The organism is Thioalkalivibrio sp. AKL6, from assembly GCF_000376905.1.
Classification (GTDB): Bacteria; Pseudomonadota; Gammaproteobacteria; order Ectothiorhodospirales; family Ectothiorhodospiraceae; genus Thioalkalivibrio; species Thioalkalivibrio versutus.
In genome coordinates, this window is record NZ_AQXS01000009.1 from 222,744 (window position 1) to 278,504 (window position 55,761).

At 67.0% G+C, this 55,761-nt stretch carries 53 protein-coding genes, 1 tRNA gene and 1 pseudogene (2 of these 55 running past the window's edge); 37 read left to right on the top strand and 18 right to left on the bottom strand.

The window, feature by feature from the left end; all coding sequences use genetic code 11:
* Positions 1–348 carry the 5' end (the start) of a rhomboid family intramembrane serine protease gene (locus tag D575_RS0106270; protein ID WP_018145065.1) on the bottom strand. It extends 381 nt beyond the left edge of the window, so 348 of the gene's 729 nt are visible here — the first part of the coding sequence; its start codon is at positions 346–348; the stop codon falls past the left edge of the window.
* A 265-nt stretch (positions 349–613) separates the two neighbouring features.
* Positions 614–2,119 (bottom strand): SulP family inorganic anion transporter, encoded by a 1,506-nt coding sequence (locus D575_RS0106275; protein ID WP_018145066.1) that lies wholly within the window; start codon positions 2,117–2,119, stop codon positions 614–616.
* A 309-nt stretch (positions 2,120–2,428) separates the two neighbouring features.
* Between D575_RS0106275 and D575_RS0106280 the strand changes: the two genes are divergently transcribed.
* Positions 2,429–2,917, top strand: coding sequence for a universal stress protein (locus D575_RS0106280; protein WP_018145067.1), 489 nt, complete (start codon positions 2,429–2,431; stop codon positions 2,915–2,917).
* Positions 2,918–3,012: 95 nt separating this feature from the next.
* Here D575_RS0106280 and moaA read toward each other — a convergent pair whose 3' ends face one another.
* Entirely contained in the window at positions 3,013–4,023 is a 1,011-nt protein-coding gene (gene moaA / locus D575_RS0106285; protein ID WP_018145068.1) for a GTP 3',8-cyclase MoaA, read from the bottom strand.
* Between the two features lie 234 nt (positions 4,024–4,257).
* Here moaA and D575_RS0106290 point away from each other — a divergent pair, with 234 nt between their 5' ends.
* The 3 genes from D575_RS0106290 to D575_RS0106300 all read left to right on the top strand — a co-directional run bounded on the left by D575_RS0106290 (position 4,258) and on the right by D575_RS0106300 (position 8,903).
* Positions 4,258–7,167 (top strand): molybdopterin oxidoreductase family protein, encoded by a 2,910-nt coding sequence (locus D575_RS0106290; protein ID WP_018145069.1) that lies wholly within the window; start codon positions 4,258–4,260, stop codon positions 7,165–7,167.
* Positions 7,168–7,242: 75 nt separating this feature from the next.
* Positions 7,243–7,938, top strand: a complete 696-nt coding sequence (locus tag D575_RS0106295) for a 4Fe-4S dicluster domain-containing protein (RefSeq protein ID WP_038032074.1) — start codon at positions 7,243–7,245, stop codon at positions 7,936–7,938.
* A 26-nt stretch (positions 7,939–7,964) separates the two neighbouring features.
* Positions 7,965–8,903, top strand: a complete 939-nt coding sequence (locus D575_RS0106300; protein ID WP_018145071.1) for a DmsC/YnfH family molybdoenzyme membrane anchor subunit — start codon at positions 7,965–7,967, stop codon at positions 8,901–8,903.
* 92 nt (positions 8,904–8,995) lie between these two features.
* Here the strand turns inward: D575_RS0106300 and D575_RS14630 are convergent, their stop codons facing one another.
* Positions 8,996–9,130, bottom strand: a complete 135-nt coding sequence (locus D575_RS14630; RefSeq protein WP_018145072.1) for a hypothetical protein — start codon at positions 9,128–9,130, stop codon at positions 8,996–8,998.
* Positions 9,131–9,304: 174 nt separating this feature from the next.
* Here D575_RS14630 and D575_RS13960 point away from each other — a divergent pair.
* Together D575_RS13960 and rfaH are read left to right on the top strand one after the other, a co-directional pair.
* Positions 9,305–9,568, top strand: a pseudogene (locus D575_RS13960) (transcription termination/antitermination NusG family protein); the annotation flags it as partial.
* An 11-nt stretch (positions 9,569–9,579) separates the two neighbouring features.
* Positions 9,580–10,131, top strand: a complete 552-nt coding sequence (gene rfaH / locus D575_RS0106310; protein ID WP_026182068.1) for a transcription/translation regulatory transformer protein RfaH — start codon at positions 9,580–9,582, stop codon at positions 10,129–10,131.
* A 179-nt stretch (positions 10,132–10,310) separates the two neighbouring features.
* Here the strand turns inward: rfaH and D575_RS0106315 are convergent.
* Positions 10,311–10,387, bottom strand: a tRNA-Arg gene (locus D575_RS0106315).
* 183 nt (positions 10,388–10,570) lie between these two features.
* Here D575_RS0106315 and D575_RS0106320 point away from each other — a divergent pair.
* Complete coding sequence (locus tag D575_RS0106320; RefSeq protein ID WP_018145074.1) at positions 10,571–11,449, top strand: c-type cytochrome; 879 nt, start codon at positions 10,571–10,573, stop codon at positions 11,447–11,449.
* Between the two features lie 72 nt (positions 11,450–11,521).
* Here the strand turns inward: D575_RS0106320 and D575_RS0106325 are convergent, their stop codons facing one another.
* From D575_RS0106325 to D575_RS0106335, 3 genes are all read right to left on the bottom strand, one after another.
* A complete protein-coding gene (locus D575_RS0106325; RefSeq protein WP_018145075.1) occupies positions 11,522–13,027 on the bottom strand; it encodes a YifB family Mg chelatase-like AAA ATPase in 1,506 nt (501 codons plus the stop codon).
* Between the two features lie 59 nt (positions 13,028–13,086).
* Complete coding sequence (locus tag D575_RS0106330; protein WP_018145076.1) at positions 13,087–13,347, bottom strand: accessory factor UbiK family protein; 261 nt, start codon at positions 13,345–13,347, stop codon at positions 13,087–13,089.
* Between the two features lie 65 nt (positions 13,348–13,412).
* The gene (locus D575_RS0106335) at positions 13,413–14,135 is read right to left on the bottom strand and encodes a pteridine reductase (protein ID WP_026182069.1); all 723 of its coding nucleotides are present in this window, start codon (positions 14,133–14,135) and stop codon (positions 13,413–13,415) included.
* Between the two features lie 82 nt (positions 14,136–14,217).
* Here D575_RS0106335 and D575_RS0106340 point away from each other — a divergent pair, with 82 nt between their 5' ends.
* Complete coding sequence (locus tag D575_RS0106340; RefSeq protein WP_038032122.1) at positions 14,218–15,417, top strand: class I SAM-dependent methyltransferase; 1,200 nt, start codon at positions 14,218–14,220, stop codon at positions 15,415–15,417.
* Positions 15,418–15,493: 76 nt separating this feature from the next.
* Positions 15,494–16,516, top strand: a complete 1,023-nt coding sequence (tsaD, locus tag D575_RS0106345; protein ID WP_018145079.1) for a tRNA (adenosine(37)-N6)-threonylcarbamoyltransferase complex transferase subunit TsaD — start codon at positions 15,494–15,496, stop codon at positions 16,514–16,516.
* A 53-nt stretch (positions 16,517–16,569) separates the two neighbouring features.
* On the opposite strand, the gene plsY is transcribed toward tsaD, so the two are convergent.
* Positions 16,570–17,187 carry a glycerol-3-phosphate 1-O-acyltransferase PlsY gene (gene plsY / locus D575_RS0106350; protein ID WP_018145080.1) on the bottom strand — a complete coding sequence of 206 codons (618 nt, stop codon included), beginning with the start codon at positions 17,185–17,187 and terminating at the stop codon, positions 16,570–16,572.
* A gap of 47 nt (positions 17,188–17,234) precedes the next feature.
* Here plsY and D575_RS0106355 point away from each other — a divergent pair, with 47 nt between their 5' ends.
* The 10 genes from D575_RS0106355 to ccoS all read left to right on the top strand — a co-directional run bounded on the left by D575_RS0106355 (position 17,235) and on the right by ccoS (position 27,878).
* Positions 17,235–18,059, top strand: a complete 825-nt coding sequence (locus tag D575_RS0106355; protein WP_018145081.1) for an alpha/beta fold hydrolase — start codon at positions 17,235–17,237, stop codon at positions 18,057–18,059.
* A complete protein-coding gene (gene bioC / locus D575_RS0106360; protein WP_018145082.1) occupies positions 18,056–18,928 on the top strand; it encodes a malonyl-ACP O-methyltransferase BioC in 873 nt (290 codons plus the stop codon). The genes D575_RS0106355 and bioC overlap by 4 nt, the downstream gene beginning before the upstream one ends.
* 204 nt (positions 18,929–19,132) lie before the next feature.
* Entirely contained in the window at positions 19,133–20,617 is a 1,485-nt protein-coding gene (ccoN, locus tag D575_RS0106365) for a cytochrome-c oxidase, cbb3-type subunit I (protein WP_026182070.1), read from the top strand.
* 19 nt (positions 20,618–20,636) lie between these two features.
* A complete protein-coding gene (ccoO, locus tag D575_RS0106370) occupies positions 20,637–21,371 on the top strand; it encodes a cytochrome-c oxidase, cbb3-type subunit II (protein ID WP_018145084.1) in 735 nt (244 codons plus the stop codon).
* Positions 21,372–21,389: 18 nt separating this feature from the next.
* Positions 21,390–21,608 carry a cbb3-type cytochrome c oxidase subunit 3 gene (locus D575_RS0106375; RefSeq protein ID WP_018145085.1) on the top strand — a complete coding sequence of 73 codons (219 nt, stop codon included), beginning with the start codon at positions 21,390–21,392 and terminating at the stop codon, positions 21,606–21,608.
* Complete coding sequence (ccoP, locus tag D575_RS0106380; protein WP_018145086.1) at positions 21,605–22,534, top strand: cytochrome-c oxidase, cbb3-type subunit III; 930 nt, start codon at positions 21,605–21,607, stop codon at positions 22,532–22,534. The genes D575_RS0106375 and ccoP overlap by 4 nt, the downstream gene beginning before the upstream one ends.
* Positions 22,535–22,713: 179 nt before the next feature.
* Positions 22,714–24,114, top strand: coding sequence for a cytochrome c oxidase accessory protein CcoG (gene ccoG / locus D575_RS0106385; RefSeq protein ID WP_018145087.1), 1,401 nt, complete (start codon positions 22,714–22,716; stop codon positions 24,112–24,114).
* A gap of 108 nt (positions 24,115–24,222) precedes the next feature.
* Positions 24,223–25,056, top strand: coding sequence for a FixH family protein (locus D575_RS0106390; protein ID WP_018145088.1), 834 nt, complete (start codon positions 24,223–24,225; stop codon positions 25,054–25,056).
* 17 nt (positions 25,057–25,073) lie between these two features.
* Positions 25,074–27,629, top strand: a complete 2,556-nt coding sequence (locus D575_RS0106395) for a heavy metal translocating P-type ATPase (RefSeq protein WP_018145089.1) — start codon at positions 25,074–25,076, stop codon at positions 27,627–27,629.
* A gap of 30 nt (positions 27,630–27,659) precedes the next feature.
* On the top strand, positions 27,660–27,878 hold the full coding sequence (gene ccoS, locus D575_RS0106400; RefSeq protein ID WP_018145090.1) for a cbb3-type cytochrome oxidase assembly protein CcoS: 219 nt from the start codon (positions 27,660–27,662) through the stop codon (positions 27,876–27,878).
* A 301-nt stretch (positions 27,879–28,179) separates the two neighbouring features.
* On the opposite strand, the gene rpoH is transcribed toward ccoS, so the two are convergent.
* The 4 genes from rpoH to ftsY all read right to left on the bottom strand — a co-directional run bounded on the left by rpoH (position 28,180) and on the right by ftsY (position 31,772).
* Positions 28,180–29,046, bottom strand: coding sequence for an RNA polymerase sigma factor RpoH (rpoH, locus tag D575_RS0106410; RefSeq protein WP_018145092.1), 867 nt, complete (start codon positions 29,044–29,046; stop codon positions 28,180–28,182).
* Positions 29,047–29,148: 102 nt separating this feature from the next.
* Positions 29,149–30,078 (bottom strand): ABC transporter permease, encoded by a 930-nt coding sequence (locus D575_RS0106415; protein WP_018145093.1) that lies wholly within the window; start codon positions 30,076–30,078, stop codon positions 29,149–29,151.
* Positions 30,075–30,752, bottom strand: a complete 678-nt coding sequence (gene ftsE, locus D575_RS0106420) for a cell division ATP-binding protein FtsE (protein WP_018145094.1) — start codon at positions 30,750–30,752, stop codon at positions 30,075–30,077. Before ftsE ends, D575_RS0106415 begins: the two co-directional genes overlap by 4 nt.
* Positions 30,753–30,764: 12 nt before the next feature.
* The gene (gene ftsY / locus D575_RS0106425; protein ID WP_018145095.1) at positions 30,765–31,772 is read right to left on the bottom strand and encodes a signal recognition particle-docking protein FtsY; all 1,008 of its coding nucleotides are present in this window, start codon (positions 31,770–31,772) and stop codon (positions 30,765–30,767) included.
* Positions 31,773–31,827: 55 nt separating this feature from the next.
* On the opposite strand from ftsY, the gene D575_RS0106430 reads away from it, so the two are divergent.
* From D575_RS0106430 to D575_RS0106495, 14 genes are all read left to right on the top strand, one after another.
* Positions 31,828–33,240, top strand: coding sequence for a pitrilysin family protein (locus D575_RS0106430; protein WP_018145096.1), 1,413 nt, complete (start codon positions 31,828–31,830; stop codon positions 33,238–33,240).
* Between the two features lie 14 nt (positions 33,241–33,254).
* Entirely contained in the window at positions 33,255–34,559 is a 1,305-nt protein-coding gene (locus tag D575_RS0106435) for a pitrilysin family protein (protein WP_018145097.1), read from the top strand.
* Positions 34,546–35,157 (top strand): 16S rRNA (guanine(966)-N(2))-methyltransferase RsmD, encoded by a 612-nt coding sequence (gene rsmD / locus D575_RS0106440; RefSeq protein ID WP_018145098.1) that lies wholly within the window; start codon positions 34,546–34,548, stop codon positions 35,155–35,157. The genes D575_RS0106435 and rsmD overlap by 14 nt, the downstream gene beginning before the upstream one ends.
* Before the next feature lie 192 nt (positions 35,158–35,349).
* Positions 35,350–36,972 (top strand): BCCT family transporter, encoded by a 1,623-nt coding sequence (locus D575_RS0106445; protein ID WP_018145099.1) that lies wholly within the window; start codon positions 35,350–35,352, stop codon positions 36,970–36,972.
* A gap of 9 nt (positions 36,973–36,981) precedes the next feature.
* Complete coding sequence (locus tag D575_RS0106450) at positions 36,982–37,860, top strand: NAD(P)-dependent oxidoreductase (protein WP_081612104.1); 879 nt, start codon at positions 36,982–36,984, stop codon at positions 37,858–37,860.
* 372 nt (positions 37,861–38,232) lie between these two features.
* Positions 38,233–38,436, top strand: coding sequence for a 50S ribosomal protein L31 (gene rpmE / locus D575_RS0106455; protein WP_018145101.1), 204 nt, complete (start codon positions 38,233–38,235; stop codon positions 38,434–38,436).
* A 16-nt stretch (positions 38,437–38,452) separates the two neighbouring features.
* Entirely contained in the window at positions 38,453–39,316 is an 864-nt protein-coding gene (locus D575_RS0106460; protein ID WP_018145102.1) for a thermonuclease family protein, read from the top strand.
* Complete coding sequence (locus tag D575_RS0106465) at positions 39,316–40,182, top strand: M48 family metallopeptidase (RefSeq protein ID WP_018145103.1); 867 nt, start codon at positions 39,316–39,318, stop codon at positions 40,180–40,182. The genes D575_RS0106460 and D575_RS0106465 overlap by 1 nt, the downstream gene beginning before the upstream one ends.
* Before the next feature lie 81 nt (positions 40,183–40,263).
* Positions 40,264–41,484 (top strand): malic enzyme-like NAD(P)-binding protein, encoded by a 1,221-nt coding sequence (locus D575_RS0106470; protein ID WP_018145104.1) that lies wholly within the window; start codon positions 40,264–40,266, stop codon positions 41,482–41,484.
* Between the two features lie 25 nt (positions 41,485–41,509).
* On the top strand, positions 41,510–42,433 hold the full coding sequence (gene mdh / locus D575_RS0106475) for a malate dehydrogenase (RefSeq protein WP_018145105.1): 924 nt from the start codon (positions 41,510–41,512) through the stop codon (positions 42,431–42,433).
* Positions 42,417–43,373 carry a 5'-3' exonuclease H3TH domain-containing protein gene (locus tag D575_RS0106480; RefSeq protein WP_196799817.1) on the top strand — a complete coding sequence of 319 codons (957 nt, stop codon included), beginning with the start codon at positions 42,417–42,419 and terminating at the stop codon, positions 43,371–43,373. The genes mdh and D575_RS0106480 overlap by 17 nt, the downstream gene beginning before the upstream one ends.
* Positions 43,370–44,029, top strand: a complete 660-nt coding sequence (locus D575_RS0106485) for a DUF1007 family protein (protein WP_018145107.1) — start codon at positions 43,370–43,372, stop codon at positions 44,027–44,029. The genes D575_RS0106480 and D575_RS0106485 overlap by 4 nt, the downstream gene beginning before the upstream one ends.
* 10 nt (positions 44,030–44,039) lie before the next feature.
* Positions 44,040–44,582, top strand: coding sequence for a pseudouridine synthase (locus tag D575_RS0106490; protein WP_018145108.1), 543 nt, complete (start codon positions 44,040–44,042; stop codon positions 44,580–44,582).
* Between the two features lie 121 nt (positions 44,583–44,703).
* Positions 44,704–46,761 carry a transglycosylase SLT domain-containing protein gene (locus tag D575_RS0106495; protein ID WP_018145109.1) on the top strand — a complete coding sequence of 686 codons (2,058 nt, stop codon included), beginning with the start codon at positions 44,704–44,706 and terminating at the stop codon, positions 46,759–46,761.
* Between the two features lie 316 nt (positions 46,762–47,077).
* Here the strand turns inward: D575_RS0106495 and D575_RS0106505 are convergent, their stop codons facing one another.
* A complete protein-coding gene (locus tag D575_RS0106505) occupies positions 47,078–47,461 on the bottom strand; it encodes a group III truncated hemoglobin (protein WP_018145110.1) in 384 nt (127 codons plus the stop codon).
* 68 nt (positions 47,462–47,529) lie between these two features.
* Between D575_RS0106505 and D575_RS0106510 the strand changes: the two genes are divergently transcribed.
* Positions 47,530–48,438 (top strand): fructosamine kinase family protein, encoded by a 909-nt coding sequence (locus D575_RS0106510; protein WP_018145111.1) that lies wholly within the window; start codon positions 47,530–47,532, stop codon positions 48,436–48,438.
* A 64-nt stretch (positions 48,439–48,502) separates the two neighbouring features.
* On the opposite strand, the gene proC is transcribed toward D575_RS0106510, so the two are convergent.
* Positions 48,503–49,321: a pyrroline-5-carboxylate reductase gene (gene proC, locus D575_RS0106515; protein WP_018145112.1), complete on the bottom strand. Its 819-nt coding sequence runs from the start codon at positions 49,319–49,321 to the stop codon at positions 48,503–48,505.
* The gene (locus D575_RS0106520) at positions 49,318–50,034 is read right to left on the bottom strand and encodes a YggS family pyridoxal phosphate-dependent enzyme (protein ID WP_018145113.1); all 717 of its coding nucleotides are present in this window, start codon (positions 50,032–50,034) and stop codon (positions 49,318–49,320) included. The genes proC and D575_RS0106520 overlap by 4 nt, the downstream gene beginning before the upstream one ends.
* Positions 50,035–50,174: 140 nt before the next feature.
* On the opposite strand from D575_RS0106520, the gene D575_RS0106525 reads away from it, so the two are divergent.
* The 3 genes from D575_RS0106525 to D575_RS0106535 are packed head-to-tail and all read left to right on the top strand — an operon-like array spanning position 50,175 to position 53,575.
* Positions 50,175–51,209, top strand: coding sequence for a type IV pilus twitching motility protein PilT (locus tag D575_RS0106525; RefSeq protein WP_018145114.1), 1,035 nt, complete (start codon positions 50,175–50,177; stop codon positions 51,207–51,209).
* Positions 51,210–51,263: 54 nt separating this feature from the next.
* A complete protein-coding gene (locus tag D575_RS0106530; protein WP_018145115.1) occupies positions 51,264–52,436 on the top strand; it encodes a PilT/PilU family type 4a pilus ATPase in 1,173 nt (390 codons plus the stop codon).
* 20 nt (positions 52,437–52,456) lie between these two features.
* Entirely contained in the window at positions 52,457–53,575 is a 1,119-nt protein-coding gene (locus D575_RS0106535) for a PilT/PilU family type 4a pilus ATPase (RefSeq protein WP_018145116.1), read from the top strand.
* A gap of 27 nt (positions 53,576–53,602) precedes the next feature.
* Here D575_RS0106535 and D575_RS0106540 read toward each other — a convergent pair whose 3' ends face one another.
* Together D575_RS0106540 and D575_RS0106545 are read right to left on the bottom strand one after the other, a co-directional pair.
* Entirely contained in the window at positions 53,603–54,511 is a 909-nt protein-coding gene (locus tag D575_RS0106540; protein ID WP_018145117.1) for a dihydroorotate dehydrogenase electron transfer subunit, read from the bottom strand.
* Positions 54,508–55,761: the 3' portion of a dihydroorotase gene (locus tag D575_RS0106545; RefSeq protein WP_018145118.1), read on the bottom strand. Its footprint extends 39 nt past the window's final position; the window shows 1,254 of its 1,293 coding nt (coding positions 40–1,293); the start codon falls outside the window, past its right edge — the gene reads right to left on this strand; it ends in the stop codon at positions 54,508–54,510. The genes D575_RS0106540 and D575_RS0106545 overlap by 4 nt, the downstream gene beginning before the upstream one ends.

Below are 55,761 nucleotides of genomic sequence, written 5' to 3' on the forward strand. Positions count from 1 at the left end.
CAGCCAGACGCCCAGTCCACCCATCAGCCAGATCAGCGGCACCGCCGTGCGCGTGGCCTGGGGAAAGCCGTAGAGGGTCAGCATGCCCAGCACCCAGAGGGTCGGGACATTGGCCAGCAGGTGCCCCCAGGAGCCGTGGATCAGCGGCGAGGTGATGATGCCCAGCACCCCGACCGCGTCGCGCGGGAGGATGCCCAGGCGTGACCAGTCACCGCCGGTCAGCTCCTGCAGCGCATGGATCGCGATCAGGATGCCGGCCCCGAGCATGGGCCACATCAGGGCGCGCCGAATGCGCTCGCGTTCGGCCTTGGGATCGGTCGGGGGTGCCGGCCGGCGCAGATTCATCATGCGCCTAGCCTGCCACGCTCGGGCACGAGGTCCAATCTCTCTGGCTCCCGGGCGCAGCCCCTGGCACCGTCATTGCGAGGCCCCGCAGGGGCCGTGGCAACCTCCCAAAGCTGGCACCGACTCGGGACCCGATGGCTCCGGATGGAGGTTACTCGCTGCGCTCGCCCTTCGGGCCGGCCTGCGGCCGTTCAACGCAGCTTCGCTGCTTTTGTGCCGCGTCGCCTTCGGCTCCTCGCAATCACGGTGCCGAAGGCGAACGGCGGGATTAGTGCCCGCCCGGCCCCAGGTCGGCGCCCTTGTCGTGCAGGGCGAGCTTGTCGTGGAGTTCGCCGCTTTCGCCGTGCGGGGCCTTCACGTCGACCTCCATGCCGTTACGGCGGAACTTGCCGACCACCTTGTCGATCGCGGCCACGGCCGAGCTGTCCCACAGCGAGGCGCGGGTCAGGTCGATCTCGACGTTATGGATGCCTTCGCGGTAGTCGAAGCTGTCGATGAACTTGTCCACGGCGACGAAGAAGAGCTGGCCGCGAACGGTGTAGATGCGGGTCTTGCCGTCCTCCGACAGGTCACTCTTCACTTCCACCGCCTTGACCATCTTGCGCGCGAAGAAGATCGCGGCGAGCAGCACGCCGGCGAACACGCCCATCGACAGGTCGTGGGTGATCACGGTGACCGCGACGGTCACGATCAGCACCACGGCATCGGTGCGCGGCAACTTGTGCAGCGTGGTCAGCGAGCCCCAGTCGAAGGTGGCGATGGAGACCATGATCATCACCGCGACCAGTGCGGCCATCGGGATGATCGAGACCAGATCGCCCAGCACCAGGATGAAGAACAGCAGGAACAGGCCGGCCGACAGGGTCGACAGCCGACCGAGACCGCCGGACTTGATGTTGATGACCGACTGGCCAATCATCGCGCAGCCGGCCATGCCGCCGAAGAAGCCGGTGACGATGTTGGCGATGCCCTGGCCCTGGGCCTCGCGGTTCTTGCCGGAGGGGGTGTCGGTCAGGTCATCGAGGATCGAGGCCGTCAGCAGCGACTCCAGCAGACCAACGATCGCCAGCGCGAGCGCGGTCGGGAAGATGATCTGCAGGGTCTCCAGGTTCCACGGGATGTCGGGGAACAGGAACACCGGCAGGCCGGAGGGCAGGTCGCCCATGTCGCCGACTTCCAGCGTGGGCATGCCCATGTAGTAGACGACGGCGGTTAGCGCGATGATCGCGACCAGCGGTGGCGGCAGAAGCGTCGGGTAGCCCGGGATCATCGGCAGGCCGTAGAGGATGATCAGGCCGGCCGCGACCAGCGCCCACATGGTGGTGTCGCCATCCACCAGGTAGGGCACCTGGGAGAGAAAGATCAGGATCGCCAGCGCGTTGACGAAGCCGACCAGCACGGTGCGCGGGATGAACATCATGTAGCGCGCGAGCTTGGCCCACGAGAACAGGAGCTGGATGATCCCGGTCAGGATGGTGGCCGCCAGCAGGTACTGCAGCCCGTGCTCGGCCACCAGCGTGACCGTGAGCAGGGCCATCGCCCCGGTTGCCGCCGAGATCATGCCGGGGCGCCCGCCGGCGAAGGCGATCACCACGGCCATGGTGAACGAGGCGTACAGGCCCACGCTCGGATCGACGCCGGCAATGATGGAGAAGGCGATCGCCTCGGGGATCAGGGCCAGTGCGACCACGATCCCGGCGATCAGGTCGCCGCGGACATTGAAGAACCAGACCTTGCGCTGGCGGGACAGGAAGTCTTGTATGGTCTGCTGCACGTTGCGTTCCCCAATACCGGTGCGCGCCGAAGCCGACCAGGGTCGGGATCAACGGGTGAACGAACAGGTACCAGAGACTTTGGGAGGCGCGGATCCACGCGAAGGGTTGGATCGGCGTTTCCCCGGGAAGTAGCCGGGCCCGGTTGCCACCAGTGGATGGCGCGGTTGCAAGCGGTTCGGTGCCAGTACAGACTGAGAACCGCTCAGGAAAGGCGCGAAATTGTACCACTCTATTAGTCGGCTCTGAAGTTTTCATGACCCCGGGCGCGTACGCCGGGTCGGTTTCATGCGATCACAAAGGGGATCCCCATGCTGCAGCGCGTCATCATCGCCATCGACTTCTCGCCCGCTTCGGCCTCGGCCCTGGCGATTGCCCGCCAGCACTGCCCGGGGGCGAAGAAGCGGTTGTTGTATGTGATGAAGCCGTCGGACGTGGCCGGTCCCAGCTCTGCCGGTGCGTTCAGTGGTGCGGGCTCGTCGCCGCTGAACGCGAAGGACATGCGCAATGCTGCGGAGGAGAAGGTGCGTGCCCAGATGCAGGAGTGGGCCGAGGCAGACGACGACGTCGCCATCGCCGTGGGCAGCGCCCCCGAGGAAATCTCGCGCCACGCCGAGGAGTGGGGTGCGGACATGATCGTGATGGGGACCCGTGGGCGCAGCCAGATCTCCAACATGCTCTCCGGCTCTGCCACCGAGTGGCTGGTGCGCAATGCGCGCCTGCCGGTGCTGGTGGTGCACGACGTGCCGCTGTCCGACTCGATGAAGGAAAAGCTGCCGCCGGAAGGCGCCGTCGACTGAAGCGGCTCGCAGCCCTCCCGGCATGCAGAAGGCCCGCTTTCAGCGGGCCTTTCTCGTTCCTGCGGCATGCTCTCGCGATGACGGCTGACCGGGCGTCAGCCCCCGGTCATGGACATGAAGCGCAGGACTTTCTCCGGGCGCTCGGAGAATTCGTGGCGTTCCGGCTTCAGGTTGATGGCCTGGACCACCAGGTCCTCCAGTTCCGAATCGGTACAGCCCTCGCGCAGGTAGGGGCGCAGGTTCAGGCTGTGGTCGTTGCCGAGGCAGGTGTAGATGGTGCCGTCCACCGACAGGCGCACGCGGTTGCAGGTATCGCAGAAGTGCTGCGAGATCGGGGTGATGAAGCCGATGCGCACATCGGTATCCGGGATCTGCATGTAGCGCGCCGGGCCGCCCCCGGGCATCACGCCGGGCACCAGGTTGTAGCGCGGCTCCAGGCGGGCACGCACATCCTGCAGGTTCACGTAATGGCCCTCTTTCGCCTGGCGGCCCGTGTCGCCCATCGGCATGGTCTCGATGAAGCGCAGGGTGAAGCCGTGTTCGATGCAGAAGTCGACCATGTCCTCGACCTCCGGCTCGTTGATCCCGCCCATCACGACCATGTTGATCTTGATTGGGGCGAGGCCCGCGGCCTTGGAGGCCATCAGCCCGTCCAGCACCTTCTCCAGCTTGCCGCCGGTGATCTCCTTGAAGACCTCGGGCTTGAGCGAATCGAGGCTGACGTTGATCCGGTCGACGCCAGCATCCTTCAGCTCCTGCGCATGGCGCGCCATGCGCGTGGCGTTGGTGGACAGCGAGATATCGTCGATGCCGGGCAGGGCATTCAGACGCGCGGCCAGATCCGGGAGGTTCTTGCGCACCAGGGGCTCGCCGCCCGTCAGGCGCACACGGCGGGTGCCGAGGCGACCGAAGGCGCCCATCACGCGCTCGATCTCCTCGAAGCTGAGCCAGTGTTCCGGCTCCTCGAAGTCGCGAAAGCCCTTGGGCATGCAGTAGAAACAGCGCAGATCGCAGCGATCGGTGACCGAGAGGCGCACGTATTCGATGCGGCGACCGAAGGCGTCGATCAGGGTGTTTCCTTCCGTGGGGGTGTCGGCGGGTTCCATTGGCGGGCCTGTGACGTCGAGTGGGGCGATATGTTCCGTGGTACACATCGTAGATCATTTTGCCGCCTTTGCCACCCGAACGTGCAAATCATCTGTGGATTCGCGTCACAATAAAAAAAATCTTCACTAGATAATTTAAATTTATCGGCAAATAGAAAAGACTCGTTGGCAGAATGTGTCCGCTCCGTCCACAATGCGCGATGCATAACTGAACCGAGATCACGAGGTCGCCCCATGAGCGCGTTGCCCGAATTCGAGAAGCACGGCGAGCAGGAGATCAAGTACACCACCTGCTACATGTGCGCCTGTCGTTGCGGTATCAAGGTTACCGTCCAGGACAACAAGGTCCGCTACATCCAGGGGAATCGGCACCACCCGATCAACAAGGGTGTGCTCTGCGCCAAGGGCAACGCGGGGATCATGAAGCAGCAGTCCCCGGCGCGCCTGCACCAGCCGATGCGCCGCAAGCCGGGCACCGAGCGCGGTGCTGGCGAGTTCGAGCCGATCTCCTGGGACGAGGCGCTGGACACCCTGTCCGCGCGCCTGCAGAAGATCCGCGAGACCGACCCGCGCAAGCTGGCGTTCTTCACCGGCCGTGACCAGATGCAGGCCCTGACCGGCCTGTGGGCAACCCAGTTCGGTACCTACAACTGGGCGGCCCACGGTGGCTTCTGCTCGGTGAACATGGCCGCCGGCGGCCTGTACACCACTGGCTTCGCCTTCTGGGAATTCGGCGACCCCGACTGGGATCGCACCAAGTACCACATGCTCTGGGGTGTGGCGGAAGACCATGCCTCCAACCCGATCAAGATCGGGCTGGAAAAGCTCAAGCGCAGCGGCGGCAAGTTCGTCGCGATCAACCCGGTGCGCACCGGCTACCAGGCGATCGCCGACGAGTGGGTGGGCATCAAGCCCGGCACCGACGGCCTGTTCGCGCTGTCGATGCTGCACGTGCTGCTGAAGAACGACCAGTTCGACTGGGACTTCCTGGTGCGCTACACCAACGCCACCCAGCTGGTGGTACAGACCCCGGGCCAGAAGGGCGACGGCCTGATCCTGCGTGACGAGGCCGGCAATCCGCAGGTCTGGGAACTGGAGAAGGAGGCCTTCGTCGACGGCAGCCAGGTCGACATCAAGCCGGCCCTGTTCGGCGAGTACACCGCCCCGGACGGCCGCCCGGTCAAGACCGTGATGACCCTGCTGGCCGAGCGTTACCTGGCGGACGAGTATTCCCCGGAGAATACCGCCGCGGTGACCGGCATCCCGGCCGAGCAGACCGAGCGCCTGGCGCTGGAGATGGCCCACGTCGCGTTCAAGGAGACCATCGAGCTCGACATCGAGTGGACCGACTCCTGGGGCCGCAAGCACGACAAGGTGTTCGGGCGTCCGGTGTCCATGCACGCGATGCGCGGCATCTCCGCGCACTCCAATGGATTCCAGACCTGCCGCGCGATCCACCTGCTGCAGATCATGCTGGGCTCGGTGGACTGCCCCGGCGGTCACCTGGCCAAGCCGCCGTATCCGAAGCACATCCCGCCGGGCATCAAGCCGGCCAAGGAATGCGCCCCGAACACCCCGCTGAAGAGCCCGCCGCTCGGTTTCCCGACCGCGCCGGAGGATCTGGTCATCGATGACGACGGCAACCCGTTGCGCATCGACAAGGCCTTCTCCTGGGATGCGCCGGTGTCCAACCACGGCATGATGCACATGGTGGTGACCAATGCGGTCAACGCCGACCCGTACCCGATCGACACCCTGATCTTCTTCATGGCGAACATGTCGTGGAACTCCACGATGAACACCGCCGAAGTGATGGACATGCTGCGGTCCAAGGACGAGAACGGCGAGTACAAGATCCCGTTCCTGGTGGTCTCGGATGCGTTCAATTCCGAGATGGTCAGCTTCGCCGACCTGGTGCTGCCGGATACCACCTATCTGGAGCGCTACGACACCATCTCCATGCTCGACCGCCCGATCTCCGAGCCGGCCGCGGCGGCGGATTCCATCCGCCACCCGATCCTCGAGCCCGATCGCAACGTGCGGCCGTGGCAGGAGGTGATGGTCGAGCTGGCCGGGCGCCTGAAGTTCCCGGCGTTCACCAAGGACGATGGCAGCCGCAAGTTCTCGGACTACAAGGACTTCATCGTCAACTTCGAGAAGGAGCCGGGCATCGGCTTCCTGTCCGGCTACCGCGGCAAGGATGGCCAGAGCCATCTGCGCGGCGAGCCGAACCCGAAGCAGTGGGAGGCGTACATCGAGAACCAGGGGTTCTTCATGTACCACCTGGCGCCGAACGAGCAGTTCTACCGCTATGCCAACAAGGACTACCTGGAGCTGGCCAAGCACGCCGGCTGGGTGGGCAAGACCGATCCGATCACGATCGAGCTCTACTCCGAGACCCAGCAGCGCTTCAAGCTGGCCGGCCAGGGCCTGTACGACGGCCCACAGCCGACCAAGCAGGAGCACAAGGACCGGCTGACCCAGTACTTCGATCCGCTGCCCATCTGGCACAAGCCGCTGGAGCAGACCCGTATCGACGAGGACGAGTACCCGTTCTACGCGGTCAACCAGCGTCCGATGTTCATGTACCACTCCTGGGATTCGCAGAACGCCTGGCTGCGCCAGATCTGCGCCCAGAACTACCTGTACATGAACCGTCAGAAGGCGGAGTCCATGGGCATCGAGGATCTGTCCTGGGTGTGGCTGGAGTCGCACAACGGCAAGATTCGCGTGCAGGTCAAGCTGATCGAGGGCTGCGAGCCCAGCACCGTCTGGACCTGGAATGCGATCGGCAAGCAGAAGGGCGCCTGGGGCCTGAAGCCCGAGGCGAACGAGTCGCAGAAGGGCTTCCTGATGAATCACCTGATCAGCGAGCTGCTCCCGAAGAAGGGCGACCCGATCGACAACATCACCAACTCCGACCCGGTCACCGGGCAGGCCGCGTGGTACGACCTCAAGGTCAAGATCACCCCGGCCGGTCCCGACGAGCAGAGCGCCTGGCCGCAGTTCGACGAGGTGAAGGCCACGCCGGGCATGTCCGAATCGCCGGACCAGCTGCGCTACCACGCGCACAAGCCCGTGCACCTGAACCGCGACATCCGCGACGTGCTCACGCGCGGTTCGCTGGACGACGAGAAAAACTGATCCGGCCCGGTTCCGCGACGGCCTCAAGGCCATCGCGGGGCTTGCCCGCACGAACGATTTGAGGGAGTACCAACCATGCGACTTGGACTCGTAATCGACATGGACACCTGCGTGGGCTGCCATGCCTGCGCGGTGGCCTGCAAGCAGTGGAACACCAGCGGCACCACGGGTCCGCTGACCGACTATCGCCCCTACGGCGAGGACCCGAGCGGCGTGTGGTTCAACCGCATCCGCCACTACGAGGTCGGGGATTACCCCAACAACAAGACCGTCAACATCCCGATGTCCTGCATGCACTGCGAGCATGCCGACTGCGTGAATGTCTGCCCGACCGGCGCCTCCTACAAGCGTCCGGAAGACGGCATCGTGCTGGTCGATCAGGACAAGTGCATGGGCTGCAACTACTGCGCCTGGGCCTGCCCGTACGGCGCTCGCGAGCTCGACCGCGAAGACGGCGTGATGAAGAAGTGCACGCTTTGCGTGGACCGCATCTACGACGAGCAGCTGCCGCCGGAAGAGCGTCAGCCCGCCTGCGTGATCACCTGCCCGGCGCACGCGCGCTTCTTCGGCGACTTCGATGACGACGCCTCCGAGGTGAGCCGCCTGGTCCGCGAACGTGGCGGCGTGAAGCAGATGCCCGAGCTTGGCTACAAGCCGGTCAACACCTATCTGCCGCCGCGGATCACCCGTTCCATCCCCACCGACGACGTGCGTGCCAACACGCTGATCACCTCGGTGAAGGACTGGGTCAACAAGATGGTGGCGCGCTAAGCGCGCCCGATCGGGGAGAGAAAACCATGCATCCGGCGTTTTCCGTCATTCTGTTTACTGTCATCTCCGGAGCGGGCTACGGCCTGTTCTTGCTGCTGGTGGCCTTCCATCTCGCGGGCATCGGCCCGGCCATGAGCCATGGCGAGCTGATCGCGCACGGGGTTGCGGCCCTGGGCATGATCACCGTCGGGCTCATGCTGTCCACCGGCCACCTGGCGAACAAGAAGAACGCCTGGCGTTCCTTCATGCGCTTCAAGACCTCCTGGCTCTCGCGCGAGGCGGTGTTTGCCGTGCTGTTCTACCCGTTCGCCGCGATCTATGGCCTCGGCGTGCTGCTGCAGGGCAACGAAATCGGTCCGTTGGCCGCAGTGGCTGGCGCTATCGCCGCCGTGCTGGCGGTGGTCACGCTGTTCTCCACCGGGATGATCTACGGCTGCCTGAAGACCATCCGCCAGTGGAACACCGCGCTGACCCCGGCTAATTACATTATGCTGGGCGTGGCCACCGGTGCCGTCGCCTTCGCCGCCATTGCCAGTGTGTTCGGCAACGCCACCGCGATGCATGCGGGCGTGGCCATCGTGCTGCTGCTGATCGCCGGCGTCCTCAAGGGGATCTACTACTTCTGGATCTCCCGCGTGACCGGCCCGACCATCAACACCGCCACCACCTTCAACCGCGCGACCGTGCGGTTGCTGGATACCGGGCATACCGCCGGTACCTTCCTGACCGACGAGTTTGGCTACGATGCAGGCAAGAACACCACCGATACCCTGAAGATGGGCGTGTTCCTGCTCGCGTTCGGCACCCCGATCCTGGTGTTCGCCGCGATCCTGTCCGGTGTGCCGGCCATCGTGGCCTGGCTCGGCCTGGTCGCGGCTCTGGTGGGTGTGGTCATGGAGCGCTGGCTGTTCTTCGCCGAGGCCCGGCACGTCGTGCGCTTGTACCACGGGGACCAGCATACCTGAGCCCCGCTGGCCGAAGTGGCACATCGAACGCCCGCCTTGCGCGGGCGTTTTCATGGGTGGCCGCTGGCCGCTGGCCGGCGGGCGCGGATGTCTTACTCGCGCTGCTTGTCCTGGCGCATGCCGTGGATGATGTAATAGCCCACGTAGCCAAAGAACGCCAGGATCCCCAGCAGGGTGATGATGGTCAGAATGCCGATGGGCGACTGGAACATGATTTCGGTCAGCATGAGGGTTCTCCTGAGGTGTCGTTGCACCTCTGAAGCTAGCGCTGCCCCGGGCTGTCGAATTTGATCCAGATCAAGGCAGTAGCCGATCGCCCCGGCAACCCTGTGCATCCAGTTTCGTGATGCATCTACGCACGTTCGCTGCCAGTCGGCCTATCATTAGAGTAAGCTGATGCTATGGGTGGTGCGCAATCACCGGCGCGCTGCTGCGACGAGGTCCCCTTGAAACACTGGTACACCATCCAATGCAAACCCCGGGAAGAAGCCCGCGCCGAGGCGAATCTCGACCGCCAGGGGTATCGCACGTTCCGGCCGCTGATCCGCCAGCCCATTGGCCGCGGGGGGTGTCGCACCGCCGTCACCGAGTCCCTGTTTCCGCGCTACCTCTTCGCGCAGCTTTGCGACGTCGCAGAAAACTGGGCCCCAATTCGCTCCACGCGCGGCGTGCTGGGTTGGGTGGTGCGCAATCACCGGCGCGCTGCTGCGACGAGGTCCCCTTGAAACACTGGTACACCATCCAATGCAAACCCCGGGAAGAAGCCCGCGCCGAGGCGAATCTCGACCGCCAGGGGTATCGCACGTTCCGGCCGCTGATCCGCCAGCCCATTGGCCGCGGGGGGTGTCGCACCGCCGTCACCGAGTCCCTGTTTCCGCGCTACCTCTTCGCGCAGCTTTGCGACGTCGCAGAAAACTGGGCCCCAATTCGCTCCACGCGCGGCGTGCTGGGTTTGGTGCGCTTTGGCTCCAGCCCGGTGCCGGTTCCCGAGCCGGTCATCGAGGGGATCCGCCTGCGCCTGGACCCCGAGAGCGGCTGTCTCGACCTTACCCGTGACAGTGACTTTGCCCCGCAGCAGCCGGTTACCATCACGGATGGGCCGTTCCAGGGGCGCGAGGCCTTGTTTCTCGCCCGTACCGGAGAAGAGCGCGTGATCGTTCTCATGCAGATCATGAGCCAGTGCCAGCAGGTCGAGCTGCCGGCTGCGGCCGTGGGGCCTGTTGTCTGATCGGGCAGTGCGAGGGCGAGGCGGTCGTCTGCGATGCGCAGAGACTGGGGATTGTCCAGGTGGGGCGGATCGGTTGTCCCGTTCAGCGGGCCTCGGCTGGAGAAGGGGGCGTCCGGCCCCGGGATCCATCCGCATAACGAAGAAGGGCCCATACAATGGGCCCTTCTTCGTCGTCATGATGGCGCGCCCGGCAGGATTCGAACCTGCGACCCCTGCCTTCGGAGGGCAGTACTCTATCCAGCTGAGCTACGGGCGCAAGGTCTGTAATGATACGGGCGCGAGCTTTGACGCGTCCAGCCATATTTGACCGCCACACTCGGTTTGTGGTCCTAGTTTGCATGATGCCCTATACTCTGCGCCCGATTTGCGCTTGATGCGCGAGGGCTTTTGAATAGCACACCACATGGCCACTCAAGGCCAGGATCTCGGAGGGAGAGAAGTGGGAAATCAACCGATCAAGATGGACACCGGGAACAAGGTGTTGCTGTTTATTGCGTCCCTGGCCCTGCTGGCCACGGTCCTTTTCCTGGTGTCGCACCTGGCCGGCTGGCTTGGCGGCATGCAGGTGTCCCAGCCCGACACCGTGAGTGACGAGCGCGTCGCCCAGCGCATCGCGCCAATCGGTCAGGTGGTGTCCGGCCAGGTGGATAGCGCCGAGGAAGCCGCGGACCTGACCCCGGGCGATATCTACTCGAACGTCTGCGCGGCCTGCCATGACGCTGGTGTTTCCGGTGCCCCAATCAAGGACGACACCGACGAGTGGAGCAACCGCCTGAACGACAAGGGCCTGGATACCCTGTTCGCCAACTCGATCAACGGCATCGGCGCCATGCCGGCGCGCGGTGGCGATTCCAGCCTGAGCGACGAGCAGATGCACGAGGCCGTGGCCTACATGCTGGACCAGGCCGGGGTCGATCACGACTACGAAGGCAGCGATAACGGCAATGGCAATGGCGACACCGCCGCCGAAGATGCTGCCGAGGGCGAAGAGCCGGTCGCCACTACCGAGACTGGCGAAGCGGCGGCCGAAGAAGACGCCGAAGCGGTTGCCGCCATCGCGGTCGAAGATGGCGATGCCGAGCGCGGTCAGTCGCGTTACAACACCTGTGTTGCCTGCCATGGTGCCCAGGGTCAGGGTACCCCGGTGTTCCCGAAGCTGGCCGGTCGTGATGCCGGGTACATTGCCGACAAGCTGGTGCGTTACCGCGCCGGCGAGACCGTTGGCGACCAGACTGCGCTGATGGCACCGAATGCCGCCAACCTGTCGGACGAGGACATCGCCGACCTGGCCGTTTACGTGGCGACCTTCGAAGACTGATCGTCCTCGTAGGAACGGCATTAAGAAACCCCGCTCAGGTATCGCCTGGGCGGGGTTTTTGTTTGGCGGCCGCTATTGCGTGCGCCAGTGGTCCAGGGCGCGGTAGCTCAGTGCCTCGGTCAGGTGCTGGGTCGCGATCGCCTCGGCATCGTTGAGATCGGCAATGGAACGCGCCACCCGCAGGATGCGGTGGTAGGCCCGCGCGGAGAGCCGGAAGCGTTCCGCAGCCTTGTCCAGCAGCTCCCGGTCAGCCGTGCCGAGGGCGGCGTACCGGTCCAGTGCCGTGCCATCGAGTGCGCTGTTCAGTCCATTCTGGCGCTCGCGCTGCACCTTGCGGGCCCGAGCGACGCGCTTGGCCACGGAGGCCGAGTCTTCCGATGCCTCGGCTGATCCGGCCAGGTCCTTGGGCGGGATGCGCGGGACCTCGATCGCCAGGTCAATCCGGTCGAGTAGCGGTGCCGACAGGCGCTTGCGGTGGCGGGCCCGCTGCTCCGGGGTGCATTCGCAGCGTTCGGCGAGGTCGCAATCGAATCCCTGTGGGCAGGGGTTCATCGCACCGACCAGCTGGAAGCGGGCCGGAAACTCGGCCTGGCGGGCCGCGCGCGAGATGTGTATGACGCCACTCTCCAGCGGTTCGCGCAGTACGTCGAGCACCGAGCGGCTGAATTCGGTGAGTTCGTCGAGGAACAATACGCCCTGGTGCGCGAGCGAGATCTCGCCGGGGCGTGGTGTACTGCCGCCGCCCACCAGCGCCACGCCCGAGGCGGTGTGGTGCGGGGACCGGAACGGACGCGCCCGCCAGTCCTGGCGCAGATGCGAACTGCCGCGCAGGCTGTGGATGGCCGCGGTCTCCAGGGCCTCGCCCTCGTCCATTGGCGGCAGGATGCCGGGGATGCGCGAGGCCAGCATGGATTTGCCGCTCCCGGGTGGGCCGACCATCAGCAGGTGATGCCCGCCGGCGGCCGCGATCTCCAGGGCCCGCCGCGCCTGGTGCTGGCCGCGCACGTCGGCGAGGTCGGGGTGCGCGGGTGCGGAAGGCTCGGGCGGTTGTGCCGGCACCAGGGCCTCGCGCCCCGCCAGCGCGGCGCAGACGGCGCTCAGGTGTAAGCCGGTGAGAACCCGGGCGCGGCTGGCGAGGGCCGCCTCCGCCCCATCCTCCGGGTTCACCACCAGCGCCCGCTCGGCGTCGGCTGCCGCAGGTCCGGCAGCCAGGGTGCCACCCACCGGGCGCAAGGTGCCGTCCAGCCCCAGCTCGCCGAGGAACTCGTGGTGGGCCAGCGCTGCGGCCGGGATCTGCTGGCTGGCGGCCAGGATGCCCAGCGCAATGCCGAGATCGAAGCGGCCGCCGTCCTTGGGCAGGTCGGCGGGGGCCAGGTTGACGGTGATGCGGCGCCGTGGAAACTCGAAGCCGCTGGTCTGGATCGCCGCCCGAACGCGGTCACGGCTCTCGCGCACCGCAGCCTCGGGCAGGCCGACGATCTGGAAGGCGGGCAGCCCGTTGGCCAGGTGGGTCTCGATGGTGACCAGCGGGGCGTGGATGCCGTCGATGGCGCGGGCGTAGGCGATGGTGACGGGCATCCTTGCCCCTCCGTCTGGGCGCCGGGCGTCCGTGCCCGGCGGGTGGATTCAGGTGGTGGTTACTGCCCGGTCTCGTCGCTCGGGCGGGCTTCCAGCGCGGCGACCCGCGCCTCCAGCTCCGCCAGGCGTTCGCGGGTACGTTCCAGCAGGGCGACCTGGATGTCGAAGTCCTCGCGCGTCACCAGGTCCATGCGTTCGAACCCGCTTTGCAGCGACGAGCGGACCTGGCGCTGCACGTCCTCCTGCATGTGGCGTACCGACTCCGGCAGGCTTTCGGTGATGCGGCGGGCAAGGTCGTCGAAGCGTTTGGAATCGATCATGCTGCAGTCTCCTGGCGCAAATGCTCGGTTGGGGGCCAGTGTAGCGCGGCTGGACGGGGTCGCGGCTACTGCGATGCCGACCGGCCGCCGTCCACCGGGATCACCTGGCCGGTGATGTAGGGCGCGTCCAGCAGCAGGAAGCGCACGGTGCGCGCGATGTCCTCCGGGCGGCCCTCGCGCTTGAGTGCGGTGCGTTCAATCATTGCCTCGTGGGTGCCAGTGTTTTCGGCCTCCTCGGGGGCGAGGATCGCGCCGGGGGCGACGCCGTTGACCCGCACGTCCGGCCCCAGCTCGCGGGCGTAGGCCTGGGTCAGCGCCCACAGCCCGGCCTTGGCCGCCGAATACACCGGATAGCCCTTCAGCGGGCGCAGGGCGTGGATGTCGACGATATTGACGACCGCGCCCTGCCGACGCTGCAACGCCGGATTGCAGGCCTGGGTGAGGAAGGCCGGCGCCTTCAGGTTGGAGCCGATCAGGTCGTCCCAGCTCTGTGGGGTGATCTCGCCCACGGCGGTGGCGTAGAAGGTCGAGGCGTTGTTGACCAGGAAGTCCAGTCGGCCCCAGGCCGCCTCGGCCTCGCGGGCCAGGCGTTCGGTGGCCTCCAGGTCGAGGAGGTCGGCCTGCAGGATGTGGGCGCTGTCCGGGCGCTCCGCGTTCAGTTCGGCGGCGAGGTCTTCGGCATCCGAACGCGAGCCGCGGTAGTGGATCAGTACCCGCAGCCCGGCTGCGTGCAACCCGCGCACGATGGTTGCGCCGACCCGCCGCGCGGCCCCGGTGACCAGCACCACCCGTGCCTCCCCGGACGTCGTGTCCATGCTGTCGGATTGTACCTGCGCCACGCCTGCCCCCGGGTTGGTACCATTCGTCGTCATGATGCCGCCGAAACCTAGCACAAACGCCCCGGCCGATCCGGTGGCCGCCGATATCGCCCTGCGTCTGCACGCCTCCCTGCAACAGAGTGTCGTCGCCGGCGAGGGGTTCCTTCCGTTCGTCGATTACATGCAGGCCGCGCTGTATGCGCCGGGGCTTGGCTATTACGTGAACGGGGCGCACAAGCTGGGCGAGGGGGGCGATTTCGTCACCGCGCCGGAGCTGTCGCCCCTGTTCGGCGAGACCCTCGCGACCTGGCTGGCCCCAGTGTTGCGGGACGATCTGAACGGGACCGGCACACTGCTCGAATTCGGCGCCGGCAGCGGCCGGCTCGCGGGGGATGTGATCACCACGCTGCGCGAACTCGGGGTGGCGTGGGAGCGCTACTGGATCGTCGAGGTCAGTCCGGACCTGCGGGCGCGGCAGCAGGCCCACCTGGAGGCTGCGCTTGAACCCGCGGAGTACGCCCGGGTGGCGTGGCTGGATGCCCTGCCGGAGGCCCCGTTGCGCGGTGTGGTGCTGGCCAATGAGGTGCTGGATGCCCTGCCGGTGGAACTCTTCCGCTGGCGTGAAGGCCGGGTCTGGCAGGTCGGGATCACGACCGATGCCGCCGGCACCCTGAGACTGGCCGAGCGCCCGGCCCCGCCCGGCCTCGCCGAGCCGGTGGCGCGGCTCCAGGCCGAGCATGGCCCGTGGCCCGAGGGCTACCTCTCCGAATGGCGCCCGGCCCAGGCTGCGTGGGTGACCGCGCTGGCCGACTTCCTGGAGCAGGGGGTCGCCGTGATCGTGGACTATGGCTTTCCGCGCAGCGCCTACTACGCCCCGGAGCGTCACCAGGGGACGCTGGTGGGGTATTACCGCCAGCAGATGATCCAGGACCCGCTGGCCCATCCGGGCCTGATGGATCTGACCGCGAGCGTGGATTTCACCGGGGTTGCAGAGGCGGCGGACGCCGCGGGTCTCCACGTGCTGGCCTATGCCGCGCAGGGCGAATTCCTGCTGGGGGCGGGGCTGCCAGGGCGTTTCGAGGCCCGCGTCGGCAGCGGCGAGGATGCCCGTGTGACCATGCAGGCCGCTCAGGCCGTGCGCATGCTGACGCTGCCCGGGGAGATGGGCGAGCGTTTTCAGGTGATGGCCCTGGGTCGCGATTGTGCACATCTGCCGCTGGACGGGATCCCGGATCGTCGGGGGCGACTGTGAGCGCTTGCCCCAACGCAATGGCGCGGACGCACAGGGGCTGCTTGGTGCGGCCCGTGAAACCCGGCATGCTTGCGCAATGATCGTACTGGGCATCGAGACTTCCTGCGACGAGACGGGTGTGGCGCTGATCGACGCGGACCGGGGCCTGCTTGCGCACCGGCTGTACAGCCAGACCGACCTGCACGCCGTCTACGGCGGCGTGGTGCCGGAGCTGGCCTCGCGCGATCATATCCAGCGGTTGCTGCCGCTGGTGCGCGCGGTGCTGGACGAGGCGGGCGTGGACGGCCACGACCTGGATGCGGTGGTCTACACCGGTGGGCCGGGGTTGCTGGGGGCGCTCCTGACCGGGGCCTCGGTGGCGCGCTCCCTGGCCTGGGGCTGGGGCATCCCGGCGCTGGCCGTGCATCACCTGGAGGGCCACCTGCTGGCGCCGTTTCTGGAGGATACCGGACTCGATTTCCCGTTCCTGGTGCTGCAGGTCTCCGGCGGGCATACCCAGCTGATTCACGCGCGTGCCCTGGGCGACTACGACCTGATCGGCGAGAGCATCGACGATGCCGCGGGCGAGGCCTTCGACAAGACCGCCAAGCTGCTGGGGCTGGGCTATCCGGGTGGGCCGGCGCTCGCGCGTCTGGCCGAGCAGGGGCGCTCGGACGCCCTGCGCCTGCCGCGCCCGATGCTCGACCGCCCGGGGCTGGACATGAGCTTCTCCGGTCTGAAGACCGCGGTGCTGACCGCGCTGAAGAAACAGGTTTACCGGCCGGAGGATGTTGCCCGCGCCTTCGAGGAGGCGGTGACCGATACCCTGGTGGAGAAGACCCGGCGCGGCCTGGAGCAAACCGGGGCCCCGGCGCTGGTGGTCGCCGGTGGCGTGGCGGCCAACACGACATTGCGCGCCGGGCTCAAGGCCATGGCGCAGCGTCAGGGGGTGCCGGTGTATTTCCCGCGGCCCGAATTCTGCACCGACAATGGGGCAATGATCGCGCTGGCCGGGCTGCGGCGACTGCAGGCCGGCCAGGTGACAGAAACCGGGGCGCCGGTGGTGGCGGCGCGGGCGCGCTGGCCGCTGGCGGAGCTGGCGCCGCCCGCGGCGGCATGAAGGGGTCTGCGGATGGGGCTGCGATCTTGTAAACCCGTCCGCAGGCCGAAGGGTTACTCCTTTGGCGTCGCCGGGGCCTTGTCCTTCTGGCCGATCCGCGATTCCTCCCCGCGCATCAGGCGGCGGATGTTGCTGTCGTGACGGATGAACAGGATCACGCTCATCAGGGCCACGGCGGCACTGATCCAGTGGTCCATGCCCAGCAGGACCATGTACACCGGGGCCATGCCGGCGGCGACCAGGGCAGCCAGCGACGAATAGCGCCAGATGGCGGCAACGACCAGCCAGGTGAGCAGGACCAGGCCGCCGACCAGCGGGCTGATGGCGAGCATCACGCCCAGTGCGGTGGCCACGCCCTTGCCGCCCTGAAAGCGGTAGAACACCGGGAACACGTGCCCGAGGAAGGCGGCCAGGCCGATCAGGCCGATCGCCCAGCCGGGGAACAGGTCCAGTTGCAGGGCGACGAACACCGGCAGCCAGCCCTTGCCGACATCCCCGATGAGCGTGATGATGGCCGCCGTCTTGCCGCCCGAGCGCAGTACATTGGTGGCGCCGGGGTTCTTCGAGCCGGTGGTGCGCGGGTCCGGCAGGCGCAGCAGCTTGCTGACCAGAATGGCCGTGGAAAGCGATCCCAGTAGATACGCGATGATGATGCCGATTGTGATGCCCATGAGCGGTCAGCCTGCCTGCGCGGATTGGCGAGAGGATTCGACCGCACATGATACGCAAGCCGGTGGCCGCCGTTCAGGGCGCTGACGTGCCTGCTGCGCAATCGCAGGGCGGTGCTCCGACGCTGGTGCTCCTGCATGGCTGGGGCTTCTCCGGCGCGGTGTGGGCGCCGCTGCGGGCCGCGCTCCCGGGCGCGATACGGGTGCTGGCGCCGGACCTGCCCGGGCACGGGGCCGCCGGCGATGGCGAGACGCTGGCGGATGCCGAGCGCACCGCGGCGGCGTTGATCGCTTCGCTGCCAGCGGATGTCGAGTGTCCGGTGTGGGCGGGCTGGTCCCTGGGCGGCCTGGTCGCGCTGGCCGCCGCGCGCCAGTGGTCGGGGCCCCAGGGGCTGCTGCTGATCGGGGCCTCGCCGCGCTTTGCGAAGGCCGACGACTGGCCGGCGGCCCTGCCCCCGGCCGAGCTGGAAGATTTTCGTGCAGCCCTCGGGGGTGGTCGCCGGCGGCTGGAGCGCCGCCTGGCGATGCTCTGTGCACGTGGCAGCCAGGATGCCGCTTCGCTCGCCCGCCGGCTGGTGTTGCAGTTACAGGTCGCTCCAGCCTCGCCCGAGGGCCTGGAGGCCGGCCTCGCGCTACTGGAGGCGGCGGATCTTCGGTCCGTCTGGGCGGGCCTGGAGGTGCCGGCGGCGGCCTGGCTGGAGGCGGGCGATGCGCTGGTGCCGGCCGCCGTGGCGGACGATCTGCACGGGCTGCGACCCGCCAGTCGGATCGTCCGCGGCGTGGGCGGCCACGCGGAGTGGTTCGCGCGCCCGCTATCCTTGGCCGGTTTGGTCGTCGAGTTCTTGAATCAGTGCAGCGCAGGGAAATCCGCATGAGCCGACCCGACAGTTTCGATCTCGACAAGGCGCGGGTCCGCGAGGCCTTCGCGCGGGCGGCCTCCACCTACGAGGAGCACGCCGTCCTGCAGCGCGAGGTGCAGGAGCGAATGCTGGGCCGGCTGGACTGGATTCGCATGCAGCCGGAGCAGGTCGTGGATCTCGGCTGCGGCATCGGCGAGGCCCTGGATCACTTGAGCCGCCGCTACCGCAAAGCCCGCCTGTGCGGGGTCGATTTCGCCCCGGAGATGGTCGCGCGGGCGCGCCGCCGCGGGCGCTGGCTGCGCCGGCCGCAGGTGGTCTGCGGCGATCTCGAGGCGCTGCCGCTGGCGGAGCAATCCTTCGACCTGGCGGTTTCCAGTTCCGCCCTGCAGTGGTGCGCCAGCCTGGATCAGGCCTTCATGGAGGTGCGGCGCATCCTGCGCCCGGGCGGGCTGTGGATGTTCACCACCTTCGGTCCCGACACCCTGCGTGAGCTGCGGGCCGCCTTCGCGGCGGTGGACGGTGGAGCGGGGACGCATGTGAACGCCTTCATGGATATGCACGACATTGGCGATGCCCTGGTGCGCGCCGGGTTTGCCGATCCGGTGATGGACCAGGAGGCCCTGACCCTGACCTACCCGGATCTGACCGGGTTGATTCGTGACCTGCGCGGGGTTGGGGTGCGCAATGCCCTGTCGGGCCGATCGCCGGGGCTGTTCGGTCCGCGCCGCCTGGTGGCGGTGGCCGAGGCCTACGCGCGCGACTTCGGCGTGGAGGGCCGCCTTCCGGCAACCTGGGAGGTGGTCTACGGCCATGCCTGGGTGCCGGATGCCCCGCCGCCATCGCGCCCGGCGGGGCGGGTGATCCCGGTCCAGGCGATTCGTTGATCCAGATCAACGAATCGGCCCGGCGCCCTCTCGCCTGGACGTGTATGACCGATGTATTATCGAAGCGGTCAAAAGTTCCGCCAATCGCACTCAATATCCGAGTGACACAGGCGGTATTGGTTTTTTGTGGGCCCGGAATGGGGTAGAGTTCACGCCCCCGAACCATCGGGACATCCGTGTTCCCCGCAGCAAGGTGGAAAAGTCATGTCACAAGCAGCCACTACGGCGGGTGCCGCACCCGCAGCGTCAGTCGCGACTTCCGAGCAGTACAACTACGCGATTATCAAGCGGTTTGCCATTGCCGCCGTCCTCTGGGGCGTGTTCGGGATGGCCGCCGGCGTCTGGATCGCCTCGCAACTGGCGTTCCCGTTCCTGAATTTCGATATCGCGCAGATCACCTTCGGGCGGTTCCGTCCGGTCCATACCACGGCCGTGATCTTCGGGTTCGGGGGTAACGCGCTGTTCGCCACCTCGTATTACGTGGTTCAGCGGACCTGTCAGACCCGCCTGTGGAGTGACTCCATGGCGAGCTTCACCTTCTACGGGTGGAACCTGGCGCTGATCCTTGGCGTGATCACCTACACGATGGGGATTACTCAGGGCCGCGAGTACGCCGAATTCAACTGGCAGATCGACCTGATCATCCTGGTTGTCTGGGTGGCTTACTTCATGGTCTTCCTGATGACCCTGCTGCGCCGGAACCAGCCGCACATCTATGTGGCGAACTGGTTCTTCATGTCGTTCATCCTGGCGACCGCGCTGCTGCACGTCTTCAACAACATCCAGGTGCCGGTGGGTCTGTTCCACCCACATTCCTACTCCGTGTTCTCCGGGGTGCAGGATGCGATGACGCAGTGGTGGTACGGCCATAATGCGGTGGGCTTCTTCCTGACCGCGGCCTTCCTCGGGATGATGTACTACTTCGTGCCGAAGCAGGCCGGGCGTCCGATCTACTCGTACAAGCTGTCCATCATCCATTTCTGGGCGCTGGTCTTCCTGTACATGTGGGTGGGCGCGCACCACCTGCACTGGACGGCCCTGCCGGACTGGGTCTCCACCCTGGCGGCGACCTTCTCCATCCTGCTGCTGCTGCCTTCTTGGGGTGGCATGATCAACGGCATCATGACCCTGTCGGGCGCCTGGGATAAGCTGCGCACCGACCCGATCATGCTGTTCCTGATCACCGCGCTGGCGTTCTACGGCATGTCGACCTTCGAAGGTCCGATGATGTCGCTGAAGAGCGTGAACGCGCTGTCGCACTACACCGACTGGACCGTGGGCCACGTGCATTCCGGTGCGCTGGGCTGGGTGGCGATGATCACCTTCGGCTCCCTGTACCACCTGATGCCGCGCCTGTGGAACGTGAACCTGTACAGCCTGAAGCTGGTGTACGTGCACTTCTTCCTGGCGACCATCGGGATCGTGCTGTACATCACCGCGATGTGGGTGGCCGGTATCGGTCAGGGTCTGATGCTGCGTGCCTTCGACCAGTACGGGAACCTTGCCTACACCTTCACCGAGTCGGTGGTGTTCCTGCACAAGCCGTACGTGGTGCGCGCCATCGGTGGCGGGTTCTTCCTCGCCGGCATGCTGATCATGGCGTTCAACATCGCGATGACCGTTCGCTCGGGCATCAAGGCCGAGGCCCGCGAGGCCCAGGCTGCGTCCACCGAAGCCCGCACGGCCTGATTAGGGAGAGAATAGATCCATGAAGCATGAAAGCGTTGAAACCAATGCCGGCCTGCTGATCATCCTCACCCTTGCGGTGATCAGCGTCGGCGGCCTGGTCGAGATCGTGCCGTTGTTCTACATCGACGACACGATCGAGGAAGTGGACGGCGTGCGTCCCTACACCCCGCTGGAACAGCGTGGTCGCGACATCTACGTTCGCGAGGGCTGCTACACCTGCCACTCGCAGATGGTGCGTCCGTTCCGTGACGAGATGCTGCGCTACGGCCACTACTCGCTGGCGGCCGAGTCGCAGTACGACCATCCGTTTCAGTGGGGCTCCAAGCGCACCGGTCCGGACCTCGCCCGAGTTGGCGGCAAGTACTCCAACGAATGGCAGGTTCAGCACCTGATCAATCCGCAGTCGCTGGTGCCGGAGTCGATCATGCCGGGCTACCCCTGGCTGGCGGAAACCCCGCTTGACTACTCCGATATCGACCGCCGGATGGTCGCGCTGAAGCGGGTCGGTGTGCCGTACTCGCTCAGCGAAGAGGAATACGAGGCCAACGTCGAGCGCTTCGGCGAAGAACACGCCCGGATGTTCGATATCCGTGACGCCGAGGACAACCTGGTTAGCCAGGCCCAGGCGGGGAACTTCGACGGCAACCCCGGGACGGTCACCGAGATGGACGCAATCGTCGCCTATCTCCAGGTGCTCGGGACCATGGTCGACTTCAGCGAATACGACGACGGACACTTTGCCGAGTTCCGGTAAGGAGGAGCGGGCGCGAACATGATGGGACTGTGGGAATGGATCACGGACATGGGCAACAGCAAGATGGTCGCCCTGTTGCTCTTCATGGGTACCTTTATCGGGGTCGTGATCTTCCTGTTTGCCAACCGTCAGCGCGCCCGGAAGTTCGAGACGTATCGCTATATTCCTCTGGATGACGATGATTCACATCGGGAGCCCGTGGCCCGGCGTGACAAAACCAAGAGTGACGAGCAATGAGCACACAGGACAACCGCGAAAAGGACCCGAACCAGGTCGAGACCACTGGGCACGTCTGGGACGGGAACCTCCAAGAATACAACAACCCGCTCCCGCGCTGGTGGCTGTGGGGTTTCTACGCCACGATCGTGTTTGCCGTGGTGTACTGGCTGATCTACCCGGCCTGGCCGATCGGTGACAGCTTTACCAAGGGCTTCAACACCATCACCTTCGAGCAGGGTGGCGAAGAGCGCACGATGCACTGGAACACCCGTGCGCTGCTGGCCAAGGACATGCAGACCGGCACCTACGCGGTGCGTCAGCGCGAGATGCTTGAACAGGTCGCGGCCCAGGATTACGAAACGATCCTGCAGGACGCCGAGAGCATGAGCTTCGTCAACGCCTACGCCCAGGGTTCCTTCGGCACCTGGTGTGCCGCCTGCCATCAGGTTGGTGGTGCCGGGGTGGTCGGGCAGTACCCGAACCTGCGCAACGACCACTGGAAGTGGGGTGGCGCCGTGGAGCAGATCGAGGAAACCCTGCACCAGGGTCGCCTGGGCTACATGCCGGGCTACCGTGACACCCTCGACGGCGACCAGCTGAACCAGGTCGCAGCGTACGTGCTGTCGCTCAACGACTACAGCGTCGACCAAGAAGAAGCGGACGCCGGCGAACGCATTTTCACCGGTACCGATGGCGGCTGCTTCCAGTGCCACGCCATGGATGCCCAGGGCCTGGCGTCCCAGGGCGCGCCCAACCTGACCAATGATCTCTGGGGTCTGGTGGACGTGCGCGGTGCGGAAAGCGACAGCGAGCGTCAGCGTCTGGTGGCGAACTTCATTCGCAACGGCGCCCAGCGCGAGATGCCTGCGTTCGGGGATCGTCTGTCGGATGCGGAGATCAAGATGCTGACGGCCTACGTGCATTCGTTGGGTGGCGGGCAGTAAGCGCGAATCTGTTGACCGTATGGTGAGCCCCGGGGCCGGGCGTTCGCCGCGATAACTACAGGGGTGCCCGCCGGGTTGTTTGACGCCCGAGGGCGCCCCTGCTTTTTTGGAAGGAACCCGATGCCAGGGCGCGCCTTGCAGCCGCCCCACTCTGCCGGATAAAACTCCGGGAGGTTTAGATGTCCCAGGCCCAGCCGTTATACGAGGCACGCATCCCGATCCATCCGCGGTCGGTCAAGGGGCGTTTCCGCAATCTGAAGACCGGCATCCTGTTGCTCGCCTACGGTGTGTTCTTCGGCCTGCCCTGGGTCCGCTGGGAGCGCGAATACGGCCCCAATCAGGCGGTCTTGTTCGACATCCCGGGCCGGCAGTTCCACATCTTCGATCTGGTCGTCTACCCGCAGGACATCTTCTGGTTGGCCGGCTTCCTGCTCGTGGCCGCCTTGCTGCTGTTTTTCGTCACGGGCGTCGCCGGACGGGTGTTCTGTGGCTACTTCTGCTTCCAGACACTGTGGACCGACGTCTTCATGTGGCTGGAGCGCAAGATCCAGGGTGAACGGCCCGCCCGCCTGCGCCTGGCCAAGCAGCCCTGGACTGGCGAAAAGCTGTTCAAGTACGGGTTGACCCACCTGTCCTGGCTGCTCGTGGCCTTTGCCACCGGCCTCGGTTTCATCCTGTACTGGGGGAATGCCCCCTCGATCGTGAGCGACTTCTTTACGGGTCAGGCGGTCTACGCGGCCTACCTGACTGCGGGCATCCTGACGGCGACGACCTACACCTTTGCCGGATTGGCGCGCGAACAGGTCTGCACCTTCATGTGCCCCTACGCCCGATTCCAGAGCGTGATGTTCGACCGCGACACCATGATCGTGTCGTATGAAGAGGCGCGCGGGGAAGGTACCGCCGGGCGCTCCAAGGTCAAGGCCGGTCTGAAGACCCGCGAGGAACGCCAGGCCGCCGGGGTGGGTGACTGCATCGACTGCGGCTATTGCGTTCAGGTGTGCCCGACGGGCATCGATATCCGCGACGGGCTGCAGTTCCAGTGCATCCACTGCGCACTTTGTATTGATGCCTGCGACACCATTATGGACAAGCAGGGCTGGCCCCGCGGCCTGATCGCCTATACCTCCGAGCGCGAGCAGGAGGGCGGGAAGACCCATGTCCTGCGCGGCAAGACCCTTGGCTACGGGGCCGCCGTGCTGATCGTGATCGTCGCGCTGGTTGGCAGTATTCTCGGCCGCCCGCCGGTGGACGCCAACGTCAACCAGGTGCGCCAGCCGCTCTACGTCCAGATGTCCGATGGTCGCACCCAGAACGGCTACGAGATCCGCCTGAACAACACCGCCGATCGGGAGCTGGACTTCGAGATCGGCCTGGCGGGGCTGGAGGGCGCCGAACTGGATCTGGGCCAGGTGGAACGCATCCGTCTGGAGCCCGGTGAGCGCCTGACCGTCGTGGCGCGTGTGCGCCACGACGTGCCCGCCGGTACTCCCTCGCCGCAGCCTTTCCGCTTCGTGATTACCGACCGCGAGGGCCATATCGAACCGCTCGAGGTGACCTCGCAGTTCAGTCACCGCTAGCAACCGTCCGCTGGGCACTGGCGAAGAAACAGTAATCGAGCTGCCGGAACTCGCGCGGCACACCGCAAGCGCCTAGCTTGCGTTCACGCAGGAAACGAAGAAAACAATATGAGCAACCTCGTCATTACCCTCGGCATCGGCAGTGCGGGACTGGCCATCCTGTTCGCCCTGATCTACCGCTTCACGCGGTTCAAGGCCTACAGCACCTCGGCCGTGGTGGTCGCGCTCATGCTGTTCGTGTTTATCCCTTATTCGATCCTGACCTGGCAGGGGGCAGACGTCTTCGCCATTCATCTGGCGCTCTACATCATCGTGCCTTACGGCCTGGGGATCGTGTTCACCCAGAAGGAGGCCGAGGTCGAAAGTGGTGGCAAGGCCAAGATTGGGCGTCTGCACTGGGCCCCATTGGTGTTGGTGGGGTTCTTCACCATGGTCGCCTCGGTGCAGGCAGTCCTGATCACGCTTGCCCATAACGGGATGCCGCAGCAGTTCATCGGCTCGATCCTGCCGGAGCCGGAGAACCGGGCCGAACGGGTGACCTCCGCTTTCCCCGGCACAGTGGCCGGCATGGAGAGCCGCAAGCAGGCGCTCGCCGTGCACCGCGTCTCGGAGCTTCAGGAACAGCGACAGAAGGGCTGGCAGGTGCGTCAGGGCTGGGTTGATCGACCCACCGAGGGCGAGACCGCCACCCTGCAGGTCGAGGTGCGGGATGCGGACGGCGAGCCTATCGACGATGCCAGCATCCGCGGCCTTTTCATGTGGCTGGCCGACGAACGTCGCGACCAGGGCTTCGAGATGCAGGCGATGGGCGAGGGCATGTACCAGGTCGAAGTGGCCCTGCCGGCACCGGGGCGCTGGGATCTGCGCTTCCAGGTCCAGCACGATGGGCAGCTTCTGGAGCAACAGGCACGCACCCGCGTGCGTAGCGCCCAGCCCGGTTAGCCCACCGCGCTCCCGCCGTGGCGCTCGCGTCCGACTCGCAGGGCCCGGCAACGCCCGAGGCCGAGGCCCGTTGTTTCCACTGCGGCCTGGAGGTGCCGGCAGGCGCCTGCTACCCGGTGACGTTCGAGGGCCGCGAGGAACCCACCTGCTGTCCCGGCTGCCAGGCCGTGGCCGGCGCGATCATCGAGCGTGGCCTGGGGGCCTATTACCATCACCGTGATGCCCCCCCGGCGGACACCGGCAGCCCCCTGATCCCCGACGAGCTCCGCGAGCTCGAACTGTTCGATCACCCCGGCGTCCAGCAACAGTTCGTCGCGCCCGCCGGCGCAGGGGGCGACCGCCGTGAGGCCGCCCTGATGCTCGAGGGCATCACCTGTGCGGCCTGCGTATGGCTGAACGAGCGTCATGTCCAGGCCCTTCCGGGCGTGGAGAGCTTTCGCGTGAATTACTCCACCCATCGCGCGCAGGTCGTCTGGGACCCCGCGCGGATCGCCCTGTCGGATATCCTCAAGGCGATCCGCGACATTGGGTACCACGCCCATCCCTACGACCCCGGCACCCGCGAGCAGGCGATCGCCCGCGAACGGGGCCTCGCCTTGCGCCGGATCGCCGTTGCCGCCCTGGGGATGATGCAGGTGATGATGCTGGCCGTGGCGCTCTGGCTGGGCGCCGAGGACACCGAGCACGAAGACCTGCTCCAGTTCATGCGCTGGGTGGCGGCGGCGCTGACCACACCGGTCGTCCTGTATTCGGCGATCCCGTTCTACCAGAGCGCCTGGCGCGACCTGCGTCATCGGCAGCTGGGGATGGACGTGCCCGTGAGTCTGGCGATCATCGTGACCTACCTGGCCAGCCTGTACGCGGTCCTCCTCGGGACCGGCGAGCACGTCTATTTCGAATCGGTCGTGATGTTTGTCTTCTTCCTGCTCACCAGTCGCTATCTGGAGCTGATCGCGCGCCAGCATGCCAGCCATGCCATTGACCGCCTGGATCGCCTGGTCCCCGCCATCGCCAATCGTCTGGATGCAGCCGGGCGCATCGAGGCGGTCCCGGTCGGCGAGCTGGTGCCGGGGGATCGGGTACGTGTTCGCCCGGGCGAGACCATCCCCACGGACGGCGTGGTGTGCGAGGGCGAGTCGACGGTCAATCGTGCCCTGTTGACCGGCGAGCCCGAGCCGCACGCGGTGCGCGTAGGGGATCCCGTGACCGGCGGGACCGTGAACGTCGATGGCCCACTCGCCCTCGAGGTCCAGCGCGTCGGCGCCGAGACGACCCTGGCGGCGATCCAGCGGCTGCTCGATCGCGCCCAGACCGAGAAGCCGCGGATGGCCCGGATCGCCGAGGCCGGTACCGGCTGGTTTGTTGGCGCCGTCCTGGTCCTGACGGCGCTGGCGGGTCTGGTCTGGTATGCGTGGATCGATCCGACGCGGGCCCTCTGGGTCATGGTCGCCATGCTGGTCGCCACCTGCCCCTGTGCCCTGGCGCTCGCGACGCCGGTCGCGCTGACGGCCACTACTGGCGCGTTGTCGCGCCTCGGTCTGCTGGTCACGCGCGGCAGTGCCCTGGAGACCTTGCCGCGCGTCGATATGGTCTGCCTCGACAAGACCGGAACCCTGACCGTCGGCATGCCGCGTCTGGTGGCACAATCCGAGCTACAGCCCGCGCCCGAGGGGGCTGATTGGCTGGACTGGGCCGCCGCGCTCGAGGCCCATTCCGAGCACCCCCTGGCACGCGCCCTGATCGCTCCGGCCAAGTCCTCATCGCTGCTCGCCAGCGAGGTTCGCAACCTCCCCGGGCGCGGCCTCGTTGGCCACATAGAGGGCCACCGTGTGGCCATTGGTGGATCGTCGATGTTGCCGCAGCGCGGTACGCCCAGCCCGGAGGCACCCGCGGGCTATCCCCTGGCCACCCCGGTCTGGCTGGTGGTCGACGACCAACCGGTCGCCCTGTTTTGGCTGGCCGACACTCCGCGTCCCGGGGCGCGGAACGTGATCGCCGATCTGCAGCGGCGTGGGTTGCGGGTGGTCTTGCTGACCGGGGACCGCCCGCAGGCCGCGCAGGCCTTCGCGGCGGAAATGGGCATCGCCGAAGCCGAGGGTGGCCTGACCCCGGAGGGGAAGCTCGCCTATGTGCACGCTCGCCAGGCAGAGGGCCGGGTGGTCCTGATGGCCGGCGAGGGCATCAACGATGCCCCGGTGCTGGCCGGGGCCGACGTATCGCTGGCGATGGGTGGCGGCACCCAGCTGGCGCAGAATCAGGCCGACCTGGTCCTGCTCTCGGATCGCCTGGAACACCTGCCGCAGGCGCTGGACCAGGCGCGCCACACGCGGCGCGTGATCCGGCAGAACATCGCCTGGGCAATCGGCTACAACCTGGTGGCCCTCCCGGTGGCCGCGGCGGGGCTGCTGACTCCCTGGCTGGCAGCGCTGGGCATGTCGCTCAGCTCGTTGCTGGTGGTTGGCAATGCGCTGCGCCTGCGTCCGGGGCGCGACGTGATGAACACAGGCGCCGAGTCGTCGGTGGCGTCCGGAGAGGCTGTGCACGATCCGGCGTCACGGCCACCCCCGGTTTAAGCCGTTCGCGCGCCTGGGTACACTGGAAGCATGTCAATCCTCTACCTGTTGATCCCGCTGGCCATGCTGTTCGCCCTGGTGGTGGGCGTGGTGCTGTTCTGGGCCATCCGCTCGGGGCAGTACGACGATCTTCAGGGCCCGGCGCATCGCATCCTGATGGACGATGATGACCCGCGTATCCCGACCGGCTCCGGCGAGGAGGCCCCTCCCGACGCGACCGGTGGGGGTCGGCAAAAGTCCCAGCGCTGACCTCGGTCGAACTTGCGCCGCGCTGCGGACCCGCTTACCCTTTGCTTATTCTGGTTGAAAATTCCCGAGGACTTCGAGATGCGCGAGTGGTTTACTTTCCCCAACTTTCCGCTGACGTTCACGGTCGGCCTGATCATCTGGTCCTGGATTAGCTTCTTCTCGGTGATCCTGTTCGGCTGATCGGGCATGGAACCGTGCCGGGTGCCGGGCTTGGTCCCGCTGCACCCGGCAACAAAAAGGCCCCGGCTGATGCCGGGGCCTTTTTCGTTCGGGGCCCTGGTTTCGCGAGGGTGCGAAAGCGTCAGTCGTCGAAGGCGGCCCGGATGCGTTTGATCGCGCTGTTCTCGATCTGGCGGATGCGCTCGGCCGAAACGCCGTACTCCGCGGCCAGCTCGTGCAGTGTCGCCTTCTGGTCGGCCATGTAGCGGCGCATCAGGATGGTGCGCGAACGCTCGTCCAGTTCGCCCAGGGTCTCGCTAAGGCGTTCCTGATAATGACGGTCCCAGTCCTCGTCCTCGGTCACATTGGCGGGGTCGTCGCTCAGGTCCTCCAGGCTCAGGCGTTCCGACGGGGCCTGATAGCCGTATTCATCGTCGGCTTCGGGGCCCGGGTCGAAACTCGCATCCTGGCTCGAGAGGCGGCGTTCCATCTCCCAGACGTCCTTTTCGGAGACGCCCAGATCCTGCGCCACGGCGGAGACCTCGGCATTGGATAGCCAGCCGAGACGCTGCTTGGCACTGCGCAGGTTGAAGAACAGCTTGCGCTGGGCCTTGGTGGTTGCGACCTTCACGATGCGCCAGTTGCGCAGGATGAACTCGTGGATCTCGGCGCGAATCCAGTGCACGGCAAAGGACACCAGGCGCACGCCCTGATTCGGGTCGAAACGGCGGACGGCCTTCATCAGGCCCACGTTGCCTTCCTGGATCAGATCCCCCAGAGGCAGGCCGTACCCCTTGTAGCCGCGCGCAACGTGGATCACGAACCGCAGGTTGTGCAGGATCAGCTGGCGTGCCGCATCCAGGTCCTGGCGCTCGTGCAGCGCCACGGCCAGTTCACGCTCGTGCTCGGCGTCCAGCACCTCGATGCGGCCAACGGCCTGCATGTAGTGATCGAGGTTGCCCACCGGTACGGGCATGTCGATGCGTGGAGTGGTCAGGGCCTGGTTCATGCGTGGTGTTTCCTCCCGATTCATGACTCTACATTAGCAGTCTGTGAATTGGAGTGCTAAACCCTGCAAAGGTTCCGGACGTTTCGTCCGGGGCGCGTGCCCCTAGGGGGCATCCCGCAGGGCATGGCCGCTGCCCAGCCGGGCGCCCAGCCAGCCGAGGAGGAGTCCGGCCAGGAGCAGGGCCAGGAGATGGGTGGCCCCGGGCAGGGACAGCCCCAACTCGAGATCGAACGCGGCCGCGGCCTGTTCCAGTGGCGCCCGGCTCAGGCCGATCCCGATGAGCAGCAGGATGCCGGCGAAAATGCCGCCGCCCAGGCCGGTCATCACGCCGCCGTAGAGGGAGGGTCGACGCAGGAACCGGTGGGTGGCCCCGCTGATCCGCGAGATGGCGATCTCTTCCCGGCGTTCGCGCAGCTCCGAGGCAGTCGCCAGGGCCAGGATCAGCAACGCCCCCAGCCCCAGCAGGGCGCCCACCACCGACAGGATCCGCAGCCCCAGCTGGTGCAGGCTGTTCAACTGCCGCACCCAGTCGTCGTCGCTGACCACGGTCGCACCCGGTACGGTGGCTGCAAGCGCCTCGCGCAGCGCCGCAACCGTCTCGGGATCCGCGGTCGCGGGGACCACATCCACCACGTCCGGCAGCGGGTTTTCGTCCAGCCAGTCCAGCAGGCCCGGGTCGGCCAGGCCCTCGCGATAGCGGGCCAGGGCCTCGTCGGCATCGATCCAGATCCAGCGTTCCACCCGGGCATCGGTCTCCAGGTGGCGTTCCAGATCCGCGACCGTGGCCGCCTCCACGCCGTCGAGGTAGAGGGCGATGCGTGGGTCATGGTCCACGTGGGCGGACAGGGCGCGGGCGTTGTCCAGCAGGACCCAGAGGTAGGCCGGCAGGGCGAGGATGAAGCCCAGCACGGCAATGCTGATCAGGCTCAGAACCGGGGCCTGCAGGCGGCGCTGCAGGCTGCGCCGGGCGGCATCCCGATGGGCCTCCAGCCAGGCCGGCACGGTGTCCAGCAGGCGACGGCCCGGCTTCATGCCGGGGCCCCCGCGGCCGCACGGGCCTCGATGCGTCCGTCTTCCAGGTGCAGGACCGGCTTGCCCATGCGCTCGACCAGGCCGAGGTCATGGCTGGCGATCAGGGCGGTCATGCCGACCCGGTTGAAGTCGTCGAACAGTTGCAGGATCTCACGCGACAACGCCGGATCGAGGTTGCCGGTGGGCTCGTCCGCCAGCAGCAGGACCGGCCGGTGGACGATGGCCCGGGCAATGCCGACACGTTGTTGTTCGCCCGCCGACAGGGTGCGCGGGTTGACCCCCTCCTTGTGCAGCAGCCCGACCTTGTCGAGCGCCGCGCGCACGCGTTTGCGCATCTCCGGGCGGCGGTAGGCGAGGATCTCCAGCGGCAGGGCGACGTTGTCGAACACCGGGCGGTCGAACAGCAGGCGATGATCCTGGAACACCAGCCCGATACTGCGCCGAAACCCCGGAATCGCGCGGTTGGAGAGGCGGTCGAGGTCGTGGCCGTTGACCCGGATGCGCCCGCGGGTCGGGCGCTCAAGCCCGGCGATCAGGCGCAGCAGGGTGCTCTTGCCGGCGCCGGAGGGCCCGGTGATGAAGGCCATCGCTCCGGGGTCCACGCGCAGGCTGACGTTACTGAGCGCCTCGGACGCGCTGCCGAATCGCTTGGTGACGCGTTGCAGACGAATCATCCGGTGGGCTCGTCAGTCGCTATCGCGGCCGAGCAGGGCGCGCACAAAGGCGCGGGCATCGAAGACCTGTAGATCCTCGGCCTTTTCCCCGACCCCGATGAATCGCACCGGAATGCCCAGCTGTTCGGCCAGCGCGAACAGCACGCCGCCCTTGGCCGTGCCGTCCAGCTTGGTCACGACGATTCCGGTCAGGCCCAGGGCCTCGTGAAACTGACGGGCCTGGTTCAGGGCGTTCTGGCCGGTGCCGCCGTCGACCACCAGCAGGACCTCGTCCGGGGCGTGTTCGTCCAGCCGGCCCATCACGCGCTTCACCTTGCGCACCTCGTCCATCAGGTTGGTCTGGGTGTGCAGGCGCCCGGCGGTGTCGGCAATCATCACGTCGATGCCGCGCGCCTGCGCGGCCTGCAGGCCGTCGTAGACCACCGAGGCGGAATCCGCCCCGGTGCCCTGGGCGATCACCGGAGCGCCATTGCGCTCGCCCCAGGTCTGCAGTTGTTCCACCGCCGCGGCGCGGAAGGTGTCGCCGGCCGCCAGCAGCACCGAGCGATCGTCCGCCTGCAGGTGGTGGGCCAGCTTGCCGATGGTGGTGGTCTTGCCGGCGCCGTTGATGCCGACGACGAGGATGGAGAAGGGGCGTTCGGCCTCCGGGATCTCCAGGGGGCGCGAGACCGGCTCGAGGATCTCGATCATGGCCGCCTCCAGGGCGTCCATCAGGGCCTCGGCATCATCCAGTTGCCCGCGTTTCACCTCGCGGGTGATACGATCCATGATCCGCTGGGTCGCATCCAGGCCCACGTCCGCGAGGAGCAGGCGTTCTTCCAGCTCCTCGAACAGTTCGTCGTCGATCTTGCGCCGGAGCAGCGACCCCAGGTCGCCGCCCAGTACCTGCCCGGTCTTGGCCAGGCCCTTGCGCAGGCGCTGGAACCAGCCGCCGCGGGCGGGCTTCTCCGGCTCGCTGCCAGGTGCCTCCGTGTCGGGGGTGGCCGGGTCTTCGGACTTCTTTTTGCGGAAACCGAACATGCTCGATGTGGTCAAGTAGAGAGTTCGCCAATGCTAGCACGAGGATTCATGAATCATGCGCGGTAAAAACCTGGTCACAGTGCTCGTTACGGCGTTTGTCTTTGCCTGGCCCGTCGGGGTCCTGGCCGCGACGCCCGAGATCGAATCGAAGGTGGTCGAGACTACGCTGGACAACGGCCTGACGGTCCTCGTGCTGGAGGACCGGCGCGCCCCGGTGGTGGCCAACATGGTCTGGTACCGGGTCGGGTCGGCCGACGAGCACAGCGGCGTGACCGGCATCTCGCACATGCTGGAGCACATGATGTTTCGCGGGACCGAGCAGTATGAGCCCGGCGAGTTCTCGCGCATCGTTTCGCGTCTGGGCGGGCGCGAGAATGCCTTTACCGGCCGTGACTACACGGGTTATTTCCAGATCATCGGGCGTGATCACTGGGAGACCATGATGGCGATGGAGGCGGAGCGCATGCAGCACCTGAAGCTGCAGGAAGACGAGTTCCGTCCGGAATTGAACGTGGTAAAGGAAGAGCGCCGTCTGCGCGTGGAGGACCAGCCCAACTCTCTGGTGCGCGAGCAGCTGATGGCCACGGCTTTCCTCAATCATCCGTATGGCAATCCGGTGATCGGCTGGATGAGCGATATCGAGGCCTACACCCTGGAAGACAATCAGGCCTGGTATGACCGCTATTACCACCCGAACAACGCGGTGGTCGTGGTGGTCGGCGATGTCGATGCCGAGCGGGTCATTGAGGCGGCCCGGGAGCATTTTGGGGACATCCCGGCGGGTGATCTCCCGGAGACGAAGCCGCGCGCCGAGACGCCGCAAAAGGGCGAACGCCGCATCACCGTCGAGGCCCCCGCAGAGCTGCCCTACCTGCTGATGGGCTGGAAGGCGCCGGTTCTGAATACCGTGGACGACCCGGTGGATGTCTACGCACTGATGGTGGCGGCCGGGGTCCTGGATTCCGGTGAGGCCTCGCGCTTTGCCCGCGAGATCGTACGGGGCGAAGAACTGGCCGGCGCGACCTCGGCCCGCTACAGCCCGTTCAGCCGGCTGGATGACCTGTTCATGATTGCGGCGGTGCCCACGGCGGCCACGGATGTGGAGACGCTTGAGGCGGCCCTGCTGGAGCAGGTGGAGCGGCTGAAGGACGAGCCGGTCAGCGACAGCGAACTGGAACGGGTGCAGGCGCGGGTGATCGCCTCCGAGGTGTACCAGCGTGACTCGGTGCGCTCCCAGGCCTTCCAGCTGGGCATGCTGCAGATCATCGGCGTCGGCTGGCAGGAAGGCGATCGCTTCGTCGAGCGCGTGCGTGCGGTGACTGCCGAGGATGTGCAGCGCGTGGTGCGCGAGTACCTGGTGCCGGAACGACGCACGGTCGGCATTCTCGATCCGCAGCCCCTGGATGGTGACGACCCGCCCGATCCGGGTGCGGTAGAACCCTATGGCGATACCGCGGGGGGTATGTGATGACGGGAGGCAACATGATGCGAACGGGATTCCTGGTAGCCCTGGTCGGGCTGCTGGCGCTGGCGCTGCCGGTCCAGGCAGTGGAGATCGAGGAGTGGGAGACCGACGAGGGGCTGCGCGTGCTGTACGTGGCGGCGCCGGATTTGCCGATGGTCGACCTGCGCCTGACCTTCGACGGCGGGGCCTCGCGCGACGGCGACCAGAATGGCCTGGCCTCGTTGACCAGCAGCGCCCTGCAGCATGGCACGGCGGAGATGGATGCGGACGCGCTGGCCGAGGGTTTCGAGTCGGTGGGCGCGCAGTTCAGCACCACGGCACTGCGCGACATGGCCATCGTCAGCCTGCGTAGCCTGACCGAGCCGGACTGGATGGACGCGGCGCTGGAGACCCTGTCCGCAGTCCTGGCCGAGCCCGCCTTCCCGGAGGCCGATTTCGATCGAGCCCGGCGCCAGGCCCTGCAGGGGCTGCAGCGCGAGCGCCAGGATCCCGGGAGCGTTGCCACCCGGCGTTTCTACGAGTTGATGTATGGCGATCACCCCTACGCCAACTGGCCGGGCGGCGAGCGCGAGACCCTGGAGGCGTTGCAGCCCGCGGATGCCCGCGCGTTCTACGAGCGCCACTACACCACGGCCAACGGCGCCCTGGCGATCACGGGCGGGCTGAGCCGCAGTGAGGCCGAGGCCGCGGCGGCACGCATCTCCGCCGCCCTGCCGCAGGGGCCTGCGGTGGAACCGCTGCCCGCGGTGGAGCCGCGCGAGGACCCGATCGAGGAGCGTATCGACTTCCCTTCCGAGCAGGCCCATATCCACATGGGGGCCCCGACCCTGCGCCGCGGCGAGGATGACCACTATGCCCTGACCCTGGCCAACCATGCCTTCGGCGGGGGCGGCTTTATCTCGCGCCTGTTCCGCGAGATTCGCAGCGCGCGCGGACTGGCCTATTCGGTCAGCAGCCGCTTTCAGCCCATGGCGGTCGAGGGTCCCTTCCGGATCGGGATGCAGACCGGGGTCGATCAGGCGGACGAGGCGGTGACCGCGCTGCGCGAGGAACTCGAGCGCTGGCATGCCGAGGGTATCGATGCCGACGAGCTGGAGGCCTCGCGCGAGAATGTGGTCAACAGCTTCCCGCTGTCGTTGGCCTCGAACAGCGACATCGTTGGTCTGCTCGGGATGATCGCCTTCTATGACCTGCCGCTGGATTATCTGGAGCGCTACATCGAGCGCATGGAGGCGGTCGAGCTGGATCACCTGAATGCGCGGCTGCGCGAGCGCATCAACCCGGAAGCGATGGTCACGGTGATCGTGGGTGGGCAGGAGTAGGCGCGCCCCCGCCGGGCGCTCTGCGCGCATCCGCATCATCGGCGGGGCCTGGCGCCGCCGCTGGCTGCCGGTGCTTGGGGTCGGCGGGTTGCGCCCGACCGCGGACGCCCTGCGCGAGACCCTGTTCAATTGGCTGCAGCCGCGACTCCCGGGCACGCGGGTGCTCGACCTGTTCGCCGGCACCGGGGCGCTGGGGCTGGAGGCGGCCTCGCGCGGGGCGGACTCGGTGCTGCTGGTCGAGCGCGATGCCCGTGCCGCGGCCCAGCTTCAGGCCAACTGCGAGACCCTGGGGGCCGAGCAGGTGAGCGTGCGCCGGGATGATGCCCTGCGCCTGCTGGCCGGGGAGCCGCCCGGCGGGTTGCCCTTCGATCTGGTGCTGGTGGATCCGCCATTCGGCCAGGGCCGGGTGGCGCCGGTGCTGGAGGCCCTCCGCACGCACGACTGGCTGCACGCGGACAGCCGGATCTACGTGGAAATCGAGTCCGAGGCGGACCTCGATTTCCTCGCTGCGGGTGGCTGGGAGATCGAGCGCGAGCGTCAGGGCGGGCAGGCCCGTGCCCTGTTGCTGGCCCGTGCTCCAGTCGCCGAGGCGGCGTAATATGGCCTCGGATATGACGCCGGGTGCGCAGCCCTTCACGTTTTTGCAGTCGGAGTAGTCTTTCGCTACGGTGGCTTTGCCCCACCTACTGCGGCAACGCCCAACGGGCGTGATCCTGTGCGGCTCCCGGAGCACGTTCGGAGCAAGCCCGCGCCGGCCCGCGTTCGCCACAAGAATACAAGGGGAAACCGAATGGATGAGCAGTCCACCCCCGGTCTGACGCAAACCCGCCTCGGCGGCTTTGGCGTGATCTGCAGCCCGGTCTTCTACACCTCGAGTATCGTGATCGCACTGTTCGTCCTGTTCGGGGCGATCTTCCCGGACACCGCCGAAGCGGTCTTCGCCCAGCTGCAAAGCGGCATCGGGGAGTATCTCGGCTGGTACTACATGCTGGTCGTCACCGTGTTCCTGGTCTTCTCCCTGTACCTGATGTTCAGCCGTTACGGTGGGGTGCGCCTGGGCGATCAGTTCGAGGCCCCGCGCTTTAGCTACACCGCGTGGTTCGCGATGCTGTTCTCCGCGGGCATGGGGATCGGGCTGCTGTTCTGGAGCATCGCCGAGCCGATGTACCACTACCTCAGCCCACCGCACGCCGAGGGCGAGACCAGCTCGGCGGCTGTCGAGGCGATGCGCTACACCTTCTTCCACTGGGGGCTGCATGCCTGGGCGATCTACATTGTCGTCGGCCTGTCGCTGGCGTATTACGCTTACCGCCACAATCTCCCGCTGCTGATCCGTTCCTCGCTGTACCCCTTCATCGGCGACCGGATCTATGGCCCCTGGGGGCATCTGGTGGACGTGGTGGCGCTGTTCGGCACCATGTTTGGCGTGGCGACCTCGCTGGGCCTCGGTGTCATGCAGATCAACTCGGGCCTGAACTTCGTGTTCGGGATCGAGGAATCCACCTACATGCAGATCGTGCTGGTCGCGATCATTACCCTGATCGCGGTGGGCTCGGTCGCGCTGGGCGTCGACAAGGGCATCAAGCGCCTGTCGAACTTCAATATCGGCCTGGCGGTGATCCTGATCGCGCTGCTGCTGGTCATGGGCCCGACCCTGTTCATCCTGCGCCTCCTGGTGGAGAGCACCGGCGTCTATGTTCAGTTCCTGCCCGAGATGAGCCTGTGGGCCGACACGATCGAGGATTCCGGCTGGGCGACCTCCTGGACCATCTTCTACTGGGGCTGGTGGATCTCCTGGGCCCCGTATGTCGGCATGTTCATCGCGCGGGTCTCGCGTGGCCGCACCATTCGCGAGTTCGTCGCCGGCGTGCTGCTGGCCCCGACCGCCGCGGCCTTCGTCTGGCTGGCCGTGTTCGGCGGCACTGCGATGAGCTACGAGCTCGAGGGTGTGGTCGACCTGACTGGCGCCGTGTCGGAGAACATGTCCACCGCGCTGTTCGTGACCCTCCAGGCCATGCCGCTGTGGGATTGGCTGTCCGTGGCCGTGATGGCGGCGGCGACGGTGCTGATCGTCACCTTCTTCGTGACCTCCTCGGACTCCGGCTCGCTGGTGATCGACACCCTGGCCTCCGGTGACGTGCGCAACCCGACCGTCACCCAGCGCGTGTACTGGGCCATCCTCGAAGGGGTTGTCGCGTCCATCCTGCTGTTGGCAGGCGGTCTGGCCGCGTTGCAGGCGGCCGCGATCAGTGTCGGGCTGCCGTTCTCGGTCATCATGCTGATCATGGTGTTCGGCCTGTGGAAGAGCTTGCATCAGACCGAAGCGGTCACCCCGAGCAAGTACCAGAAGGAAGCCCCGCCGCCGCATACCCTGTTGGGGTATACGGAAGATCTGGACGACAAGATCAAGTAGGGGGTAACGATGGCTGCGTCCCGAGTGGCGCTGCTGGGATGCGGGCTCATGGGGCAACCCATGGGCCTGCGTCTTTTGCAGGCCGGATTTCCCGTGGTGGCCTACAACCGCACGGTCGCGCGCGCAAGCGATCTGGCGGCCGAGGGGGTCACCGTTCACAGTTCACCCGCCGCGGCTGTCGCGGAGGCGGATGTGCTGGTGCTGATGCTCAGTGATGCCGCGGCCATCCATGCCGTGCTGGATGCCCTGCCGGCGGGTGCGCTGGATGGTCGCTGCGTGATCCAGATGGCGACCATCCTGCCGGCCGAGAGCCGGGCCCTGGCGGAGCGGGTGCGTACGGCCGGGGCCTGCTACCTGGAGGCCCCGGTGTTGGGTTCCATCCCCGAGGCCCGGGATGGTCGTCTGCTGATCATGGCGGGCGCCGACAGCGACGCGGACTTTGCCCGTGCACAACCGGCGTTGGCGGCCCTGGGCGAGACCCCGCGGCATGTCGGTCCGGTGGGGCAAGGGGCGGCGCTCAAACTCGCCTTCAACCAGCTGATTGCGAGCCTCACCGCTGCGTTTTCCCTGAGCCTGGGGCTGGTGCGTCGTGAGGGGGTCGAGGTGGATACCTTCATGGAGATCCTGCGCGACAGTGCGCTGTATGCCCCGACCTTCGACAAGAAGCTGGACAAAATGCTGTCCGGCGACTTCGGTACCGCCAACTTTCCGGTCAAGCACCTGCTGAAGGATGTGCGCCTGACCGAGCGCGCGGTGGAGGATGCCCACCTGGTGGGGCCGTGGCTGCCGCTGCTGGCGGATCTGCTGGATCAGGCGCGTGAACAGGGCCTGGCCGATGCGGATTATTCGGCCATCTACACCGCGATTGCCCCGAAAGTCAGGGGCTAACGATGGACATACGGCGGCCCTTATGCACAGAGCACGCCGATACCCCGCGGGAAGCGATGGCCCCGGGTCTGGCTGAATGGCCGTCGACTGGGGGTGGAATTAATGCGGAATAATCAGTCTATTGCGGTTCGGTTTTGCCGAGGCCGGGCATTTCCCACTTGACGTTTTTGGTGGATTCCGTTCCGGGCGCGACAATTCGTCCACAAAGTTATCCACAAGTTGTCCGAGTGGGTAAAACCACCCGGTCATTCAGGCAGTTGTCACCCGGAGTTGAAACGCGCTCTGCAAATGCCGTCGCAACCCGGTCTTGCGCTCGGGCGGGTAGCACCGCTATGCTAGCGGACTTTTCGCCAGAACCTGCGTGAGCCGACCATGAAAGCCGACATTCATCCGAACTACCACAACGTCAAGGTTATCTGCAGCTGCGGTACGCAGTTCGAGACCCGCTCCACGCTCTCCGGCGAGGAGATGCACCTGGACGTGTGCTCGCAATGCCATCCGTTCTATACCGGCAAGCAGAAGATCGTTGATACCGCCGGCCAGGTCGACAAGTTCAACCGCCGCTTCGCATTCTGAGGCTGCGGCGCGCCGGATGGCGCGCAACGCGAACGGACGCGTGACTGCTGCGGCGGACGCTGTCCGACCCGACGAGGGCGTCCTGCGGGGCGCCCTCGTCTGCATTGTGGGCTTGGCCCTGGTGCTGCTGGCCACCGCGGCCCGGGCCGAGTGCCGGCTGGCGGATCAGGATCCGCGCGGGCTTCAGGAGGTCGAGGTCGAGCGCGTCCAGGGCTTCGATAGTTTGCGGTTGACCGATGGGCGGACCGTTCAGGTGATTGGTCTGGCCCCGGCCGCGCCGCTGCCGGAGAGGGTCGCCCCGATGCGACCCCTGCATCTTCACGAGGGGCTGCGCGAGGCGCTGGCCGCACGGCTGCACGAGGTCGATCAGCGGCTGATCCTGCGCCCGGGCCGTCCCGCCCGGGACGCCGAAGGGCGCCTGCGCATGCATGCCTGGCTGCCCGGCGGGCCGTTGCTGGCGGCCGAATTGATTGCCGCCGGCGAAGCGATGCCGCGCCCCGGGCCGCAGCCGGCCGCCCTGGATACCTGCTTCTACGTGGCCGAGGCCGAAGCACGGGCAGGGGAGCGGGGTCTATGGTTGGAGCGCCCGGCGGCCCTGCCGGCCCGGATGCTGGACCCGCGTTCCGGCGCCCTGCGCCAGGGCCGGCTGCGGGTGCGGGGCGAGGTGGTGGCGGTGCGCGAGACGTCGCGTCACTGGGTGCTCGAGCTGGACGGGCCGCTGGACGTCCTGATTCGCGGGCGTGACCGCGATCACTGGCCCGATCTGCAGCCCGATACCTTGAACGGCGAGGCGGTGATTGTGCGCGGTCAGGTGTATCCTTGGAGAGACCGACTGCGGATGCGCATACGCCATCCGCTCGATCTAGAGGTACCGGAATAATGCGTGCTCTTTCCAAGTCCTGGCGGACCGCTCGCGGTCGTCTGACCTCTCTGTTCCTGACGGTTCTGGTCGCCGCCGGCCTGGCCGTGGCGATTCCCGGTTGTACCACCAATCCGGTGACGGGACGCTCGCAGCTGATGCTGGTCTCCGAGAATCAGGCGATCGATGCGTCGCGCAGCGCCTATGTCGAGATGCTGGCTCCGGCGCGCGAGGAGGGTCGCATCAATGCCGATCCTGCGCTGACCGCGCGGGTGCAGGGCATCACCGAAAAGGTGGTTGCGCAGGCGGTCAAATACCGTCCCGAGACCGCGGACTGGGACTGGGAGATCGCGGTGATCGAGGCCCCGGATACCGTCAACGCCTTCGCCATGGCGGGTGGCAAGATGGCGATTTACTCGGGCATCATCGAACAGCTGGAGCTGACCGATGACGAGCTCGCGCAGATCATCGGGCATGAGATTGCCCACGCGCTGTCGGCGCATACGGCGGAAAAGATGTCGGTCGCGCTGGCCAGCAATCTGGCCCTGACGGGGTACGCCCTCTCCGGCGACCGTTCGGATCTGGCCCTGACCGGAGCGGCGCTGGGGGCCGTGCTCGCCGTGCAGCTCCCGCATAGCCGGGGTATGGAGTCCGAGGCCGACCGCATCGGTATCGAGCTGGCGGCGCGGGCCGGTTACAACCCGGATGCCGCGGCCACTCTCTGGCGCAAGATGGCTGCGCAGGCCAATGGCGGTCAGCCGGAATTCCTGAGCACTCACCCGGCACCGGCTTCGCGCCAGCGCGAACTCACCCGTCTGGCCGATCAGTACCGCCCGGTGTATGACGAGGCCCGGCGCGGGTCCGTCCCCACCCACCCGGTCAACTGATTTCGTTTCCGGTGCGGGCCTACCGCACCGGGCCTGCACCTGTTTCTGAAGCAACCGTCCGACAAAAGGCCTCGCCACACCATGTCCAAGGATTTCAACCAGCGCGCGCTGGAGTACCACGAGCAGCAGCCGGCCGGGAAGCTGGCGATCCACATCACCAAGCCCACAGTCACCCAGGATGATCTGTCGCTGGCCTACTCGCCGGGCGTCGCTGCACCGGTGCGGGCAATCGCCAAGGACCCGGAGCTGGCCTATCGCTATACCGGCAAGGGCAACCTGGTCGCAGTGATTACCGATGGCACCGCGGTGCTGGGGCTGGGCAACGTGGGTGCGCTCGCGTCCAAACCGGTGATGGAGGGCAAGGGCGTACTGTTCAAGGCCTTCGCCAATATCGACGTCTTCGATATCGAGGTGGACGCCGCGCAGCCGGAGGACTTCATCAACACGGTCGCGCGCATTGCCGGCGGCTTTGGTGGCATCAATCTGGAAGATATTGCCGCGCCGCACTGCTTCGAGATCGAGCGCCGCCTGTCCGAACGCCTGGATATCCCGGTCTTTCATGACGATCAGCACGGCACCGCGATCATCACCGCGGCCGGCCTGGTCAACGCGCTGGAGATCCAGGGCAAGAAACTGAGCGAGGCAAAGATCGTCTGTGTCGGCGCCGGGGCTGCCGGGATCGCGTCCATGCAGCTGCTGGTCCGCCTGGGCGCGGCGAAGAAGAACCTGTTCATGGTGGATCGCAAGGGTGTGATCCACAGCCAGCGCGATGACCTGAACGAATACAAGCAGATCTTCGCGGTGGACACCGACGCGCGCAGCCTGGCCGATGCCTGTGCCGGTGCCGACGTGTTCATTGGGCTGTCCGGCCCGGACCTGCTGACTGCGGAGATGCTGCAGTCCATGGCGCCGAAGCCGATTGTCTTCGCCCTGTCCAACCCGGACCCGGAGATCCGTCCGGAGCTGGCGCACGCAACCCGCGACGACCTGATCATGGCCACCGGGCGCTCGGACTACCCGAACCAGGTGAACAACGTGCTCGGCTTCCCGTTCATCTTCCGCGGCGCGCTGGATGTGCGCGCCCGGACGATCAATGACGAGATGCTGGTGGCCGCGGTACACGCCCTGGCCGGACTGGCTCGCGAGCCCGTCCCGCAGGTGGTGCTGGATGCCTACGGGCTGGAGACGCTCGAATTCGGCCCGAACTACATCCTGCCGACCCCGTTCGATCCGCGTCTGATCGACACGGTGCCGCAGGCGATCAGTCAGGCCGCCCGCGACAGCGGGGTCGCCCGCCTGTAACGCAGTCCTGTAGGAGGAGCAGCGCATGCAGAAGATCGCCATTATCGGCGCCGGACGCGTCGGCGAATCCACCGCCCAGTTTCTGGCCCGCCGCGACATCGCCCGCGAGATCGCGCTGCTGGATGTACGCGAGGGCGCGGCGGCCGGCGCCGCCCTGGATATCCAGGAGACTGCGCCACTGCTGCGTTTCGATACCCGGCTGACCGGCAGCCACGAGGCGTCGGTGATCGCTGGAGCGGAGCTGGTGATCATCACCGCCGGGTTGCCGCGCAAGCCCGGCATGTCGCGCTCCGACGTGCTGGACAAGAACGTCGAAATCCTCGATGTGATCCTGCAGGACATCCTGGTTCATGCCCCGCAGAGCCGGATCCTGGTGGTCTCCAACCCGGTGGATGTGCTGACCTACCGCGCCTGGCAGAAGACCGGCTGGAGCCGCGACCGTATCTTCGGCCAGGCCGGGGTGCTGGATACCTCGCGCATGGCCGCCTTCATCGCGCTGGAGACCGGTCTGTCCACCCACGACATCCAGGCGTTGGTGCTGGGCGGCCACGGCGATGCCATGGTTCCGATGCTGCGCTATTCGTCCATCAACGGTGTGCCGCTGGATCACTTCATGGATCAGGCCACGCTGGACAACATCGTCGAGCGAACCCGGCACGGCGGTGCCGAGATCCTGGCCCTGAAGCAGACCTCCAGCGCCTACGGCGCCCCGGCGGCGGCCATCGCCGAGATGGTCGAGGCCATCGCGCTGGATCGGCGGCGGGTGCTGCCGACCGTGGCCCTGCTGGACGGCGAATACGGCGAACGCGACGTGGCCATGGGCGTGCCCTGCATCCTCGGTCAGGGCGGGATGGAGCGTGCCATCGAGCTGGAACTGAATGCCGAGGAGCGCGCCGCCTTCGACCGGTCCATCGCCGGGGTACGGAAGGACCTTGAACACCTCGCCTGACGCCGGCCCAGTGCCGGATGCGCGGTTGCCGGCCCTGACCCTGGTCGACAGCAGCATCTTTGTCTTTCGCGCCTGGTTCGCGCGTGGCCTGGACCCGGATCCGCAGGGCCGACCGGGCGGTGCGCTGCACGGCCTGGTGCACTCGCTCTGCCAGTGGTTGCCGGCCTGCGCGCCGGGTCCGGTGGCCTTTTGTTTCGACACCGGCCTGCGCCGTGGTTTTCGTCACCGTATTGACCCTGCCTACAAGGCCCATCGCCCGCCGGCCCCGCCGGAGCTGCGCGAGCAGTTCGCGCGCATCCGCGAACTGCTGGGCCGGCTGGGGTTTGCGACTCTGGCCGACGCGGAGTACGAGGCCGACGACCTGATCGCCAGCCTGGCCCGCGCCGGGCGCGTGGCCGGCTATCGCATCGATGTGAAGAGTGCCGACAAGGATCTGACCCAGGTCATCCTGGGCGGGCAGGATCGCCTGCACGACCCGGAACGCGGGGTCGACATGGATCGTCGCGCCATCGAAAAGCGCTTTCGCATCCGCCCCGAGCAAGTCGCGGACATGCTGGCCCTGGCCGGGGATGCCAGCGACAACATTCCCGGAATCGACGGGGTCGGACCGAAGACGGCCGCGCGTATCCTGCGCCGGTTGCACGACCTCGACACGGTCCTGGCCGACCCGCCGGCCGTCACCCGTTGCAACATCCGCCGCGCGCCCGCCGTAGCCGCGGCCATCGCCGGGCAGGCCGACCGGCTGCGCCGCTCGCGCCGGCTGACCGGCCTCGCCGACCGTATCCCGGATCTGCCGGCGCCCGGGGAATTGCAGCCGACGGGCCCCGATCCGGACGCGTCCGCCTGGCTGCACGACCTGGGTGTTGCCCCCGCCTACCACGCCCCGCTCCTGGCCGCCGCCGGCGCCTGGGGCCTGACGGATACGAGGCAGACGGCATGATCCGCCGCCTGCGCATCCTGGGCGGCTTGGTGCTGGCCGCGCTCGTGCTTCTGCCGGCCGGCGTACAGGCGCACCCGCATGCCTGGATCGACCTGCGGGTCAGCTTCGAGCGCGACGGCGAGGGGCAGATCACCCATATGCTCCATCACTGGCGCTTCGACCCGACCTACGGGCAGTACCTGTACGACGATGCCCAGGAGCACCAGTCCGGCGATACGCCGGAGGCGCGCCTGCAGGGGCTTGCCACCGAGATCCTCGACAATCTGGACGAGTACCGCTGGTACAGCCACCTGGAGGTGGCTGGAGAGGCGCTCGGGATCGCGGCCGCCACCGATCCCCGGATGGCCATGGACGCGGGGCTGCTGCACTTCCGCTTCCGGCTGGAGCTGGAGCAACCGGTCGATCCGACCGACGAGCCGCTGGCCTACCGGGTCTACGACCCGACGTATTTCATCGAGATCCTGCATCAGGATCCGCATGGCACGCGCATCCTCGATGCGTCCGGACTGGTGGATGCGACCTGTCAGGCCCGGCTCGAACGGCCGCGCCCGGATCCGGCCCTGGTGGCGCGCGCGCTGGCGCTGGACTATGGCGCCAGCGTGGATTACGACCTCGGCCGGCACTTTGCCGAACGCGTCACCCTGCGCTGCGACTGAGGCACTGGTTATGGCCCGGGTCGTATTGTTCCACAAGCCTTGGGGTGTCCTGCCCCAGTTCACCGATCCCGAGGGTCGTCCGACACTGGCCGACTACATCGCGATCCCCGGCGTCTATCCGGCCGGTCGTCTGGACCGTGACAGCGAGGGCCTGCTGGTCCTGACCGACGATGGGCGCCTGAACGCGCGTCTGACCCAGCCACAGCACAAGACCAGCAAGACCTACTGGGTTCAAGTCGAGGGCGAACCCGACGATGCCGCGTTGCATGCCCTGCGCGAGGGTGTCGAGTTGAAGGATGGCCTGACCCGCCCGGCGCAGGTGGAACGCATGGACCCGCCGGATATCCCGGAGCGCGACCCACCCGTGCGTTTTCGGCGCCATATCCCGACCCGCTGGCTGGCGCTCACCCTGCGCGAGGGGCGCAATCGCCAGGTTCGCCGAATGACCGCGGCGGTGGGTCACCCGACCCTGCGCCTGGTGCGCTACCGGGTCGCCTCCTGGAGCCTTGATGGCCTCGCACGGGGCGAGTTTCGCACCCTGGAGATGGGTTAGGGGGCTCTTGAAACCCCGGAATGCCGGAACTGCCGCCCGCGTCGCGCGAAACCGGAGGAACCTCATTGCAAGCGCCCCGGTGCAGGCCGATGATAGGAAACCATTGATACGAGGGCGGGACATGCTCCAATCCAGGAACGTAATCGCCGGGCTGGCCGGCCTGTTGCTGGTCCTGGCCGCGGCGCTGCCGGCAGCCGCTGGCGAAGAAGACCTTTATGTCTTCGAGCGCAGCCTGTACCTGCTCGCCGAGCGCGCCCTGAACCGCGGCGACATGACGGCCTACCGCGCCGCACGCAGCACCCTGACCGGCTACCCACTGACCCCTTACCTGGATTACCGCGATCTGGCGCGCAATCTCAATCGCGCCGACCCGGATGCCGTGCGCCGCTTTGTACGCGAGCATGACGACACCCCACTGGCGGCCCGGCTGCACGGGAGCTATCTGACGCATCTCGCGCGCGAAGAGCAGTGGGGGGCGTATCTCGAATTCCTCGATTCGGACCGTTCGCTGTCCGTCGAGCAGGACTGCAATCGCCGCCAGGCGCTGTTGGAGACGGGAGACCGCAATGCGGCCCTGGAGGACGTGGAGTCCATCTGGCTGCACGGGCAGTCGCGCCCTTCGGCCTGCGATCCGGCCCTGAAGGCCTGGCGCGATGCCGGGGGGCTGACCGGTGAACTCGCCTGGGATCGATTCGTGCTGGCCGTCGAGGCGGGACAGACGGGTCTGGCTCGTTACTTGCGCCGCTACCTTGACCGCGATGACCGCCCGTGGGCGGAGCGCTGGCTGGATCTGGCCAGCCAGCCCGCACGGGTTGTGGAGGCCGACTTCGACGCCGGCGCTCACCGCTCGGCGGAGGCGCTGATGGAGCGGGCCTTCACCCGCTGGATCCGCCAGGACCTGGATGCCGCCCTGGAAGGCTGGGAGAAGGACGGGCGTGATCTCGGCCTGTCTTCCGAATCGGCCGGGCGCGTGCAGCACGCCCTGGCTCTGCGCCTGGCGCTGCGCTATCGCCCCGAGGCGCTGGACTTCATGGCGGCCCTGGAGCCCGAGGTGTTCGACACCCAGTTGCGCCAGTGGCAGGTGCGCGCGGCTTTGTACGAGCGCGACTGGGAGGTGGTGATGGACGCGATCCGCGCCATGAATCGCGACGTGCGCGACGAGGCGGCGTGGCAGTACTGGTATGCCCGCGCCCTGGAGCAGATCGACTCGCTGGAGGCCGCACGCGGCTTCTACGAGCGCGCGGCCCGCGAACGCAACTTCTACGGCTTCCTGGCGGCCGACCGCCTGGGGCAGCCCTATCGCATCGGGCATCAGCCCCTGGTGCTGGACGACGGGCAGCGTGCCGCCATGCGCACGCACGCCGGCATGCAGCGCATGCGCGAACTGGTCCGCCTGGACCGTAACGCCGAGGCCCGCCGCGAATGGACGCACGCGGTGGCCGACATGGATACCGCAGAGCTGGAGGCGGCGGCGCGCACCTTCGCCGACTGGGGCTGGCACGACCGCGCGATCTTCACCGCGGCGCGCGCCCGCAACTGGGACGACATCGAGCTGCGTTTTCCGCTCGCCTTTGATGACCTGATCGTGGCCGGCGCCCGTGAACAGGGCATCGATCCGGCCTGGGCCATGGCGATCGCACGCCAGGAGAGTGCCTTCCTCTACGACGTCCGTTCCGGTGCCGGGGCGCTGGGTATCATGCAGGTCATGCCCGCGACGGGTCGGTCGATCGCCTCGGCGGCGGGTGTACGCGTGAACTCCGACTGGGACATCCTTGACCCGGCGACCAATGCCCGGCTTGGCACCTACTACCTGCGGCGCAATCTCGACCGTTTCGGAGGCCACAGTATGCTGTCCTCCGCGGCCTACAATGCCGGCGCCCACCGCGTGAGTTCCTGGCTGCCGGAGGACCGCACGATGGATCCGGATATCTGGGCCGAGCTGATCCCGTTCTCCGAGACCCGCGACTACATCCGCCGCGTGTTTGCCTACCGCATCCTGTACGCGGTCCGCCTGGGGCAGGAGCCGCCGTCGCTGGCCACCCTGCTGTATCCGGTCACGCCGCAGGATGGCCTCGCCGCGAGCCGCGAACGCCACCTGGCCACCCTGCCTGGCGAGGCGGGCATCACCCTCAGCCGTGCCTTCTGCGACGCCCCGGGCTACACCGAAAACGCCTGCTAGTCTGCCCACCGCGAAACGCACAAAGCCACGAAGAAGGCCAAGGGCGGTTTGCAACCGGAAGGCTTGAGGAGCAGCAGGCGGCCGATCGCCCGGAGGGCCGAGGCCTCTGCCGACCCCTGGCGCGACGGCCTGTCAGGAGCCGATTTGGTGACGGACATCCGCCACGGGCCCTCGCCAACGGCGACCGCAAAGGCTCCAGGCACGGGGCTCGCCCGTCGCCACGCCACAATGCTCCCGGCTTCCTCTGAACCGTGCTTGACCTGGACCTGGCCCTTCTTCGTGCCTTTGTGTGCTTCGTGGTGCAAACAAAGGCGGGTTAGCCGCGGAGGATGTCCTCGCGCATGCGACTGGCGATGCCGTCGGCCAATTGCTGCCATTCGGCCGCCAGTGGTGGCTCCAGGTGCTCCTCGGTGGTGGCCTTGAAGTGGCGCATCCAGACGGCCAGGTCGGCCTCGGTCAGATTCAGCGGTGCGTGCTTGCCGACCATGTCGATGGTCGGCGGTTCTTCCAGGCGCCCGCCCAGGTTCATGTACCAGAAATCGGCGATGCGCTTCACGTGATCCGGAAAATCCTGGATGCGCTCGAAGTGATGGCCGATCTGGGGGTCGGCCGACAGGCGGCGGTAAAAGTCGTCGATCACCGCGCGGATGCGCTCGGCGCCGATCTTGTCGCACAGGGGTTCGAGCTTGCGAAAGGCCATGGGGGTCTCCTGACGGATCCTGCGACAGCCGGTAACCTGCACACTGACATGGAACCCGGATGCCAAGGATGAACCAATTCGATTCAACGGGCCCCGATGCCGTGACGGCTGCGGTGGCCCAGTGTATTGCCGACCATACCGGAACGCCCTTCGAGCCAACAGGAAGCCAGGCCTGTTCCGGGGGCTCCATCAATCAGGCGCAGCGTTTCACCGGGAGCGACGGGCGGGCGTTCTTCGTCAAGCTGAGTGGGGGCGCCGGCGCTGCGATGTTCGCGGCCGAGGCGCGCGGCCTGGAAGAACTCGCGCGCTGCGAACGCCTGAAAATCCCCGCTGTCGTCGGCACCGGATCGGCGGGCGGAACGCACTTTCTGGTGCTGGAGAACCTGGCGCTGGGCGGCCCCCGCGACGGGGTGGCTCTGGGGCACGGGATTGCCGACATGCACCAGAAGACCCGTCCGCGCTTCGGGCTGGATCACGACAATTTCATTGGCAGTACGCCGCAATCGAATACCGAGCACGACGACTGGGCGGCGTTCTACCGTGATGAACGTCTGGGCTTCCAGCGCCGGCTGGCGCGGGAGCGTGGGGCGGCGGGATCGCTACTGGGGGCGCTGGAGGAACTGGAGTCCTCGCTGGGCGGCTTCTTTAGCGACTATCAGCCGGTACCCTCCCTGCTGCACGGCGACCTGTGGAGCGGCAACTGGGGGTTCCTGGCGGATGGCAGCGTGACGATCTTCGATCCGGCGGTGTACTACGGCGACCGCGAGGCGGATCTGGCGATGATGGAGCTGTTCGGTCACCCGGGCCAGGACTTCGTCGCCGCCTACGAGGAGATCCTGCCCATCGACCCCGGCTATGGCGTGCGGCGCACACTCTACAACCTCTACCACATCCTCAATCACGACCACCTGTTCGGCGGTGGCTACGGCCCCCAGGCCGAGCGCATGATCCGCCAGTTGCTGGCCGAACTGCGCTGATTGCCCCACCACCAACCGCTCTTGGGCGGCCCTTCCTTCGTGCGTTTCGTGGGGGCTCAGGGTTTCAACGCCCGAGTTCGCGCGAGCGTTCGGCGGCTGCGGTCATGGCGCGGCGCATCAGGTCGCGCAGGTCGCCGTCTTCCAGGACCTGCAGGGCGCGTTCGGTGGTGCCGCCCGGGGAGGTGACGCGATGGCGCAGCTCCGCGGCGCTCTCATCGCCCTCTGCGGCCAGACGGGTGGCCCCGGCCAGGGTACCGAGGGTCAGTTCCAGTGCGGTATCCGCCGGCAGCCCCAGTGACTTCGCGGCCTCCTGCATCGCCTCGATCATCAGGAACACGTAGGCCGGTCCGCTGCCGGAGGTGGCGGTCACGGCGTGCATCTGCTCTTCGTCCTCCACCCAGATCGCGCGGCCCACCGCCTCCAGCAGCCGGGTGGCCGTGGCGCGATCCTCGGGGCTTGCGGTGGGGGCGGCGTAGAGTCCGGTGACCCCGGCGCCGACCAGGGCCGGGGTGTTCGGCATCGCGCGGACCAGGCGCGTGGCGTCGCCCAGCCACCCGGCCAGCTGGGTGGTGGTGATGCCCGCGGCGACCGAGATCACCAGCGGCTGACCCTGCTGCACCGCATCGCGCAGCGTCGGGGCGAGCTCCGGCAGCGTCTGTGGCTTCACCGCAAGCACCAGGGTGGCGCTCTGGGCCGCCAGTTCGGTGGCGCTACCACTGGCGAGCCCCGGGTACCGCGCCTGCAGATCGCGTACGCGCTCGGCGCCCTTGTCGGCGATGGCGATGCGTTCGGCGGCATGGCCGGACTGGACCAGCCCCTGAAGCAGGGCCTCGCCCATGTTGCCGGCCCCGGCGAAGCCGACCTCGAAGCGGTGTTCCGTCATGTGGATTCCTTGGATTTGGGTTGGCGCGGGCCGAACAGGGCGGTGCCGATGCGCACGATGGTTGCCCCCTCGAGAATGGCGGCCTCGAGATCGCCCGACATCCCCATGGACAGTGTATCCAGCGAATGGCCCCCTGCGTTCAGGGTATCGCGCAGGGCGCGCAGGCGCGCGAAGGGTTCCCGCTGTAGCGGGATGTTGTCGGCGGTGGCCGGAATGGCCATCAGTCCGCGCAATGCGAGGCCGGGCAGGTCCTGCACTGCGGCGGCCAGGGCGGCGACCTCCCCGGGTGCGACGCCGGCCTTTTGCGGTTCCTCGCTGATGTTGACCTGCAGGCATACCTGCAGCGGCGGCATGCCCTCCGGACGCTGATCCGACAGGCGCCGGGCGATCCGCTCGCGGTCGACGGTATGCACCCAGGCGGCGCGTTCGGCCACCGCGCGGGTCTTGTTGCCTTGCAGCGCGCCGATGAAGTGCCACTCGAGGCCGAGCGGCGCGGGTGCGGCCTCCAGGGTGTCGTGCTTGTCCACCAGCTCCGGGGCGTAATTCTCGCCGAAGGCGGACTGTCCCAGTGCATGCAGGGCACGGATCTCGTCCGCACCGCGGGTCTTGCTGACGGCCAATAGACGGACCGAATCCGGGTCGCGTCCGGCCTCGCGGCAGGCGGCCTCGATACGGGCTCGAACGGTGCTCAGGGCATGGTCTGGTGTGGTCATTTCCCTATGATATAGTCCGGAAGAACACAAGGTCACCGCGGATTTTCGCGCGGGCCTTCATAAGCGACAGGGGGTGGTGGTCGTGGCTGCCACCAGGGCGTTGGCGCGGGTCGGCGTTACGCCCGACAACAGGGGGATGCATGGATATCACGCAGTTGCTGGCCTTTTCGGTCAAGAACGGGGCCTCGGACCTGCACATCTCCGCGGGCATGCCGCCGATGGTGCGTATCGACGGCGACATGCGCCGGGTGAACGTGCCGGTCATGGACCACAAGGAGGTCCAGGGCCTGATCTACGACATCATGAACGACCGCCAGCGCAAGGACTACGAAGAGTTCCTGGAGACAGACTTTTCGTTCGAAATCTCGGGGCTGGCGCGTTTTCGTGTCAACGCCTTTAACCAGGATCGAGGCGCAGCGGCGGTCTTCCGTACCATCCCCTCCAAGGTCCTGACGCTGGAAGAGCTGGGTGCCCCGCGCATCTTCGAGGAGATCTCGGACTACCCGCGCGGTATCGTGCTGGTGACCGGCCCGACCGGTTCGGGCAAGTCCACCACGCTGGCGGGCATGGTCAACCACCGTAACGAAAACGACTACGGGCATATTCTCACCATTGAGGACCCGATCGAGTTCGTGCACGAATCGAAGAAGTCCCTGATCAACCAGCGCGAGGTACACCGCGACACCCACGGCTTCAGCGAGGCCCTGCGCTCGGCCCTGCGCGAGGACCCGGACACCATCCTGGTCGGCGAACTGCGTGATCTCGAGACCATTCGCCTGGCCCTGACCGCGGCCGAAACCGGCCACCTGGTGTTCGGCACCCTGCACACCAGTTCGGCGGCCAAGACGATCGACCGCATCGTCGACGTGTTCCCGGCGGCCGAGAAGGATATGGTGCGGGCCATGCTGTCGGAGTCGCTGCGTGCAGTCATCGCGCAGACCCTGATGAAGAAGATTGGCGGCGGGCGCGTCGCGGCGCACGAGATCATGCTCGGCACGCCGGCGATCCGGAACCTCATCCGCGAAAACAAGATCGCGCAGATGTACTCGACCATCCAGACCAGTTCCGGCTCCGGCATGCAGACGCTGGACCAGTGCCTGAAGGACATGCTCGCGCAGGGCGTGATCAGCCGCGAGGACGCCCGCCGCAAGGCCAGCAACCCGGATTCCATCTGACCACCACGCCGCCGATGCGCTTGACCGTCGGACCGGGTACCAAGGGAGAACGCCATGGATCGTGACAAGGCGATCAAGTACATGCACGACCTGCTACGGGCCCTGGTGGACCGGGACGGGTCGGATCTATTCATCACGGTGGGCATGCCGCCGGCGGCGAAGATCGACGGCCGCGTGGTGCGGATGACCGAACAGAACCTGACGGCCTCGCATACCCAGGCGCTGGTTCGCTCGATGATGAACGACAAGCAGTCGGCCGAGTTCGAGCGCCACCAGGAGTGCAACTTCGCGATTGGCTTGCAGGGCGTGTCGCGTTTTCGCGTAAACGTCTTCACCCAGCGTGGCAGCCCGGGCATGGTGCTGCGAACCATCAATTCCGTGATCCCGAAGTTCGAGGACATCCAGATGCCGCCGCAGCTGGAGAAGATTACCCAGGAGCGTCGTGGCCTGGTGATCTTTGTCGGCGGCACCGGCTCGGGCAAGTCGACCTCGCTGGCGGCCATGATCGGCTATCGCAACCGCACGACAGCCGACCACATCGTCACCATCGAGGACCCCATCGAGTTCGTTCACGAGCACGCGATGAGCATCATCACTCAGCGTGAAGTCGGGGTGGACACCGAGAGCTACGAGATCGCGCTGAAGAACACCTTGCGCCAGGCGCCGGACGTGATCCTGATCGGCGAGATCCGCGACCGTGAGACCATGGACTACGGCGTTGCCTTCGCGGAGACCGGGCATCTGTGCCTGTCCACGCTGCACGCGAACAGCACCAACCAGGCACTGGACCGCATCATCAACTTCTTCCCCGAGGACCGGCGCGAACAGCTGCTGATGGACCTGTCGCTGAACCTGAAGGCCGTGATTTCGCAACGCCTGGTACGCAAGGAAGGCGGCGAGGGCCGGGTGCCGGCGGTGGAGATCCTGATCAACACCCCGCTGATGGCCGACCTGATCCTGAAGGGCCAGGTGCACGAGATCAAGGAGCTCATGTCCCGGTCCCGCGAGCAGGGCATGCAGACCTTCGACCAGGCCCTGTTCGACCTCTACGAGCATCGCCACATCAGTTATGACGAGGCCCTGCGCAACGCCGACTCGGTGAACGACCTGCGCCTGCGCATCAAGCTCGACAGCCAGCGAGCCCAGGACGACGGAGCCCCCGCCGTAACGGATGAGGGCGAAGGCCTGTCCGTGGACGAGCGCGCCGAGGACTTCAACCTGCGCTAGTCGTTAGGGAAACAGAAAACATGAGCCAGTTGCAGATCGAGCCCTACCTGAAGTTGATGGCCCAGAAGGCCGCCTCGGACCTGTTTTTTCTGACCGGCGCGCCGGCCAGTATCAAGGTCGACGGCGCGCTGCAGCCGATCTCGCGCAAGGCGCTGGCGCCCGGTCAGGCCGAGAGCATTGCGCGGGAGCTGATGAGCGAACATCAGGCGGAGACCTTCGACCGCGAGACGGCCGTCAACTTCGGCCTGTCGCGCGAGGGCCTGGGGCGCTTTCGCGTGAATGTCTATCGCCAGCGCGGCGAGGTCGCGATGGTCATCCGCTTCATCCGGGTCGCCATCCCGACCATCGAGCAGCTCGGGCTGCCCGAGGTGCTCAAGCAGTTTGTGGCCTACAACGACGGGCTGATCCTGATTGTCGGGGCCACCGGCACCGGGAAGTCGACCACCCTGGCGTCGATGATCGATCACCGCAACACGAACCAGAGCGGGCATATCCTGACGGTCGAGGATCCGATCGAGTTTCTGTTCAGCCACAAGCGCTCCATCGTCGGCCAGCGCGAGGTGGGCATCGATACCCCCAGCTTCGATCACGCCCTGCAGGAGGGCATGCGCGAGGCCCCGGACGTGATTATGGTCGGCGAGGTCCGCTCGCGCGAGACCATGCGCGCGGCCCTGACCTATGCCGATACTGGGCACCTGGTGCTGACGACCCTGCACGCGACCAATGCCACCCAGGCCCTGGATCGAGTGATCAACCTGTTCCCCGAGGATACCCGCCCGCAGATCCTGTCGGACCTGTCGCTGAACCTGCGTGCGATCGTCGCCCAGCGCCTGCTGCAGACCAAGGACGGGCGACGGGTTGCCGCGCTGGAGATCCTGGTCAACACGCCTTACATCTCCGAGCTGATCCGCGACGAGAAGATCAGCGAGATCAAGGAGATCATGGCCAAGGGGCGCTCCGTGGGCATGCAGACCTTCGATCAGGCGATCGTCAAGCTGTTCAAGACCGGCGACGTCATGCTGGACGAGGCCCTGAACAAGGCGGATTCGCGCGCCGATCTCGAGTGGCGCCTGAACTTCGGGGGCGGGGTGGCCTCCGCCGACGAGACCGAGGAAGAGCTGAAGCTCCCCGGCCGGTAGGAGTCGGCTTGCCGGCGAATGGTTCGCTTAGGTCCGTTCCGGCTCCGGGAATACATCGGCGGCCGCGAACACCGGACCGTCCACGCAGACCCGTTTCATCGCCACCCCATTCGGAGTGCGCACCGGTACCGTGCAGCCGGCACAGCCGCCTACCGCGCAGGCCATGAACTCCTCCAGCGAAACCTGGCAGGGGAGATCGAACTCCGCGGCCAGTTCGGCACAGGCGGCGAGCATCGGATGGGGGCCGCAGGCGAAGATTTCCACTTGGGCGCGCTCCTCCGGTGCGAGTCCGGCGAGCCAGGCGCGCCCCAGGTCCGTGACGAAACCGTCATAGGCGCCCGGCAGCCCGGCCTTGGAGGTCAGGCGGCAGGCGACCCCCCAGTCTTCCAGCAGCGGCAGGGTCGCGATTGCCCCGTCCGGCAGGCCCGACCAGAGGATCTCCGACGGGCGGGCATGAAAGGGAAACGGCACCTCGGAGCCCAGCACCGCATGGGTCTTTCCCGCCTCGCCCTGAAGATGCAGGCGGTGGGCGAGGAAGATCATCGGCGGGATGCCGACCCCGCCCCCCAGCAGCAGGCGCCTCGGACGTTCCGGATTCAGGCGAAACGGCTGGCCAATCGGGCCCAGCACGCTGAGGGTATCGCCCTTAGCCTGCTGCGACAGGGCGCGCGTGCCGTCACCGACCACCTTGTAGAGGAACTCCACCCAGCCGGCCTCGCGGTCCACGCGCTGGATCGACAGCGGGCGGCGCATCAGCAGGCGCGGGGCGCATTGCAGATGGGCAAACTGCCCGGGCTGTGCCGCACGGGCGCACTCGGGCGCAAGGACACGGAGGATCCACTGGTCCGCACCGGCGTCATGGTGGTCCAGGATGCGGCCTTCCTCCTGGAAGATCGTGCCCCGGTGGTTCCGGTCGGCAGTTTGGGTCGTACTCATGCGGTATCCTCGACGGGGCGGGTCCAGACCGGGCGCCCGGCGATCCAGGTCTCGCGGACCTGTCCCGCGAAGGTCCAGTTGAAGAAGGGCGTATTGTGGCCTGCGCTCAGCCAGTCTTTGCGGCGGACCTCGTGCATCGCGGCCGGGTCCCACAGCACGAAGTCCGCGCGCGCGCCGGCGGTCAGGCGTCCCTGGGCAAAGCCGAGGATATCCGCCGGCCCGGTGGTGACCCGGGCCAGTGCGTCGTGCAGGCTCAGCAGTCCGTCCTCGACCAGGCGCAGCGTCAGCGGCAGCAGGGTCTCCAGCGCCGAGATGCCGGGCTCGGTACTGGCGAATGGGCCCAGCTTGCTGTCCGGTTCATGTGGCTGGTGGTCGGAGCAGATCGCGCTGATGTCGCCGCGCGCGACGGCCGCGCGCAGGCCGTCGCGGTCGCGCTGGCCACGCAGTGGCGGGATCACGTGGCAGTTCGGGTCGTATTCCGCGACGTCGACCTCGGTCAGGAACAGCTGGTGGGCGGCCACGTCTGCGCTCACCGGCAGACCGTCGGCACGCGCCTTGGCGATCATCTCCGCGCCGCGGCGGGTTGATAACCGGGCCACGTGGACCCGCGCCCCGGTCTGCTCGACCAGCGCCAGGATGGCGCCCAGCGCCGCGGTCTCGGCGGCCTCGGGGATGCCGGCCAGCCCCAGCCGGGTGGAGACCGCGCCCTCGTGCATGCAACCGGAGCCGGTGAGGGCCGAGTCCTGCGCCGAGAGCACGATGGTCAGCCCGAAGGTGGTGGCGTATTCCAGTGCGCGGCGCAGCACGAGCAGGCTGGCCAGCGGCTTGTTCGCGTTGCTGACCCCGCGCGCGCCGGCGTTCATCAGGGCGGCCATCTCGGCGAGCTGCTGGCCCTCCAGTTGATGGGTGAGCGCCCCGAGCACGTAGACCCGAACGCCGCAGGCCTGGCGGGCGCGACGATTGATCAGCTCGACCTCGGCGGGCGAGTCGATCGGCGGTTCGGTATCCGGCGGGACGACCAGACTGGTAATCCCGCCACTGGCCGCCGCAAGGGTCTCGCTGGCGACGGTGGCCTTGTGCTCCTGGCCCGGTTCGCGCAGGCGTGCCGCCAAGTCGATCAGGCCGGGGATCAGCCACAGCCCGCTGCCGTCGATGCGCCGGCGCGGCTCGAAGCCGTCCGGGATCTGGCCGCGGGCGAGGATCTCGCTGCCTTGCACGCATAGCGCGCCGACCGCGTCGAAGCCGTCCAC

What these genes read in the sequence shown, in the direction of transcription:
- D575_RS0106280 (WP_018145067.1), top strand. Translation starts at nt 2,429, where the DNA reads ATGCTGCAGCGCGTCATCATCGCCATCGACTTCTCGCCCGCTTCGGCC.
- moaA (WP_018145068.1), bottom strand. Translation starts at nt 4,023, where the DNA reads ATGGAACCCGCCGACACCCCCACGGAAGGAAACACCCTGATCGACGCC.
- D575_RS0106290 (WP_018145069.1), top strand. Translation starts at nt 4,258, where the DNA reads ATGAGCGCGTTGCCCGAATTCGAGAAGCACGGCGAGCAGGAGATCAAG.
- D575_RS0106295 (WP_038032074.1), top strand. Translation starts at nt 7,243, where the DNA reads ATGCGACTTGGACTCGTAATCGACATGGACACCTGCGTGGGCTGCCAT.
- D575_RS0106300 (WP_018145071.1), top strand. Translation starts at nt 7,965, where the DNA reads ATGCATCCGGCGTTTTCCGTCATTCTGTTTACTGTCATCTCCGGAGCG.
- D575_RS14630 (WP_018145072.1), bottom strand. Translation starts at nt 9,130, where the DNA reads ATGCTGACCGAAATCATGTTCCAGTCGCCCATCGGCATTCTGACCATC.
- D575_RS0106325 (WP_018145075.1), bottom strand. Translation starts at nt 13,027, where the DNA reads ATGCCCGTCACCATCGCCTACGCCCGCGCCATCGACGGCATCCACGCC.
- D575_RS0106330 (WP_018145076.1), bottom strand. Translation starts at nt 13,347, where the DNA reads ATGATCGATTCCAAACGCTTCGACGACCTTGCCCGCCGCATCACCGAA.
- D575_RS0106340 (WP_038032122.1), top strand. Translation starts at nt 14,218, where the DNA reads ATGATGCCGCCGAAACCTAGCACAAACGCCCCGGCCGATCCGGTGGCC.
- tsaD (WP_018145079.1), top strand. Translation starts at nt 15,494, where the DNA reads ATGATCGTACTGGGCATCGAGACTTCCTGCGACGAGACGGGTGTGGCG.
- plsY (WP_018145080.1), bottom strand. Translation starts at nt 17,187, where the DNA reads ATGGGCATCACAATCGGCATCATCATCGCGTATCTACTGGGATCGCTT.
- D575_RS0106355 (WP_018145081.1), top strand. Translation starts at nt 17,235, where the DNA reads ATGATACGCAAGCCGGTGGCCGCCGTTCAGGGCGCTGACGTGCCTGCT.
- bioC (WP_018145082.1), top strand. Translation starts at nt 18,056, where the DNA reads ATGAGCCGACCCGACAGTTTCGATCTCGACAAGGCGCGGGTCCGCGAG.
- ccoN (WP_026182070.1), top strand. Translation starts at nt 19,133, where the DNA reads ATGTCACAAGCAGCCACTACGGCGGGTGCCGCACCCGCAGCGTCAGTC.
- ccoO (WP_018145084.1), top strand. Translation starts at nt 20,637, where the DNA reads ATGAAGCATGAAAGCGTTGAAACCAATGCCGGCCTGCTGATCATCCTC.
- D575_RS0106375 (WP_018145085.1), top strand. Translation starts at nt 21,390, where the DNA reads ATGATGGGACTGTGGGAATGGATCACGGACATGGGCAACAGCAAGATG.
- ccoP (WP_018145086.1), top strand. Translation starts at nt 21,605, where the DNA reads ATGAGCACACAGGACAACCGCGAAAAGGACCCGAACCAGGTCGAGACC.
- ccoG (WP_018145087.1), top strand. Translation starts at nt 22,714, where the DNA reads ATGTCCCAGGCCCAGCCGTTATACGAGGCACGCATCCCGATCCATCCG.
- D575_RS0106390 (WP_018145088.1), top strand. Translation starts at nt 24,223, where the DNA reads ATGAGCAACCTCGTCATTACCCTCGGCATCGGCAGTGCGGGACTGGCC.
- ccoS (WP_018145090.1), top strand. Translation starts at nt 27,660, where the DNA reads ATGTCAATCCTCTACCTGTTGATCCCGCTGGCCATGCTGTTCGCCCTG.
- rpoH (WP_018145092.1), bottom strand. Translation starts at nt 29,046, where the DNA reads ATGAACCAGGCCCTGACCACTCCACGCATCGACATGCCCGTACCGGTG.
- D575_RS0106415 (WP_018145093.1), bottom strand. Translation starts at nt 30,078, where the DNA reads ATGAAGCCGGGCCGTCGCCTGCTGGACACCGTGCCGGCCTGGCTGGAG.
- ftsE (WP_018145094.1), bottom strand. Translation starts at nt 30,752, where the DNA reads ATGATTCGTCTGCAACGCGTCACCAAGCGATTCGGCAGCGCGTCCGAG.
- ftsY (WP_018145095.1), bottom strand. Translation starts at nt 31,772, where the DNA reads ATGTTCGGTTTCCGCAAAAAGAAGTCCGAAGACCCGGCCACCCCCGAC.
- D575_RS0106430 (WP_018145096.1), top strand. Translation starts at nt 31,828, where the DNA reads ATGCGCGGTAAAAACCTGGTCACAGTGCTCGTTACGGCGTTTGTCTTT.
- D575_RS0106435 (WP_018145097.1), top strand. Translation starts at nt 33,255, where the DNA reads ATGATGCGAACGGGATTCCTGGTAGCCCTGGTCGGGCTGCTGGCGCTG.
- D575_RS0106445 (WP_018145099.1), top strand. Translation starts at nt 35,350, where the DNA reads ATGGATGAGCAGTCCACCCCCGGTCTGACGCAAACCCGCCTCGGCGGC.
- D575_RS0106450 (WP_081612104.1), top strand. Translation starts at nt 36,982, where the DNA reads ATGGCTGCGTCCCGAGTGGCGCTGCTGGGATGCGGGCTCATGGGGCAA.
- rpmE (WP_018145101.1), top strand. Translation starts at nt 38,233, where the DNA reads ATGAAAGCCGACATTCATCCGAACTACCACAACGTCAAGGTTATCTGC.
- D575_RS0106460 (WP_018145102.1), top strand. Translation starts at nt 38,453, where the DNA reads ATGGCGCGCAACGCGAACGGACGCGTGACTGCTGCGGCGGACGCTGTC.
- D575_RS0106465 (WP_018145103.1), top strand. Translation starts at nt 39,316, where the DNA reads ATGCGTGCTCTTTCCAAGTCCTGGCGGACCGCTCGCGGTCGTCTGACC.
- D575_RS0106470 (WP_018145104.1), top strand. Translation starts at nt 40,264, where the DNA reads ATGTCCAAGGATTTCAACCAGCGCGCGCTGGAGTACCACGAGCAGCAG.
- mdh (WP_018145105.1), top strand. Translation starts at nt 41,510, where the DNA reads ATGCAGAAGATCGCCATTATCGGCGCCGGACGCGTCGGCGAATCCACC.
- D575_RS0106485 (WP_018145107.1), top strand. Translation starts at nt 43,370, where the DNA reads ATGATCCGCCGCCTGCGCATCCTGGGCGGCTTGGTGCTGGCCGCGCTC.
- D575_RS0106490 (WP_018145108.1), top strand. Translation starts at nt 44,040, where the DNA reads ATGGCCCGGGTCGTATTGTTCCACAAGCCTTGGGGTGTCCTGCCCCAG.
- D575_RS0106495 (WP_018145109.1), top strand. Translation starts at nt 44,704, where the DNA reads ATGCTCCAATCCAGGAACGTAATCGCCGGGCTGGCCGGCCTGTTGCTG.
- D575_RS0106505 (WP_018145110.1), bottom strand. Translation starts at nt 47,461, where the DNA reads ATGGCCTTTCGCAAGCTCGAACCCCTGTGCGACAAGATCGGCGCCGAG.
- D575_RS0106510 (WP_018145111.1), top strand. Translation starts at nt 47,530, where the DNA reads ATGAACCAATTCGATTCAACGGGCCCCGATGCCGTGACGGCTGCGGTG.
- proC (WP_018145112.1), bottom strand. Translation starts at nt 49,321, where the DNA reads ATGACGGAACACCGCTTCGAGGTCGGCTTCGCCGGGGCCGGCAACATG.
- D575_RS0106520 (WP_018145113.1), bottom strand. Translation starts at nt 50,034, where the DNA reads ATGACCACACCAGACCATGCCCTGAGCACCGTTCGAGCCCGTATCGAG.
- D575_RS0106525 (WP_018145114.1), top strand. Translation starts at nt 50,175, where the DNA reads ATGGATATCACGCAGTTGCTGGCCTTTTCGGTCAAGAACGGGGCCTCG.
- D575_RS0106530 (WP_018145115.1), top strand. Translation starts at nt 51,264, where the DNA reads ATGGATCGTGACAAGGCGATCAAGTACATGCACGACCTGCTACGGGCC.
- D575_RS0106535 (WP_018145116.1), top strand. Translation starts at nt 52,457, where the DNA reads ATGAGCCAGTTGCAGATCGAGCCCTACCTGAAGTTGATGGCCCAGAAG.
- D575_RS0106540 (WP_018145117.1), bottom strand. Translation starts at nt 54,511, where the DNA reads ATGAGTACGACCCAAACTGCCGACCGGAACCACCGGGGCACGATCTTC.